Below are 57,671 nucleotides of genomic sequence, written 5' to 3'. Positions count from 1 at the left end.
CGTCAGTTCGGCGGCTAAATCGAGTTCAACCCCGCTACTTTTAGCTTTACCTAAGGTGGCAGAAAAACCAACATTGATAGGATCTGAGGTCAAGATATTGCTCTTTTTGGCATCGAACACGGCTAAACTACCGTTTATAGGAAGATCGTTTAACCAAGTACCATTAAACTTCATCCCCAGTTCAACCGACTGACTCTCTTCCGCTTCGAAGGGCTTACCCGCAAAGTCAGTTCCAGAAAGCGGTAAAAAGCCTTCAGAATAAGAGCTATAGAAACTTAAGGCATCGGACCATAAATACACCAGACCCACCTTGGGGCTGACTCGACTATCGGTTTGCTCTGACAGAGTATCTTTCGCGACTTCACTGATATCTTGCTGATAACTATCGAACCTTAGCCCAAGGTGCAACTTCCACTTTTCAGTTAAATCCATTTGATCTTGCAGATAGGTCCCCCACGCCTTTTGAGTCTCGTTATTCTCATACAACAAACTCACCTCTGGCTGAAGCCCACCGTATTGAGGGGCATAGATATCGATGGCGTATTCACCTTTTTTGCCCCGATAACGATACAGTCCTGTCTTCAAATTGTAGTGATAGGCATCGGCACCGAGCAGTAAATTATGACGAATAAAACCCGTATCCACATGACCACTTAACTCTAGACGCAGCGAATTATCCTCAGAGGCGTAGTCACGATATCTGTGCTGCCTAGTCAGCGTGCGATCATCATCAAATAGCGATTGCCGCCCCTTTGCTAACTCGGCATCAGACGAATACCCCTTCAAGCTAGAGTCTCGATAGTTATAGCCAGCAGTTAATGACCAATCATCATTTAATTCATAGTCATAGGTCAGCTGATGCCCTGTGGCATTCACCTCCGTTGCGCCATCATTAGGTTCACCTAAATAACGCGAGCGTGGTACGGTATTAATATCGTTATTGAGCACAATAATGCCGCGATCGAATAGCTGTTCCTGCTTGAGGTATTCCATTTCATACAGCAAGGAAGCTTTTTCGGAAATCTGCCAACGCATAGACGGCGTAACGATTTTTTTATCGCTAAACACATAATCACGAAAACTATCGTGTTCCTGCCAAGCGCCATTAATCCGAAATGCCAAGTTATCGGTTAAACCTGAGGTCACATCACCTTCTAACCGATATTGGTCGAAACTCCCAGCCGATGCTTTTAAATAACCACTGGTTTGATACTGAGGTTTCTTAGTCACAATATTGACTGTGCCACCGGGTTCCGAGCGGCCATAAAGTGCCGAACCTGGGCCTTTTAAAATCTCGACATAGGCAACGTTTGATAAATCTCTATGACCACTAAAACCTCGGCCACCATTAAAGCCATTGATTAAATACCCCGATGGCATGTTTTCGTTGCCCGGAAAGCCTCGTAGGGAAAAACTATCCCATAAGCCGCCGCCATTATTTTGCCGCGCCACACTGGCAGAATAGTCCAGTACATCTTGAAACCGCGTCAGCCCCGCATCTTTTATCAATTGCTCGTCTAACACACTGATCGCTTGGGGAAGTTCAGTTGAGGACACATTGCCACGATAGGCTTGGCGATAGTGGATACTTAAACGTTCAATATCAGTGTCAAGCACTGCGTCACTCACAGTATCAATAGCTTGTGAACTCGATTGGCTGCTTTCTGCGGCCAACAACATTGAAATAGGATTGAGCACAAACAAAGCGCCCAGCAACAGCGCAGTGCGCTTAGGGGCATAAAAAGAAGTCATTTTCACTCCGAAAATAAACAGCATGGGCGCCTTAGCTAAGCCAAGGCGCTCAAAGTTAATTAAGATAAATTGAATAAACAGTAACTTATGCTGTTATGGGCGGAGCACGACTATTGAAGAAACGACTAAAAGGTCGCTTAAAGGAAACGGCCTGAAACTCAACCGAGATATAACCCTGCTGAGCGAGTTGAAAATGAAAGGGTGTACTGGTTAGCGCATGTTGCAACTGGTGCTGATGTAAGCACAGCGAACAATTGGCCTTGGAGTCTTCACTAGCATGGGAAACACTGTGAACAGCAATGGCAACAGACAATAGCACCAATATGGCTGCAAGCCATATTGCTAGGGTGCGTCTTGTTTGTATCACACTATTCAAACCCTACTTCCTCAGATAATTTGGCAGGCGATTGTATGTTAAGCACTACTAAAGTTGCAAACCGATTTACCTAAGCCGTAGGGCTTAAATGTTACAAGAGGTAACTTATCTCATGAGTCATTAGCTATGCCGTCCATAGACTATTTGCAGCCTGCTACTTTACATAACCCTTTAACACATCATCAATCATGATATTAAGGGATGTTATGCCCGCACCTGTGATATACCAAGCCTCTGGATCCACAAAAATAACATTCCCCGTCTTCCAAGCATTGGTCTCACGCAAGAGAGGGTTATCTATGGACTGTTTATCCAATACTGGGCTTCGCTCCATCACTGCGGTTCTGTCAACCACGTAAATGATGTCGGGATTGTTTTCAAGAATAAACTCGCTTGATACAGGTTGACCGTGCAATCCCATCTGCTCTGATAAGCTAGCGGGTTTAACCCCTAGCGCACTGTAAATGAACCCATAGCGTGAACGAATACCTAAAAATCGAAAAGCGCCATTATTATGTAGCACCACCAATGCTTTTTCTGGCCTGTCCTTAATGACCATTCTGGCGGCTTGGATCTTAGTTTCCAGTTCATCCACTTTATGTTTTGCCAAGGTTTGCTTATCGAATAATTTACCCAGCATCAATAAGTGTTTTGTGACTATATCAAAGTAATCGCTGTTGCTGTCTTGGTAATCAATATCCAAATGAATGGTTGGTGCCAAATTGGAAAGCGCTTGATAATGACTAGCTTGAACGGATGACATCAGCACCAAATCGGGTTTAAGTGCATAAATACGTTCCATATTGGGTTGAACGATAGCACCTAAATCAACGATATCACTATTGTTGCTGTAATCTTTCAGGTAATAAGGAACAAAATCCTTTGGCATACCGACAATGGGAATACCCAACTGTTCGAGATAGTCGACTTCATTCATATCTAGGGCCGCAACGCGTACTGGCCGTTTTGTAATAACAGTAGTGCCCAGCTTATGCTCTACCTCTATCGGGGCAAAATCCAACTCAGCCGTTGAAGCACTCGTATCCGATGATGCAAGTTGTACTGATTCGGTTTTATTATCGCAGGCCAGCAAAAAAGCCGAGCTAAATAACAGAATCGCTATCACTTTAGTCCCACTTCTACATTTCGACGTCACTTGTATTCTCCTTGTAAGTTGAAGTTGAAATAGTTACATACTGTTCCTTGGTTCGTTTTCAGCACCTCAAGATCCAGTTCGTACAGTGCTTTTAACCTTTGTGCTGTGACGACCTCTTCAACGGGTCCAGCGCAGTGCACAACGCCTTGCTTCATACCGACAATATAGTCGGAGTAGTTAGCCGCAAAATTGATATCGTGAACCACTAACACTACCGTTCGTTTGTAATCGTCACACAGATGGCGAAGTGCCCGCATGATGCTAACGGCATGTTTCATATCCAGATTGTTGAGCGGTTCATCTAACAATAAATAATCCGTTTGCTGCGCAATCGCCATTGCCAGAAAAGCCATTTGGCGTTGTCCGCCGCTAAGTTCATCAATAAATACATTGGCTAATGACTGTAAAGCTAAAAACGACAGAGCTTCATCAATGGCGCGATGATCTTCCTTTGTGAGTGCCCCTTGGCTATAGGGAAAACGACCAAATGCCACTAACTCCCTGACCGTCAGGCGTAAATTGAGGCTGTTAAACTGACGCATGGTTGCCACTTGCTTGGCATAATCCTTCAAGGGAATATTGTGGATAGCAGTACCTTTGAGTAATACCTCGCCCTGCTGGATATTCAGTAACCGACCAATAGACATCAGTAAGGTACTTTTGCCGGCACCGTTAGGGCCGATGAGAGAAGTCATCTGATGTTCGGGAAATTGTGCCGTGACATTTTTTAGCACAGGTTTCGCGCCATAAGACTGATATAAGTTATTGACGGTTATCACACTGCGCTCCGAGGTTTAAGAATTAAGACAAAGAAATAGGCGCCACAAAATAGATTAATTAATAGCCCAACACTGGTTTGATAATTAAACAGATGCTCAACGAGCATTTGCGCGATCAGAAAAACCGAGATAGCAACGGCGCATCCTGTTATCAAAGTAAATGAGTGCGACGGATGCCTTGCCAGTGCATAGGCCATGTTCGCGACAAATATCCCCATAAAAGCAGTCGGCCCCACTAAACTGGTTGATATTGCGACCAATACCGCGATAAGACCCAATAGCAGGCGCACCACTTTTTGATAATCAATACCAAGAGAGATAGCTTGCTCCCGCCCCATCAGTAATACATCAAGTACAGCACGCACTCTCCAAGCGGCAATACACACGGCACTGACAAGTACTAGAGAGATAAGCAATTGCTCTGGTTGAGCGCGGTTGAACGACGCTAAGCTGTAGCTCTGGAAAATAGAAAATTCACCAGGACTGATAGAATATTGGATTAACTGAGTAAAACTGCCTAACACCACAGTGAGTACTAAGCCCACAAGCAGTAGGAAGAACACATCATGTCGATCCCCACTAAATAGCCAACGATGAATCGCCATTGAGTAAAGCAACATCACCACGACTGAGACAAAGAAATTGCTGTTAGCGGTGATCAGAATACTGCTGCCCGTCCCTAAGATAAGGATCAACAGAGCCTGCAAAATCAAGTAAACCCCTTCATACCCCATGATAGATGGCGTTAAAATGCGATTTCCGGCTAAGGTCTGAAACAGTATCGAAGAAAACGCAATACAGACACCACCAAGGCAAATAGTGCCCAAACGCACCAATCGATTCGGTATGACATAGTCAAAATCAAAGCCTGAGCCCATCAATAAAAATGTGACTGCCAACATAATAGGCAGCCCCCAGCTCAAAAAACGCCATGCACTGTCTTTCATTTGATTTTCCAAACGATAACTAGAAATATGAGTCCACCTAAACAGCTTGCTGTTAGACCTATAGGAATTTCGAAGGGATACAAAACAAGCCGACCAAGCAAGTCACAGATAATCAGTAGTGTTGCGCCAGCAAAGGCGATAATAGGCAAGGTACGTTTTAAATTATCGCCGTAACGCATAGCGACAAGATTAGGAATAATCAAACCAATAAATGGAATGCTCCCGACTGTGATAACTGTGGTCGCTATGGTCAGGGAAACCAGCACTAACCCTAAGATAACTAGGTTGAAATAACTCAGGCCTAGTGTGGTAGTCAAGCCTTCGCCCATTCCTACAATGGTAAAGCGCTGTGCATAAAGGTAGGTCAGTATGACTACGGGAAGGATCAGATAGATGATTTCGTAGTTACCCTGCACGATTTTTGAAAAATCACCCAACATCCATCCCTGCATACTCTGCATCATATTGTTTTGATAAGCATAAAGTTCCGCTATCGCACTGAGTACACTGCCAAACATAATCCCAATAATTGGAATGAGCACCGGACTCTTATACCGAATACCACGAATAATCAGAATAAAAGCTAAGCTCGCAAGCAGGCAAAAAACCAAAGCCCCCAACATTCTGGCGGTGCCCCCCATACTCGGGGCATGAATGATTGAAATTAATAGGCCTAGTTTGGCGGCATCAAGCCCGCCACAAGTAGCAGGTTCAACAAACTTGTTTTGCACAATCTGCTGCAATATCACGCCACAGACAGCGAGCCCTACACCTGAGCAAATCAAGGCAAAGAGCCGCGGCAGACGACTCGCAGATAACACCAACCAGACATCATCCGATAACGTCAGCATCTGCGTTACAGATGCATACTTTGCGCCTAGCAGCAATGAGGCAAAACAAAGCACAAAAAAGCACGTCAGTGCATAAACCACCTTCACAAACTGATACTTCCTATACGTAATAAATCTTGTACTAATCTGCAGCCGCTATGAAATTTTCATATCGACGCGCTATGTTTGAGCCTTATCGGATCCCCCAGCCTTTTGGGCATGGGTAACGGCAATCCCCGCTAACACTAAGTCACGTTTTCGCTCCCACCATTTGCGGGCGCCCACCTTCATGATGTCTACCATCGCATTTATCTGCTCAGCTTTATCAGGGAGCTTGGTGGCTTCATCTTCCCAAATTGCGATAATTCGCTCTTTACGTGTCCGGCCATCTGCTTCTGGTTTAGTGGTTGACCACCATCCCAAAAAGCACTCCCCCACCATGTCAACTAAGATATCAACGGCAAGCACTGCCTCATCGAGGGAGAAGCCTTTGCGTTGCAGCTTTTCGACCGATTCAGCAAAAGAACGTATACCCGATGACGGGGTAACACTGGCCTGATGAATAGATTCAGCGAGGCCAGGATGACGCTCATACAGTGCCCAAATGGCATCGGTCAATATGATCAATTCGCTCCGCCAATCGGTGGCCGCTGGCGCTCGCCAGTCAAGCTCATTGATAGCAAGCTCAGCAGCAATGGAGATAACATCATTCCGACCTGCTACGTGATGGTAGAGGGAAGAATGATCGACCTTTAAATGCGCGGCTATAGCAGGGATGGTCGCTTGATCAACCCCAATCTCCAACGCAGCTCTGGCGATAGCCTCACGGGAAATACGGCTTGGTCTACCACGCTGGCGTTTTTGAGTAAGTTGCTCCGGTACTTGTGTCATATCGATAAGGTTTCCAAGGCAAAAAAGCCATTCTAACCGCTCTTGCTACCCGCTGCATGGCAATAGCCAATACCGCGGGTAGAAGCTAGCCGCTAAAACTTCGCCCTAACGCCTACACCTATTTCTCGAGGTTCAAGTAAATATGCATCCACGCCTCCGGTACTTCTGTCAGCCATTTTTGCCACGGGTGCACGTTCATCCAGCAAATTGCGTGCATAAACAAAGGCTTCAAAATATTGGTTGATTTGATAGGAAGAATTCAGGTTTACCGTAGTGTAAGATCCCACTCTTAACTCTGGCTCATTGGTATCCGTTGAAAAGTATCCATCCGTATGGCGCACATCACCGCTCAGTTTGATAGTGTCTGTGATTGAATAGTCAAACCCTATATTAAACATATATCCCGGCGCTTTACTAAACTCGTTGCCGACAAACTCCTCGCCACGGTAGTCATTAAATTCACTTATCTCAGTTTCAAGTAAACCCAGCCCACCATATAGGCTAAAACTATCGACCACTTTAAAGTTCCAATCTAATTCAATCCCATAGCTTTGCGCCTCATCGGCATTAATAATGACAGAACCAAAGGGACGTCCATCGAGGTAGTCAGTAACAGAACGTTGTGAATCCTTAAAGCGGGTGTAAAAGAGATTGCTATTTATGATTAAGCGCTGTTCAAGCAGATCGATACGGGTAAAAAGTTCATAGTTCCATGCCGATTCGGCATCGAATGTATAATATTCGCCGCCGCGAAAGTTAATGCCTGTGCCCCCAGGAATGTTACCTTCACTGATCATCGCGCCGACTAAGACGTTATCTGTCAGATCATAGGACAGGGCAACCTTAGGTAATAACGCCGTAAACGTTTCTTCATATTGATGGCGCACACCTGGGATGTAGCTGGCAATACCATCGTGGCTAATTTCATCAGACTGATAACGGAGTGCGCTGGTGAATGCCCACTTGGGTGAGAAGCGCCATATGACTTCACCGTAGGGGGCAAAACTGGTATGTCTCAGGTCGGCGTCGGCATTACCAAATACGTTGTTCAGCTTGTTGTTGGTTTTATCATCCCAGTAGAAGACACCGGCAACCCCACTAAATTCTGAACTTTTGTCACCAAAGTTCAGCCTTATATCATTCGAAAAGTTTTCATTATCTCGTTTTGCGATCCCTTGATAAGGTGCTGCGAACCGATAATCAAACTGCCCTTCTGAATACTGCAGTTGGTTATGCAACTTCATCCCATTGTCGAACACATATTCAAGATCAAAAATTCCAACATGATTGCTGACTTCTTGATTATCCTGAAAAATTGAACGATTTTCTAAGTCATCATAGGGTTCTGATACCACCTCGTTTCTGGGACGTTTAGCCTCAGTGGAGGAATAAGTCAGCATGGCGGAAAAGTTGCTGTATTTTTCGGGTTCCCATAACAACTTCGCCCGTAGATTTTGGTTTTTAAACTCAAAATCTAAATCATGGGCAGTAAAATCGGGGTTAACGTAATCAACAAAAGTATCTCTAGCGCTGTAATCTGCGCTAATTCTTGCGGCAAAGTCATTACTTAGCGCACCGGACGCCATGACCGAAAAGCGCTTCTTATCCCGACTGCCATAAAGTGCTTGCGCTGCAAATTCTGGCGTATAAGTGGGATTATGGGTATGGATCACTACAGCGCCAGCAATACTGTTGGCTCCTTGACTGGTCGTTTGCGGACCACGGTAAACTTCAATAGACGACACATCCCACACGCCAGCGGCACCTAAATCCAGTTCTGCGGGGCTCAGATATTTACCATCAACACTGATAGTTGCCCCGGGTACAGGCTTAGATAAATAGGCATTACCCGCTGCAACAGGCCCTTTGGTATCCGTACCGCGGATAATGGGCGCATCGGTATTTCCGGCATAAATTAAGTTTGGCGTACCGCCGAGAATTTCAGAAATCGTTGATTGGTCGGCATTTTTCCTCAACTGTTCTTCAGTGATGACCGTCACTGAACTCGCAGTTTCTTTCAGCGTGCGCTCGATTTTCTGACCGTAAACTGTGATGACTTCAATATTTCCCGCTGCATCTTGTTGCTTGGATTGCTTATCTGGAGCAGTTCCACTGTCAGCAATAGTTGAGCCTGAAATAGCGCTAAGCCCCAGCGCAAGAGAACCGATAACCCACTTTGATTGTGGGTAAAACTTACCAAATCGGGGCATGTGTAATAACTCCTTATACGAAAGATTTGTTGCCAATGAGAATAGTTATCAATTATATTATCGCCGTTCAAAACATTTATCAACACTGTGTTGATAAATAAAAATGACCGCTTAATATGGTCGCCATCTCATGGCGGTTCAATTTTTATGAAACAAGGAATTTGGCTCGTGGATGTTCATTTGCCCATAAACTCTGGCACTCAGACTATTTTTTACTCTGCAATATCAAGACTTCATCGCTTCATTGGCCTTGTGTTAATCACACTTTCCAGACCGAAGCCCAGCCTGTTCCACTTCGATTTTTTAGGTGAACATTAAAATGCAGCGACTTTTCAGTCCCACTTCAACATTAGCCTTCGCCCTACGTCCGGCGATTCCCGCACTCACTTTCGGAATGCTGCTAGCGGCAGGTGCTGGCGTGACGACACTAGGTGCACTCTGGTGCATGATTCAACTTATTGCAGGCCATCATTCGCTATGGTTAGCGGGGGCGCTCATATTTGGGGTCGTGTCAGCGTTGCTATCAGCTGGCGCATCTTGGGTTAACCACAATGCTGAGGCGCAATTTTCTGGAAGATTAAGGCGTCATGTTGCAGCGCATCTTGTTAGGTTGCCACCAAGCACCTTGGCAAAATATAAGGGCGAAAAGTTAAAGCGATTAATGGTCGATGACATAGCGTCATTGCATCATATGATCGCGCATTTACCCTCTGAGCTAGCGACCTTTATCATTGTCCCTGCCATCACTATTGGTTTGCTGATCTTAAGTGCGGGCTTAGTGGCATTACTTGCCCTTATCCCAGGTCTAGTCGCCGCACTTTTCTATTTGGTGGTGATCCCAAGGCTTGCTGCAAAACAGGGGGAAGCACGAGTCAATGTGATGGGAAATATCACTGCAGCAGTAGATGACTACGCCCGTGGTGCGCCTGTATTTCGCATTTATGGCGCACAAACTGGTGCTATGGCCGATTACCAAAAGGCAACGACACATTTTATTAGGGATATTCTTGAGCGGGTAAGCAAGGTATCAACTTCAGTCGCCGTGGCCACGTCACTACTGCAGGCAGTTTGTACTTTTGCCATTGTCTATGCCATCGGGTATGAATGGCCCCCAGAAAACCTTGCTGCAGCCTTGTTCTTCAGTCTGGCCATAGTCACGCCAGCCCTAAAGCTCGGGCATGGGCTTGATTATCTCGCCACGGGCCGCGCTGCCGCTCAGCGGCTAACGGATTTTCTTGAGCAGTCGAGAGTCCCTGTTGGTAGCGGCAATATTGAGCTTAATACACCTATGCCGCTCACCCTCACGAATGTTGTGCCTTCACTGTCTACAAGCAATCAATCTGTGCCCATTAACTATCAATTTAGATCTGGCAGAGTGACAGCAGTTACAGGGATCAGTGGTGTTGGTAAATCCACATTACTGCGCTTATTAGCTGGCATGGAGCCGCTACATGCCGGAGATATTCGACTCGCTGGTATGGTACTCAAAGAGATGGATGAAGCCTCGATTAATCGCGCGATCATGCTATTACCGCAAAGTGCGGGACTACTGGCAACCTCCATCGCCGACAATCTCGCGCTCACCGCACCTTATGCCACGGATGACGATTACTTAGCAGCATTACACTGCGCGCAATTGGATAAACCCTTAAATACTCATGCAAGCACACTGTCTGGCGGTGAAATACAACGCGTTAATCTTGCCCGTGTGTTTCTTTCACCCGCTAGGGTGATATTGCTTGATGAACCCACATCGGCCCTAGACAGCGAAACGGCGTTTAACGTGTTCACAGCGCTACGCCATCACGCAAAAACAAACCACAAAACGATTGTGATGGTCACCCATGACTTAACGCTTGCCGAGTTGGCGGATGACAAGCTCGCACTCAAGCATCATCACAGGGAAGGAGAAAGCCAATGATAAATCGTCCCCAAGATTACGCAGCCATAAAACACTTAATACCTGTTGCCTGCGGTTGGGCTGTGGCGGCCATATTGGAAGCGGCATGCTACATTCAACTGGCTTTAGCCATTACTCAGCAGCAATCGCCGCAAAAACTGCTATCGATTGCCGCAATAACCATACTCACCACAATACTGGCTTCGCGTTCAGGTTTTTGGGCTGGCGCAAGGCTCGCCAATGCGCTCTACAGTGCATTAGGCACGACCATGCAACAAGCTAAACTCTCTTGGTTTACACCGAGTGTCAGGACACTACTCATAGAAACTGTCTCTCGGAGTATTCCTGGCTTTATGAGTATTCCGGCACATCAATTTCAGGTATTTATTCATGCACCGCTTATTCCGCTCTGCATTACCTTTGGCATAGGATTGATCGGTGGCATGCCACTGGTACTGATGTTGGCGAACTTGTTGCTCGTGTCATTTGTGATTCAGTGTATGGCGCAACGAGCCCTTGCCCGCGCAGATATGGACCGAAACAACACTGAATTGGCAGCAGATCAGTCAACCCTTGAACTGATCGACCACCTAGAGTTACTGCGCACAGCAGCAGGTTATAGCGGCGCAACAACACGGTTGGAGCAAAGCTGGCAAACACAAGAAATCGCACTGGAACGAACTAATCGCGCCGCTGCTATAGCAACATTACTGTCGGCTATCGCCAGCTTTTTACCTATTGCAGGCATGGCACTCTACCTGGTGCTATCCGGTATAAACAATACGATAATGCTGCTCGCTGTTTTGATGTTGACCATGCGCGCGGCGGCGCCACTTGAGACTCTCGCCGTGGCGGCAATAAGCATTAATGATCAGCTAGCGGCTATTAAACACTATCGACAAGCGACTCATGCGCCAACGCTCAAAGAGCCAAGCCAAGCGCAACAAAAGACACCGAACAATCATACAATCGAACTGAATAACGTAACATTTCCTTCTGCGGTGCAAAATATCAATGCCACTATCGAGCCAGGTGAACGCGTGCTGATTTGTGGCCCGAGCGGTTCAGGTAAAACCAGCTTACTTAAGTTATTGATGCGCTTTGATGATCCCACCCTAGGCCTGATCACTTTGGGCAAGGTGCCACTCACGTCAATCCCTGCTGCTGAACTTGCCCGCTTTTTCGCCTATGTGCCGCAGGATCCACTCATCTTTACAGGTACCATTGCCAGTAATATTCGCATTGGTAACCCTGATGCCGACGATCAAGCCGTAGATAAAGCGGCACGCCAAGTGGCGCTAGATGAAGTATTAGACAGATCAGAACTGGGCATTTACCAAGAAGTCGGCCTGCAAGGCGCAGGGTTATCGGGAGGGGAACGCCAAAGGCTTGCCTTAGCACGCGCGCTTATCAAAAATGCACCGATTCTGATAATGGATGAGGCCACCTCGGCATTGGATGAAGAGACAGAAAAGCGTGTAGCCAAGGCTATTTGTGAACAGAGTTGTACACTGGTTTTAGTTTCGCACCGAAACCAATCACTTTGGCAGCCAACCAAGATAATAGAATTTCATCAATCAGTTGCCTCAAAGTAGGATCGGCTTTCTACGCATTAAAAAACTGAATTACAGATGTCTTACACAGATTATAGTGATTAATTTGTCGTTACTGACCAACATATCAATGAGTTATGTACTGCAGCCGAAATGACATGAATCATTTCGACTGCAGTTATTGCTCGTGCAAAGGAAGATGAGCATCGCTGTAGAACCGACCAAGCCTTGTTGGCATAACGCTCACTGAATCAAAGCATAAATACTCGAACTTCCTCTCGCTTTTGAGCTTTAAAATCCCTCAAATTATCAGCTACCCGTTAATAAACTAGTAACCATATTTTGCGACAGGGTGCCAGTTTTTATTAACATCCTCTTCAATAAACTTTTGTTTTTCTTTGATTAAATCCGATTCAACTAACCCTATCGCTTGATGGACCTTTTCCTTAGTACTGATATCTGGATAACTAACTTGAGTCACGTTAAGTTGCTTCAATATTCCAGCGAGCAGATGACGTGCTTCGTTCGCTTGTTCGATGGCTTTATCTAAAAGCTGTTTACCTTCTTGTGGATTATGTGCATACAAACCATGTGAAGACATGGCAAAGTCCCAGCGCCACTGACTGTGTCGTATCGCCATAATTGGCTCATTCATATTCTCCCATTTAGCACCTGCATCCCATGCCGCTTTGGCTTCATAGTGGGCCTTGACGAGCAGAGCTTCAACTTCGCGGGCTTTGGTCTCAATCGTTAATTTATTGGCCGCGAGCTTGGTTTCAATTTTGGTTTTACTGCTATGGCAGCCACTGCAACTGTTATCAAAATGCGGTAAGGCTTTATCAACTTTATGACTAGTAAATTCAACACCTTTTGCATCCTGCTGGGTAGGCATATGGCAGGTAATGCAAGTGACACCGACTTCGGCATGTTTACTGCGACTCCAGTGTTCAAACTCAGGATGACGTGCTTTGAGTATGGGCGTTTTCGAAAGAGGATGGATCCATTCGAAGAAGCGGCGAGTGTCATAATATTTTTCAATATCGTCGGCTGTGCTGCCAAAAATCCAGGGAATATTAACAACATTACTTTTTTCCGGACGGAAATAGTAAGTGACATGACACTGACCACATACCTGCGCACCTTGCATATCGGTATCTTGTTTATCGAATGGCAGGTGAATTTTAGCCATAGCCTCTTGGGCATGGGGGCGAGGTAAAGTTAACTTATTAGTGCCAGATTCATGGCAATCACTGCAATACACTACGCTTTGGATCTCTTTGCCCAGATCGGTAAAGTTTTTAGCGGAGTATCCTTCAAATCCCAGTTGTTCAATCAATCTAGGGGCATCCGGTGTCTTACAGGTCCAACAACTGGCGGATAATCCTTTCTCTCCTGCTTTCGGGGGGACACCTGTACGTAAAGTATGCGTCACATCGGCAACGGCAAAATGGTGCCCACGTGGGCTATGGTACTCCTTGGCATAGGAAGATCCTGCCCAGAGTATGATGCTGGCGGGATAATTGGCGAGCATATCCTCACGCTCGACCTGTTCAGAGGTGGCTTGCCAAGATTGATATTGGTTAGGATATTTTTGTTGATTGCTAGTATCGGAAGCCGCTACAGATGTACATGTAGTTATGGCGAGCAAGCAAATCATTTCTAGCAATGTGACTGTTTTAAAATAAGTTTTCACTTTGTATCCTTTTGTCCTAACATCAATATTAACCTGGGCGCCCATCGATACGGGGGCGAGAAAGTATCGGCAAGTAATGCCATACAAACAGTGCAAATGCGATAAACCAGCAACTGCCAGCCAACCATAACCAGACTTGGGTGTGGGCCGGAAACCAGATGGGCATTAATGCCCTGAGCAGTGCCGCTAATGGTAGGCAGATAAATGCCAAGATCATTTTCGGGCCCTCATAAATATTTCGACTTGTGTGCCCGAGTGACACTCTGGAGATCATCGAAAGACACAGGGTAGCCATACAACCAATAGCAAATAGGTGAAGCAAACTGCGATAGGCATATTCATTATCGAGATACCAACTCATGGCTAACAGGCTAAGTGGCAACATTAAATAGGCAAGATGCAAGGACCACAGCATAGGTTCTTTCAGTGTTTTATGGGGTAACCAGCGTGCAAATCGGACCAGCTGCAAGAGCCCCGCAATGAGCAGTAAGCCTCGCTCGACTTCCAGAGGTATAAGGTGGATGAGTGATTGAATGACGAGCAAGATCATCGTCAGGATCAGCGGGTATTCAATCCAAGTTAAGGGATCTGCTTTAGTGGCCTTAATGCGCATCGCGGTAAAAAATGGAATCACACGCCCACCGACTATGGTGATAAGTAAGGCTAACCACCATAACATCGCCTGCCAGATCTGGTTGGCAAGAATAAAGTCGCGCTCAAAAAGGGCGTAATAGCTGACATTGTTAATCACGAGTGCGGCAAACAACATGATCGGAAAACCAATATTGCGCCATTGCTTCACCTTATAAATACAGCGCCATAGGGTAAGGCTTGCCATACCAAGGAACAATGAATCAAACACGGCGGGCAAAATGAGCGGAACTTGCATTGGGAGTAAGAGTAATAATCGTGCCAATAGCCAGCAGCTAAAGGTCAATGCGAGTGGCCATCCCTTTAATGTGGGTTGGTTGGTCCAATTTTGAACGGCAGTCAGCAAAAATCCACACACAATTGCCATAGCGAAACCGAACAGCATTTCATGTGGATGCCACCATAGCGGCAGTATCTTGCTCCAAAAGGATGAAGGGAAAAAGCTATATTGGGGAGTAAACCAAGTTAATAGCCACAAAGGGATATATAGCGCAGCTAATATGGCTCCCCCAAGGAAAAAAGGTCTAAAGCCTAAGCGCCATAACGCGTGAGTACGTTCGGTTTGTGTAGGATCATCAATATTTAGCATAGTTGTTAGCCGAGTTGCAGAACGATGATGAACACACTTAAGATGCATTCAATATGGTCCTTATATTGTACTGTTATGACCTTCAATTCAAACTAAATCTTAGATTTTGGAACTAAGCTCCCAAAGATGAACAAAAAATAAAGTGTCGTGGAATAACCATTTCTGACGGCTAATAGGCTTAATCAATGTACTGCGGGTTCATGACGGACAAAGGTTCAATGCAAACTTTTACACAGGTAACGGCACAAACAGTCACACATTGGTAAATTTTAGATGGGAGAAATACCGTTTTGATTTAAATAACCGTGGCTCTGATTGGCCTATCTTATTTCGAACACAGCCAAGACTTTGATAGCACAGGCAGCTCAATTTATAACGGCGATAACAGTTGCAGATGATTATGTGGTAACTCGCTTTAGCATCGATTATCAAGCTAAAAACTGGCGGATTAGTGACTTCGCCAACAACCTATTTGATGAACAAGCATTGACAGCAAATGAGCCTACTACCGCAGTTATGTGGAGGGTTACGACAGAAAAATGGAAATAGTACCAGCAATTGGTAGCGTTAAAAAATGGCAAGTTATTCAATCCAAGCAAAATCATTTTTTACGCTTTATTCAACACAAAATAAAACGGCTCGCATATTTCTATGCAAGCCGTTGTTTTATTTGGCAGGGGTGGCAGGACTCGAACCCGCAACCATCGGTTTTGGAGACCGCTGTTCTACCAATTGGAACTACACCCCTGTTGACGTGGGGCATTATGCTAAAAGCACTTCCAAAGGTAAAGTACTTTTTATGGCAAAACTCATTAACTGAAGGTTTTTCAAACAAGTTAGGCTATTGCTGTTGATTTAACTGCCACTGAGATTAAAAAGCCATCGCATATTAGCTTAATGACGTAGTAGATACTTAGTTTAGAGCCCATAGGTTAATAGTAACTCGACTAAATGATCCCACAACAAATCAGTTTGATGACGTCGAATAAGTGTGCCGTTTCGGCCATTTTGAGGTGCTTAAGGGTTAAAGACGCGCATTTATCGAAAAAAGATCTGAGTTCGATTTATAAAATCGGCGTTTTATAGTATAAGCATCGTCAATTTCATACACAGCTCGACGGAACCACTCATGTCTGACAAATTTTTCTTCAAGGGTCGTAAAACCCCTAAGCCGAAGCACGAAAGCTATGGCTACAACACTAAGCGTGCCGCTAAACCGGGTACAGAAGCATTACCATTACAATTAATTGTTGCCGACGAAGCGCGTAAACTCGAAGTTGCCGCGATTGTTGCCGAACACCAGCTGTTCGCCAATATCGAAGTCAATGCCGACGTCGCTGAAGATATTGTTGAATTAGAAGGTTTATTAAATAAGCCTAAGACCACGACTTTCGAGAAAAAACCGAATCGTAACGAGCCTTGCGTTTGTGGTAGCGGTCAAAAATTCAAGAAGTGCTGCGGCAAGTAAGCGCTTTCATCAGCGTATATAGATAGGGACTTTTGCTGTAACGCTTTTGTGCGTCGGGAATCGCCCCTTTTCTCCCCTCTTTTTAGTTTCTCTCCCCAAAGCCAATTAATCTTCCAACTTTGAGATAAAAATCCGCTGCAAATCGTTATTCCATAGCTGAATAATTTTGCGGGTCTTTTCTTTATTCCAAAAACATTTACCAAATAAAATCAAACCCGCACCTTCAAAGCAGCGTTTATCTTCTATTTCAAATTGCGCTAATAATGGTTGCTTTATCCCATCGATAGGAATGCCGATATCTTTGCTGTCGGCGGGGTTAAGCCAACTCATCGTCGGGTCAGTGTGGGATATCGTGCCCCAATACATGTGGGGTTTATTATCGCTTGGGTCCGCATCGGCAAAATTAACAAACAGGTTCTTCGCCCGCCAACGGTATTTTCGCTCAGCGTCTGTGTATACCCAGAGATCCGATTTTGCTAAATCTGTACCGCGCAATAAACTGTGGAGTAACTTTTCGAGCCCTTGGCTAGGCACTCGTTTTTCAGTGGTATGTTCAGCGGTGTTAACTTGGTAGCCTGTTTTCGACTCTTGTATTCGATCATCCACTGACGATGCAACAGACGCTTTCGATGACTCAGGCATAGAGGACAATTTAGGCGTTGGCTCAGTCTTGCCGCTTAATGCCTGTGTTGTCGAAACTTTGTTTGCAGGCGTATGGCGACGAGGTTTACGGCTAAAATCGATCATTAACGCATCGGCATCCACCAGCTGTTGCTGCACTTCAATGGCATCTTGCTCCTCACGGGATTTTTGTGCCGAAGGTTTAAATTCAATGCAATCAGCTTGGTGATATCGCGAGCCAAAACAAGCGGCTTTACCGTCTTTTGAGGCTTTACGGAAATATGCTTTACCACCGCAGGCGGGGCAAATTAACCATTGCCGCAAACGCTCGATATCCTCATCGGGTAATTGTTGAAACTTAAAAACACTATAAGTCGTTCTCGCAATTAAATGATCCTCTGTTTCGAGTTCACAAATAGCATCTAACATAGTGTTCTCCTTTATTTTCGACTGCTGGCAATACCGCTATCTATGCCCAAGCATTAATCCCAAAAGTGATAACACTTAACAGAAGCAAGATGCCAAGTACGCGATAAATCAAACCTAAAGTACTGGTGCCTTGCGAGCTCACATCCGAATGTAATGGCATGATTTTAACTTTTGCAGCATCTTGGGTTTTGTGTTTCATTCTGCATCCTTAAAATATTTCGCCAAGGGCACTATCAAACTTGAAGGAATTAATAATGCGGCTTTTGCGGCACTCGATGCATGATAAAAGGGTGTCAGTTGAGTGATTAACGCGTTGAAGCATTTGAGTGCGGCCAAGGCATCGGCTGCGGCATAATGAATTTGCGCACTGGATAAAGGCACGTGCTGCCAATTTGATAAGGTGACTTTTTTAGGTTTGTCGATACGAGCACCCAAAAGCGCCGCAACTAATTGGCGCGTCCCCATTTCCTTCTCCGCTCCAAGTTGAGCCAGTGCCCAATTTAAATCTAATGTTGAGGCGACATTAATGCCCCATTGCCGCCTGAGAGCGTGTGCATCACTGCGTAAACCAACCCCGACTTTGAGTATGGTTTCATCTTCTAATAAGGCTTTTAACTGGATAAATTGCTCTCCCAGAATGGCATGCTGAAATAAATAACAGGTATTCGCTGTCGCGATTTGGATAAGACTCAAGGGGTGTTGCACGCCGCGCTCAAAGCTTGCACGGGTTTCAGTATCAAAACCTAAGACTTGCTCAACCTGTAATCGCGCGACAACCGCATCGAACTCCGACGGCTCAACTACCTCGATGCGGACATGTTGAAATTCAAAAGCTGCTAACGCTGCAAGTTCAATATCATCAATACGTGTAGTCAAAGCGATACGTTGCTGCAGCCACAAATATACCCACTGACGCTGCGCTTGAAGTTGAGTTTTAGCTTTAATCGCATTTTCAGCCTCGGCCGATACCCGCTCACTTTTCAGCGGCTCAGTCGAGGCATTGAGGTTATCAAGATAAGCCGTGCCAGCAGCATCCATTGCCGCCATTAACCCATCGGCATCTTTGCCAAACTCTTTACGTAACCAAGCCAACTTACTCGGGGAGACACAGTACTTCATTAACTTCATCGTGCTCATCCTTGATGGTTGATGCGCGCAGCTAGTTAACTACGCAATTTCTGTATTCCTGTCATCGCAATAAGTGCAACAGCGCCAGCAACGACACCAAATAAGCCATTAAGAATACTTGGCGTCAGCACAGCAAACACAGGTCCAACAACACCAATGGCAGCAACCGCTTGTTCAGCATGGTGGATTTGCTCGCCGACTAGGTGTAGGCCATGAGTTAAAATCCCACCGCCCACCATAAACATGGCTGCCGTGCCAATAATCGTTAAACTTTTCATTAATACGGGAGCTGCGCTCAATAAACCAAAACCTAATTTACGGTTCATTTGAGTTAATACAGAGGCGCCTTCACGTTGACTCAAGTACAAACCCGCATCATCCATTTTCACAATTGCCGCCACTAAGCCATACACGCCTATGGTCATGACTATCCCAATGACAGCTAACGTAAAAAACTGTGTTGATAGGGATTTGTCCGCCACGATACCAAGGGTAATGGCAATAATTTCCGCCGATAACACAAAGTCGGTACGAATCGCCCCTTTGACTTTTTCGGCCTCGTAGGCGGCGAAATCTTTAATCTCAGGTAACTCATTCTCTACTTGGGTTTCGTGTTGTTGCTGGCCTTTTCTATGGCTATAGCTGTGATGCAGTTTTTCAAACCCTTCGTAACATAAAAACAGTCCACCAAACATTAATAAAGGGGTGACAGCCCAGGGAATAAAAGCGCTGATAAGCATTGCTGCTGGCACTAAAATCAACTTATTACGGAATGATCCCTTAGCCACCGCCCACACTACGGGTAATTCACGATCGGCGCTTACGCCCGTCACTTGCTGGGCATTGAGGGCTAAATCATCCCCCAGTACACCCGCGGTTTTCTTTGCCGCTACTTTACTCATTACCGCTACGTCATCCAAAATCGATGCGATATCGTCGAGTAAGGTTAATAAACTCGCGCCTGCCATGCTAAATCCTCAATAAATCATTCTGCTTTTGCCATAGTAACTTAGTTAGATTAGTTGCGTATAGCGAAATGCTTTCCAACTTAACTGCTTAAGTTACTTACGTTATTGGGACTGGTTGCTAATGTGAAAATGCCAGCAATCTAGATCACACCCACGGTGGAATTGCGCCACATTATTTATAGGAAAAGAGTATACTAAGCCCAGAATTTTTTACTCATTTGCCGTTACAGGATGTCAACATGACTCAAGATGAAATGAAAAAAGCTGCCGGTTGGGCCGCACTTAAGTACGTTGAAAAAGACAGCATTGTTGGTGTTGGTACGGGTTCGACTGTGAATCACTTTATCGATGCACTGGCGACCATGAAAGCCGATATCGAAGGCGCAGTCTCTAGCTCTGAAGCATCAACTCAGAAAATGAAAGCGCTGGGTATTCCCGTTTATGACTTAAACAGCGTCGATCGTTTATCTGTCTATGTGGACGGAGCCGATGAAATCAACGACCGTATGGATATGATTAAAGGTGGCGGCGCGGCATTAACTCGCGAGAAAATTGTCGCGGCAGTGGCTGAGAAGTTTATCTGTATCGTGGATAACACTAAGCAAGTCGACATACTAGGCGAATTTCCACTACCCGTAGAAGTAATTCCGATGGCACGCTCTTATGTGGCGCGTCAACTCGTTAAACTTGGCGGCGATCCTGTGTACCGTGAAGGCGTTGTGACCGATAACGGCAACGTGATCCTCGATGTGTACAATCTTAAGATCCTTAATCCAAAAGAATTAGAAAGTCAGATCAATGAGATAGTCGGTGTAGTGACTAACGGTCTGTTTGCCAAACGCGGTGCGGATGTGTTACTCGTTGGCACCCCTGATGGCGTAAAAACCTTTACCGCCAAATAAGTTAAGCGTTAACACTCACATCCCAGTCACACGGCTGCAGATGTAAAAAACACTGTCAAAATACGCTGTAAAAATGCCAGCCACTTTTTTCAAAGGGCTGGCATTTTTTATGGTTCTTTTTAGGGTTCAATGTTATCTGACTCAGCTGCCCATCGCAGACAGCCTATATCAAGCTCTTGGCTTACCAAGCTCTGGCGACTAGACCTTTTAAGTAGAATCCTTCTGGGAAGGCGCTACCGATAGGGTGATCGCTCGCTTGGCTTAAGCGTTCGATAAACTGGATTTCACGTTTCGCATCGAGCGCAGCATCGGCCACGATTTTTTGGAACAGATCCGCAGGCATTAATCCTGAGCAAGAGAAGGTCAATAACACGCCACCCGGATTCAACAACTGCAATGCAATCATATTGATGTCTTTATAACCACGGCAAGCCCCGTTTAACTGTGCCTTGTTATCGGCAAACTTAGGCGGGTCGAGCACAATCACATCAAAGGTTTTGCCTTCATCACGGTACTGGCGCAGCAACTTGAACACATCGGCTTCGTTGTAATGCACATTGTCATCACTCAAACCGTTCACTTGCATATTGAGACGCGCTGTCGCCAAGGCGAGAGAAGACACATCGACGTTTTCAATACTGGCAGCGCCTGCTTTCGCAGCGTACAGACCAAAAGTCCCCGTGTAACAAAAACAGTTCAATACCGATTTATCTTTGACAAAACGGGCGGCAATGGCGCGGTTATCACGCTGATCGAGATAGAAGCCTGTCTTATGGCCTTTAATCACATCGACGGCGATCTTGATGCCGTTTTCTTCGATAATCACTGGCATTTCTGGCAGAGTGCCATGCAGTAAACCGGTAACAGGCAGCAGGCCTTCTTTCTTACGGGAATCCACATCGGAACGCTCATAGATAGCACAATCTGGATATTGCTCAGCCAATAGCTCAACTAAGGTATCGCGCCATAAATCAGCACCTGTGCTCAGTAACTGGCACACCAGCACATTGGCATATCTGTCGATGGTGATCCCAGGTAAACCATCGGACTCAGCAGCCACTAAACGGTAACCCGTTAAGCCTTGCTCGCGGATTAGATCGTTACGGCCGATTTGCGCCCGCTGTAAACGTCTGGCAAAAAACGCGCGATCAATTTCCTCTTCGCGATCAAAAGTCCAAATCCGCACTTGAATTTGCGACTCAGGCGACCAAGCACCACGACCTAACCAATGACCATCATGCGCGACCACATCGACTGTCTCACCCGCTTCAGGTTTTCCCTTAATGTTATGAATAGCATTGGAAAATACCCAAGGATGGCGACGCTCGAGTGACTTCTCGCGGCCGGGTTTAAGTTTGATTCTGATAGCCATAGTTGCCTTTAAAAATAGGGCCGCCACTAAAAAAGGGCTGCTGTCTAAAAATGGGAAACGGATGATATACCCAATGCCACCTAAGTGCGAGTACCGAACACGCCGCAGGGCTTATTTACCATCATCCACGGGTGGCCGATCATACCTTATTTTAACGGTTAATTCTGAATGATATTCATGCGAAATGATGTTGGAATGGTTAATGAAACAACGCTAACAAAACCGTAAAGACAACTGACATGATTTGAAATAAGACGAATTAATCAGTAAACACGAGAACTTAGCTACGTAGCGCTAACTCAACAATGACGGGCGCATGGTCAGTACTGTAGGCGTCGCGTTCATATTCAGGTCTGATTAAGTGTCTATCGCAGGTCTGATAATCTACGACTTGCGCTAAACTGCGGCCATGGCTCGCATCAAACTCACTCGAAAGCAAAATATAATCCAGCACTGAACCTTTAGGGCCATAGTAATGGGTCGCCGCTCTGTGTTCCCTATGGTAAGCGGTATTACCCGTCAAACTGTCCCTCAAGTTCGCTTCAATAAATAACTCATAGGCATCCTTAAGTTGATACTGAGCAAACACCGCCGCTAACGCCGCATCCGATAAATGCCCAAGGCCAGCGGCTTTAATGTCATTACTGTGGATACTCTCGCCCTGTATCATTAACGCATCTAAGGCGCCCATTGTCAGACTGTCATTAAAGTCCCCCATCACGATAACGGGATGTTTAGATTCTTGCCTGCGTACCAATATGCCATTGAATAATAACGCAGCTTCCGCGCCGCGCTGCATGGTAGATGCCCAGCGACCTAAGGCTTGCTCCGTGAGTAATTGGGTTTCTGAATGCAGTTTCATGCTCGCTGCGGGCGCTAAATTATCTAAACTAAGTGGCTGATGTTCGAGAGGTTGATGTTCAAGGGACTGATGTTCAAATAGCTTAGGTTCAAGTGCTAATCCGGCGCGTTTTGACTTAAAGTGCACCACATAATAGTCACACTTGCCGATATGTGGCACTTCAACGGTTGCGCGCAGCACCTTACGGCTAAAGGCAAATTCACTCGATAATCCCATGGCTGCCACTAAACGCGTATCAGGTTCGACACTGCTGATTTCCACTATGGGATACCGGGAGGCAAGCGCGACCACAGGGCTGCGATAAATGTAATCACTGATAAGAGTTGGCTCATCAACGACCGCAAAATACCCTAGACCTTGCTCGCGAGCGATTCGTTTGAGCGGTTCAGGGCTAAACACTTCTTGAAATCCCACAATATCGGGCTGGCGATGTGCGAGAAACTCACTCAACCACTGACACTTTTTCTGCCATTGCCCATGGCTATAGATATTTTCAAAATCATAGTAAGCCAAAGGCGGCTCAATAAAGTTAAACAGATTGATACTGGCGATCTTGATATTCGCGGTGCACTTATGATCGATAGGTGCAGCCATTGATTCCAACTCATCGATATTGTGTGCCACAGCTTAATACCCCCAAAATCTGAATACAGCAAACTCTCTTAATCTGACTTAATCTGAGTGAGCACAATGACTCACCGCAGGCACGACAAGGGTATACCCGAAGTGCGCTAATGCCAAATCCCCTATTATGGATAAAGTGTTAACTCATCTCTGGCGACTCAAATACAGCTTACTGAGATAAGTCATACCGTTAAAAACCACAATTCAATATCACAGTTAAATCCGACAACAAAAATCAACCGCTACCCGCAAAAAAAACAAACAATCACACAACAATGATTAGTACACAAAACCATCAGCACTCCCAACAAAATCACGCAAGCCCAAGAATGGTCATAAAATTAACTTTTACTTAAAGTGTAAATTCAAACAAAAACATATGTAATAACATGTGCGGTTGACTTTACATTTCAGTCCCTTAGAATGTGGCGACTTTAATCATTGCGGAGACCCACTGTGGGCACACACATAAGCGACAGTAGATGCCCTGTCCAAAAGACAGGATTTAACGCCTAGCACTAGCCCGCAATATTTGCTGCTACCTGCTAAGCAGGGTAGTAGTGTGAACCATTCTTCACTCAGCCTCCCCCAAAATATCAATCACAGACAATAAGCCTGAGCCTATGGCTACGCTTTAGCAATTCCAGCATTTTGCTGGGGTTCGGTTATGTGTATTTATTGCATCTCAAAGCAAGTTTTTTGCCTCAGTGGACTTCGTTTTCCCTATGGATTTACATCTATGGGTTTACATCTGAGGAGCCTAAATATGGCTTACATAAACAACACATCAATTTTGCGATCTTTATCCTGTGCAAGTATCAGCTTGTACTACAGCATGAGTGCGGCGGCATCCCATCTCGAAGTAGATGATCCCGCCCTCGCGGAGCGCTGTGAATTAGAAATGGGCTGGCAACAACCTAGGTCGGATCATGCTCGCCCACAATTAAACGCGGCCACGACTTGCAGCCGCAATCAATGGGAATGGCATTTAGGATTAGCGTCCAATGCCAATGACGATATTCGTGAGGAGCAAGCAGAAGTCGGCATTAAGCTACCGCTCAACGTAAACTCCCACTCAGATCCAGAGCAGCAACAGGATGATTGGCACAGCGCACTGGTAATCAACTTGCAGAAAAACCTCGATGCCAGTAACGAATTAGCCACCGAAGTCTTCGGCATTTTTGGTAAAACCTTAGGCGATTCTGATGTCAGTCTCTATGCCAATTTAGGTTTTACCCATGAGTTTAATCAATCAACCCAATTGCTTGTGGGTATCGCGGCGGCGTATGAACTCAGTAGTCACCATCGCGTGATAGCCGAGATTTATCAAAAAGAATTGAGCGAGACTACCTATCAGTTTGCTTATCAACACTCGCCGCAACAACAGCTACAGCTGGAATTGAGCTTAGGCAATGCCCTTCGTGGCAACGCGCTGCAACTTGGCGCAGACATCACCTTTTACTTTGGTCACTAGATCGTTGAGAGAATGAACTATGAACATGAATAACAGCACAAACAACACTAAAAAAATCATCCATAACCTGCAAATGATTATCGAGCAACGCAGTGCCAGCGCCATGGCTGAATTAGCCGAAAAACGCCACCCTGCCGATATTGCAGCCGTATTTAACGTCTTTAATCAAGCTCAACAAGTCCTATTATTGCAACTGGCCTCACCTAAGGTTTGCGCCAATTTGTTTCGCTATCTGACCGATGAATTGCAAGCCAGCTTAGTACAGCAATTAGATAAAACTACGCTATCTGCGCTGCTGGTTCACATGGCTGCAGATGAACGTGCCGACCTCTATAATCTGCTCGATGAAACCCAGCAAGCGGCGATTTTACCTGCGCTAGCATTGGCCAAACGGGAAGATATGCGCACCCTCGCCGCCTATGATAAAGCTAAAGTCGGCGCGGTCATGACCTCGGATTACACATTACTGAATAGCCGCCATACTGCGGCAGAAGCCATCGATACTCTGCGTACTGAAGCGGCTGATAAAGAAACGATTTATCAAACCTATGTGGTGGATATGTTAGGCCGCTTAATAGGAACTGTATCATTAAGGCAGTTATTGCTGGCGCAGCCGCACGAGCGAGTGGTCGACTTTATGAAACCCGACCCCGTCGCGCTCGATGCCAATGCCTTTCGCGAAGAAGCGGTGCAGATGATCGCCCATTACGACTTAATGGCGCTGCCAGTAGTCAATGGCAAAGGCCAGCTCGTCGGTATCGTCACCTATGATGATGCTATGGATATCGCCAGCTCACAGGCGGATCTTGAGTTCACAAAAACTGCGGCCATCGGCAATATTGACCATAACCTTAAAACTGCCAGCATAGGCTTACTTTACCGCAAGCGCGTGGTTTGGCTGGTAATCTTGGTTTTTGGTAATATTTTCTCGGGAGCGGGGATCGCCTTCTTCGAAGACACCATTGCCAGTTATGTCTCTTTAGTCTTCTTCCTACCTCTGCTGATAGATAGCGGCGGCAATGCGGGCTCACAATCGTCGACCTTAATGGTACGCGGCTTAGCCACAGGGGAAGTGGTTCTCAAGGATTGGTTATCTATGCTAGGGCGCGAGTTATTTGTCGCCGGATTATTAGGAGCCAGCATGGCAGCGGCAGTGTCCTTGCTAGGATTTTGGCGCGGCGGACCTGAAATCGCGCTGGTTGTGGCACTCACAATGCAAATTGTGGTGATTATTGGCAGCTTGATTGGTATGTCTCTGCCTTTCTTACTGAGCAAGTTAAAGATGGACCCTGCAGCCGCGAGTGCGCCACTCATCACCTCCATCGCCGATATCATAGGTGTACTCGTGTATTTCAGCATAGCCACTGTGGTGCTCGACTTACCTATGCCATAGGCCTCAAAGTGAACCAAGCTAAGTTAACCTTAGCGTGGTTCACTTATCATTCGATAGTGCTAACCCATTTATGACAACGCATAAAAGCTTCAATAACCTTAAAAAAATTAAGAATAAAGCTTAAAGATCAGTTAATATTTCCATACCTGAATCGTTTTACTTTTTATTAACATTGCAGTATTTACCGCTGAGCCCAGTCACAGTAAGTCGATAAGCAATAGTGATAGTCCTAGCGACTTGAGAGGTTTTATATGTGGTTTAATTCCCAGCTCAAAGCTGAAAATCAGGCGCTTAAAGAGCGACTCATCCAACTAGAACGCCAACACCAAAATGAAATAGATGAACTGCGTGGCATGATCCGTGAAAATGAGACCATGCAGCAACAGTCGCGCCAAAATGCAGACCACTACACTGAAGTGATCGCCTGCCAAAACCAAGGCGGAGATATGCTTAATGCCGTGCGCGAAGGCTTAGCCAGCAGTGCCGAATTACTCTCTGCGGAAAAAGAATCACTGTCTGAACTCAATCAAGTTTTTGATCAAACCCGTGTGGCCATTGCCAATTTAGGCACTAGAGCGACTTATATTAATGATCAAGCATCGAACAGCATGAAAGCTGTCACAGAACTCGATGCTACAACCTCTTCAATCAATCAATTTGTTGCGGCAATTCAAGGAATTTCAGAACAAACAAACTTGCTGGCATTGAACGCCGCCATTGAAGCCGCCCGTGCAGGCGAAGCAGGACGAGGGTTTGCCGTGGTGGCCGATGAAGTGCGCCAACTTGCAAGCAAAGCCCATGAAGCCAGTAGCCATATTGAAAAGCTCGTGAAACAAATCGTCGCGCAAGCGGCTGAGATTAAAGAAATTGTTCATAATAATCAAAGTAGTGCCGTCGATGTAGCCACCTCATCAACCCAAATTGGCCAAGTCGTTGAAGATGTCCTGCAACGCTCAAAACAAATGCAGCACGTTATCCATAACGCAGCCACAGCGTCATTCTTGAATACCACTAAGCTCGATCACGCAGTCTGGAAAAGTAGTGTTTATCAATTAATTGAAAAACCACAGCATAACCACAATGTGAACTCACACACTGAGTGCCGCCTAGGGCAATGGTATTTCAAAGGATTTGGTGCCGAGAATTATCAGCATTTAAGTAACTTCAAAGCATTAGATGCACCACATAAAGCGGTACACGAGGCAGGAAAAGCGGCGCTCAATGCGAGACAAAAAGGTAATTTGCCTGAGATGGTCAAACAACTGCACTCAATGGAAGACGCCAGTATGCGTGTTGTGCATTGCATTGATAACCTTATGCGAGATGTATATCGAGCGTGATATATAGGCACAGAAAGATAAGCTATCACCCATAAATAAGCCTACCTAAGAGCGCCATACTCGCGCTCTTTTTTTATCGTTCAAAACGGTATAGTAAATTTAATCTTAGAAAATGAACCCCTAGCTATACTTGATTTAAACACAGCCTTCATCTTTAATCGTTTCAAGAGCAAGCAGTGAGACTCAATTATAACATTCTAATTTTTAGGGTTATTAATGAAATTAGTCACAAGTTTATTGTTATCACTCACCCTTAGCAGCGCAGTTTCTCTTCGCGCGCAGCCGCTCAACATCTATACCGAAGAATGGTCACCAATCAGCTTTTCTGTCAATGGCAAACCCGATGGTTTAGCTGTACAGGTAGTACAAGAAATTCAAAAGCGCATAAACAACCCAGATCCAATCAAGGTCGTACCTTGGGCTCGCGGCTGGAAAATGCTGACCGAGCAACCTAATACTGTGTTGTTTACTATGACGCGCACAGCAGAAAGGGAGCAAATGTTTACTATGATTGGGCCTGTTGCTGTCGGCACGACTAATTTTTATGCCTTAAAAAATAGCGGTATAAAAATAACCACTATAAATGATGCAAAGACGGCTAAGGCAATTGGTGTCTATCGTGCCTCGGTGGAAGAACGCCTATTGCTCGAACTGGGATTTACGAATGTTGCGGCCTCATCCGAGCCCTTATTGAGTGCCAAACAATTGATGAAGCAACGTGTCGATCTTTGGTGTAATGCCAATCTCACCGCGCCGAGTATTCTGTCGGATGCGGGCGCGAGCATTGATGATGTAGAGTCGCTCTTCACGATTAGTGCTAATCATCTTTACATTGCCTTCTCACAAGGCACGCCCAATGATGTGATCGAACAGTGGAAAAACAGCCTAGAAGCGATAAAAGCAGATGGCACCTTCGCAACGATTTACCGTACTTGGCTCCCCAACGATGCGCCGCCCATGCAAACCGAACGTATCGGGTTTAGCAACTAAACCCATTGCTCTAAATTCTACGTGCTAAGTGATGAGTGCTGAATGCTGAGTTTTATGACTCTTAAGAAAGCACTTAGAAAGGACACTCACAAACCCAGTCAATACGCTCACCCGTGATAGGATGATTAAACGCTAAGCAGGTCGCATGCAGCATTAATCTGCTGCTCGTCGTATTAGTGATATCAGCTTCATCTGCATCAGCCTTATCAGTCACGCACTCACCCACGCCGCCGTAGAGATCGCACCCCAGTATTGAGTGACCCAATTGCTGACTGTGGATCCGCAGTTGATGGGTTCGGCCAGAAACAGGGATAAATTCGACCCGCGTGGCGAAAGGTTCGGTTAATCGTTCCAGCACCTGATATTCACTGATCGCAACTTTGCCTGTGCTATGGCAAATCTTTTGTAGCGGGAAATAGTCACTATCTTTAGCAATCGGCAGATTAATCACCCCGCTGTCAGCGGCTAAATGCCCGTGGAGCAAGGCGGTATAACGCTTTTCAACCGTGCGCGCCTGAAACTGCTTGGTCAGCAAACCATTCACGCTTTTATTCAGCGCCACCAGCATGATGCCCGAAGTGCCAAAATCGAGTCTGTGCAACAAAGTGGCCGTCGGAAAATCCTGCACTAAACGATAATGCACTGAGTCGAGATTCAGCGGATTCTTCCCCGACAAACTCAATAATCCGCTCGGCTTATCAATCAGTAGAATATCGTTATCTTGATAAAGCACGCGTATTTGCCCGAGGCAAGGCGGCGCAATAAAAGTATCGACTTTGGCAAGGCTATCGGCTGGCGCTGACATAATTTTCTCAGGCAACATAAGTAGAAGATAAAATGAACGAAGCGCTCAAAATTGACGAAATAATAAGGCCGCATAACCTAAGTTATGCGGCCCTCTAATTAACAACATTAACGCTATAGCTTATTTAGCCAGTACGCGCAGATGCAGTTCTTGTACTGACGTCACGTTAGTACGGTCATCGGCGGCATGGGCCATACAAGTGGCGAATGCAGCATTCATGGTCGTCGTGTAGTTAACTTTGTAACGCAGTGCACCGCGGCGCAATTGACGAGAATCTTCAATCGCTTGGCGACCTTCGGTAGTGTTCACGATATAAGTGTATTCACCATTCTTGATGCGATCGAGAATGTGTGGACGCCCTTCGTGTACCTTGTTCACTAAACGTGGGTTGATACCCGCTTCGCCTAGGATAACCGCAGTACCATGAGTCGCATCGATTTGGTAACCGAGCTCAATTAACTTAGCCGCTAAATCGGCAACGCGTTTCTTATCGCTGTTACGCACAGACAATAATGCACGACCCGACTTAGGCACCTCAGAAGTCGCACCTAACTGCGCCTTAGCATAGGCTTCGGCGAACGTATCGCCCACGCCCATGACTTCACCGGTAGAGCGCATTTCAGGGCCTAACAGTGGGTCAACACCTGGGAACTTATTAAATGGCAACACCACTTCTTTCACTGAGTAGAAAGGTGGGATCACTTCTTTAGTGAAGTTTTGCGACGTTAAGCTTTGACCCGCCATCACACGCGCGGCAATCTTAGCTAAAGGCACACCGGTCGCTTTGGACACGAATGGCACAGTACGGGCAGCACGTGGGTTAACTTCAATCATATAGATTTCATTATCTTTCACGGCGAACTGTACGTTCATCAGACCGACAACACCGAGTTCCATCGCCAACTTGCCGACTTGAACGCGCATGCGATCTTGGATTTCTTGGCTTAGCGTGTATGGCGGCAGCGAACAACCTGAGTCACCTGAGTGAACCCCCGCTTGTTCGATATGCTCCATAATCGCGCCAATCACCACGATTTCACCGTCACATACTGCATCGATATCCACTTCAATCGCATCATCTAAGAAACGATCGAGCAATACTGGCGACGCGTTCGATACGCTCACGGCTTCGTTGAAGTAACGCAGCAAATCTTGCTTGTCGTAAACGATTTCCATCGCGCGGCCGCCCAGTACATAGGATGGACGCACAACAAGCGGATAACCGATACGCTCAGCGGCAATCACAGCACCTTCAACCGTAGTCACGGTATCATTTTCAGGCTGCTTCATCTCTAAGCGTTGAATAGCTTGCTGGAAACGCTCACGGTCTTCGGCGCGGTCGATGGCATCTGGGCTAGTACCAATTACAGGTACGCCAGCAGCTTCTAAGGCACGGGCCAATTTCAATGGCGTTTGACCACCGTACTGCACGATAACGCCCTTTGGCTTCTCGATACGGACGATTTCTAATACGTCTTCCAGTGTGACGGGTTCGAAGTACAGACGGTCTGAAGTGTCGTAGTCGGTTGAAACGGTTTCAGGGTTACAGTTCACCATGATGGTTTCATAGCCGTCTTCACGTAGCGCTAACGCCGCGTGCACACAGCAATAATCGAACTCAATACCTTGACCGATACGGTTTGGCCCGCCACCTAACACCATGATTTTGTCACGGGTCGATGGGTTAGCTTCACATTCTTCTTCATACGTTGAGTACATGTAAGCCGTGTCTGTTGCAAACTCAGCCGCACAGGTATCCACACGCTTATAGACTGGGTGCAGGTCGAACTTATCACGCAGCTTACGCACTTCGGCTTCGTTCACGCCTAATACATCGGCCAGACGCGCATCGGCAAAACCTTTACGTTTCAGCTTACGCAGTAAGTCGATATCCAGACCCGCCAGACCCGCTTCAGCAACAACACCTTCGAGCTGAACCAGCTCTTCGATTTGCACGAGGAACCAAGGGTCGATATTGGTCAGTTTAAAGATTTCATCTAAGCTCAGCCCCGCACGCATCGCATCGGCTATGTACCAAATACGGTCGCAACCAGGCTCTTTCAGCTCGTGGCGAATACGCGACATAGCCTCAGGTTTAGACATATCTGTGACAGGATCGAGACCGTTACGACTAACCTCTAAACCACGTAAGGCTTTTTGCAGTGACTCTTGGAAAGTACGCCCAATCGCCATCACTTCACCCACAGACTTCATCTGTGTGGTTAAGCGATCATTGGCGCCGGCAAACTTTTCAAAGTTAAAGCGTGGCACTTTAGTCACAACGTAATCGATAGCAGGCTCGAATGACGCTGGCGTGCGACCGCCAGTGATGTCGTTCATCAGCTCATCAAGAGTGAAACCAACCGCTAACTTAGCAGCGATTTTAGCAATCGGGAAACCCGTTGCTTTTGATGCTAATGCTGAAGAGCGCGATACCCGTGGGTTCATCTCGATGATAACCATACGGCCATCTTTCGGGTTGATACCAAACTGTACGTTCGAACCGCCGGTCTCAACACCAATCTCACGCAGTACGGCCATAGAGGCGTTACGCATGATTTGGTATTCTTTATCAGTCAGGGTTTGCGCGGGTGCAACTGTAATAGAGTCGCCCGTGTGCACGCCCATAGGATCGAAGTTTTCGATGGCGCAGACGATAATGCAGTTATCGTTGCGATCGCGGACCACTTCCATCTCGTATTCTTTCCAACCGATCAGTGATTCGTCGATCAGCAGTTCACTCGTTGGCGATAACTCTAAGCCCTGTGAACAGATCTCTTCGAACTCTTCCCTGTTGTAAGCGATACCGCCACCCGAGCCACCCATAGTAAAGGATGGGCGGATAATACAAGGGAAACCCACTTGATCAAGTACGCCATAAGCTTCGTCCATATTGTGGGCAATGCCCGCGCGTGGACAATCAAGACCAATACTTTTCATCGCTTTATCAAAGCGGCTACGGTCTTCAGCTTTATCGATAGCATCGGCAGTCGCGCCAATCATCTCGACGTTAAATTCTTTCAGTACGCCTTTGGCTTCAAGTTCTAATGCGCAGTTCAGTGCGGTTTGGCCGCCCATGGTTGGCAGAATCGCATCTGGGCGTTCTTTAGCAATAATGTTACGGACCACTTCCCAGTGAATCGGCTCGATATAAGTGGCATCGGCCATTTCTGGATCAGTCATAATGGTGGCAGGGTTAGAGTTCACCAGAATGACACGGTAGCCTTCTTCACGCAGCGCTTTACACGCTTGTGCGCCAGAATAGTCAAATTCACATGCCTGACCAATCACGATTGGGCCGGCGCCTAGGATAAGAATACTCTTTATATCTGTACGTTTTGGCATTGCTTCTCTCTTCTCCTAGCTAGCGTACTACTTGGCGTTCTGACGGTATATGTCGATTAGCTCGATAAAGTGATCGAACAGCGGGGCGGCATCGTTCGGGCCAGGGCTCGCTTCAGGGTGACCTTGGAAGCTGAACGCGGGCTTGTCCGTCAGATGGATACCTTGGAGTGAACCATCAAACAGCGACTTATGCGTCACCTTAATGTTGGCGGGTAAGGTCGTTTCATCGGCAGCAAAACCGTGGTTTTGGCTGGTGATCATCACGTTACCTTTCTCGATATTGCTCACTGGGTGGTTTGCACCGTGGTGACCAAACTTCATCTTCAAAGTTTTTGCACCTGAGGCCAGCGCGAGTAGCTGATGACCTAAACAAATACCGAAAATCGGCGTGTCGGTTTTCAGAATTTGTTGAATCGCTTCAATCGCGTAATCGCATGGCTCTGGATCGCCAGGGCCGTTCGAAAGGAACACACCATCGGGATTCATCGCTAACACTTCGGCAGCTGAAGTTTTAGCAGGCACTACGGTGACGTCACAACCGCGGTCCACTAACATGCGCAGAATGTTTTGCTTAACGCCGTAGTCGTAGGCTACTACTTTGTATTTAAGCTCATTTGCTGGCGTATCTTCTGGTAAGCCGCCCACTAAACGCCAGCTACCTTTACGCCATGGATAGGCAGTTTTAGTCGTGACTTCTTTAGCGAGATCCATGCCTTTTAAACCGGGGAAAGCTTTGGCAGCGGCGAGCGCTTTTGCTTCGTCTAAGTCTGCACCTGCCATAATACAACCGGCTTGAGCACCTTTTTCACGGAGAATACGAGTTAACTTGCGGGTATCGATATCTGCTATGCCAACGACATTGTTCGCTTTGAGATAATCACTTAAGCTTTGTTGATTACGGAAACTACTTGCGATGAGCGGAAGATCACGAATGATAAGACCACAAGCGTGAACCCCATCGGATTCAATATCTTCATCATTGGTACCAGTGTTGCCTATGTGTGGGTAGGTTAATGTTACAATCTGGCGTGAGTAGGATGGATCAGTTAAAATTTCTTGGTATCCTGTCATGGAAGTGTTAAAAACAACTTCACCAACAGAGAGACCATCGGCACCAATTGCTGTGCCAGAGAATACAGTTCCATCTTCGAGTACGAGTAAGGCAGACTTTGTCAACGCGACCTCCATAAAGAGCCAAGCCACTGAAATATAATGTTTTTATGTTATGTTAAGATACCAATTTCCGCTAATTTACGAAATTTTGACAAATTCCAGCGAGTTTACAGTAAAAACGCGAAACCGTCCACCCACTGGTAACTGGGTGCAAAAAAAAACGCCATATCGGCGTTTTTAATATTAATGCAAACCTAAAACCTGCTGCATATCATACAAGCCCGGCTTTTGCTCCACGAGCCAGTGAGCGGCACGCATAGCACCATTAGCAAAGGTCATACGACTCGAAGCTTTATGGGTGATCTCTAAACGCTCACCGATATCGGCAAACATAGCCGTGTGTTCACCAACTAAATCACCAGCACGAATAGTCGCAAAACCGATAGTTTCACGGTCACGTTCACCCGTGATCCCTTCACGGCCATATACGGCACATTTTTCAAGATCGCGACCTAAAGTCTTAGCAATCACTTCACCCATTTTCAGGGCTGTGCCCGACGGCGCATCTTTTTTGTGTCTGTGGTGGCCTTCGATAATTTCGATATCCGTGTAATCACCCATGACTTCGGCAGCCAGTTCGAGTAATTTCCACATCAAATTGACACCCACAGACATATTCGGCGCCATCACGACCGGCGTTTGCTCGGCAAAGGCATTGATCTGTTCTTTTTGAGCATGATTGAAACCCGTTGTGCCAATCACCATAGCTTTCTTATGGCGAACACACCAATCTAAATGGACAATACTGGCGTCTGGCGCGGTGAAATCGATCAACACATCAAAATCATCGGTCGCATAATCGAGCGAATCCATGATCATGACGTTTAATTTACCCACACCAGCTAACTCACCCGCATCCACACCCACTAAACTTGAGCCTGCACGCTCAATGGCGGCACCCAGTAAAATATGGTCGTGATTGTAGGCCGCTTCAATAAGAGTGCGTCCCATACGACCACCGGCACCGACGATTGCCACTCTCACTTGTCCACTCATTTCAATCTCCTCAATCTTTCTTTGTATTCCATAAGAAAACGCCTAAGACAGGCTTAGGCGTTTTTTCAATATTAGATGATATCTAATAATTCAACTTCGAATACCAAAGTTGAATAAGGAGGAATCGATGCCCCCGCGCCGCGCTCACCGTAAGCTAAGTGATGTGGCACAAATAATTTCAACTTAGTGCCTACTGGCATCAGTTGCAGTGCTTCAGTCCAGCCAGCGATAACGCCAGAAACTGGGAACTCAGCAGGTTGGCCACGAACTACAGAGCTGTCGAACACATCACCATTGATGAAAGAACCATGGTAGTGAGTACGAACAGTATCTTCGTAAGTTGGAGTAGCACCGTCACCTTGGACTAATACTTCGAACTGCAGACCAGAGTCAGTCACAGTCACGCCATCACGCTTAGCATTTTCAGCTAAGAAGGCATCGCCTTCAGCAGACGCAGCAGCAGCAGCTTGCTCTTGAGCAGCTTGAATACGACCGCTAATTTCAGTGAAAGCAACTTGCAGATCTTGCATAGACACAGCACTTTCTAAACCGGCAAACGCATCGGCTAAACCCGCTTGAACGGCTGGAATATCCACACCATCAAAAGAATTGGCGGCCAGTTGCTCACCCATTTGACGGCCTACACCGTAGCTTGCTTGCTGTTCAACAGTACTGAATTTATCAGACATAATTAACGACTCTCAATTATCAGTGGAATTTTGCGCGCCAGTTTACCATAGTTCAGCGAGCTATGCTGATAAACTGACTGCTTATTTAACTAAGGAGGCTTTTTTACACACTTATTGCGTATTTATCCAAAAGCATAAATAGGTTAAGGACACATATCTCTGCGCAAACGACGGCGAACACTCACCAAACGGGCACTTAGATCTTAAATAGACTTCAGCTTATTTCGGCGCCACACATTGATTCTTCACCTGCGCTTTAGCACTGGCATAAAGTGGCTGCATCTGTGCTTGCAATTGTTGTAGCTGAGCAATGCGATTACTGTTCGATGGATGGGTCGATAATAACTCCGGCCCTTGGCTACCGCCCACCTTCGACATATTCTGCCATAACTCAACACTCTGAGCCGGATTGAAACCCGCTCGAGCCATTAACTCTACGCCCATGATATCGGCTTCGCTCTCTTGGGCACGGCCAAAGGGTAAGATCACCCCCACCTGAGCACCGAGTCCCAATGCCGACATATATAAGTCGCGATTCGACACACCACTCGCCCCTAGCGCTGCATCGGCAATCTGCATTCCAACGCCCGTTAACTGTCCACGGGAAACCTGCTCATTACCGTGCTGCGCCAACACATGCGCGACTTCGTGACCGAGCACAGTAGCAAGCTGATCTGGTCCCTTAGCGACCTTAAGCAATCCGGTATAAACCCCAATATGCCCACCCGGCAGAGCAAAAGCGTTGACTTGTTCTGAGTCAAACAAAACCACATCCCAGCGCTGGGTTTGGTCCGGCAGCACTGCGGTAATACGATTAGCGACACAATTGACGTATTGCGTCAGCTTTTTATCACTACTCACTTTTTGCTGTTTTTTCATTTCCTCGAAGGAGGAATCGCCCATCTGCTGCATTTGCGCCGCTGAATACAACAAGGTCTGCCCTCGCCCCGTTGGCGATTGCGTGGTCGCACAGGCCGATAATCCGAGCGCGACCGCCATACCCACTAAGCCTAAACGCATTGATTTCATGTGGCACTCCTTAAATCCCATGACGGGCGTGAAGATCTTTGAGCCAACACGGGCTCAACTAATGGAAAGATTTTACTGAGATAGACAAGATAAGCCAAATAGAGAAACACTGGCGGCGCGCGTTAGCGATACTTTGCACCTAAAAGGAATTAATACTCCTCCTTTAACAAGGCATAGACGAACTCATCGCCCCACGCGCCTTTAAAGAAGATGTTTTTCACATGATGGGCTTCACGCCTAAAGCGGAGTTTTTCGAGTAAGCGACAGCAGGCAAGATTTTGTGCATCGGTGATGGCAATAACTCTATGCTTATGCAATTCAATAAAGAGGTAATCCAGCAATGCGCTGACGGCCTCAAAAGCCACATGTTTACCTTGATGTTCAGGCGCAATCGTAAAGCCAATTTCCACCTGCTGCTCATCAATAAAGTGCAGCGCCAGATCGCCAACTAATTGGGTCGGTCTTGTTCCCAACGCGCCAGTAACAATCGCAAGCTGAAACCAAGTATCAACCGCACCAAATTGTGCATAATCCATCTTCTCGAACAACGCGAGTGCATCGCTATAGCTGTAATCCGTCCAGCTTTGATATTTAGCGACCTTAGGGTCGGCTCGATAGGCGGTAAAAGCCTCAAGATCCGCTCGCTGGAATGGCCTAAGTACAAAGTGCTCGGTCGTTAAACCGTTATTCACCACTTTATGAAGTGCTTTGCTTAACGCCAATGTCGATCCCATGACTTAGCTCCTTAATGTAAATAAGTCACTAAGTTACACCCAGAGCGAAAGTGATAACAGCGGCCAATGCGCTTTATTCTGTTATCTGTTTAGTGATTGAGGCACGCCAAGCTCGAACGCTATGAATAGCTTCAAGCTCAGCGCTTACCTTTAAACTCTTTAGCGCTGTGCTTATTGATGCTACGGCGATTCGCCTGTTTATCCCGTGGTGGTCGCTTACGCTCAGCTTTTCCCTCAGTGGCGCCATCAATGATTTTTTCACTCGGCTTATCCGTTACCGGAAAGTCAGCCAATAATGCCAGCGGTAACTCCCGCGCGGTTAAACTGCGGATCGCCGTTAAAGTTACCATTTCACCGTGGCACACGAGGGAAATCGCCAGCCCTTTTTCGCCAGCGCGCGCGGTGCGGCCAATGCGGTGCACGTACACAGGCGCACTCATGGGCAAATCCAAATTGATGACGACAGGCAAGGCATCAACATGAATGCCGCGCGCCATCAAATCTGTCGCCACTAATACTTGGATCCGATTGGCTTTAAAGTCGGCCAAGGTTTGGCTGCGCACGGTTTGCTCTTTTTCACCGTGCAGCGCGGCGACTTTCATCCCCGCTTTGGCGAGTCGTTTAGCGACGGCATCGGCATCATCACGGGCGCTGATAAACACCAACACCTGCGGCCATTGATACTGTTTTAACAGCGCAATCAATGCCTGTGCTTTGCTGCCCTTGTTGACTAAATAGAGCTGTTCTTCGATTTCACCAACCACTGAATTCACCTTGTGAGCTTCGACCCGTAGCGGCTTATTCACCAGCAGTTTGCCCGCCAATGTATCCAAAGCCTCGGGCAAGGTGGCAGAAAACAACAAGATTTGCTTAAGCTTAGGCATAAACGCCATCAGCTTTTGCACATCGGGCCAAAACCCCATTTCCAACAGGCGGTCAGCCTCATCCAGCACAAGATGTTTTATCGAATCGAGGCTGACGTGGGCCTGTTTACATAAGTCCAGTAAACGTCCAGGGGTTGCCACTAACACCTGCGGCTTGGCTGCAAGTTCGGCTAATTGGTCTTCCAGCGCGACCCCGCCACACAGAAGCTGAATGTTCAACGAAGTCGATAACTGACTCGCCACTGTTTGCAGCGCCTCAGTCACTTGCAGCGCTAATTCCCGTGTAGGCACCAACACTAACGCCAGTGCATTTAGAGACTGTACAGACTTAGTGCTCTGCAACTGTGTTTGCTGTTGCAACAAAATTTGTTGTAGGAGTGGCAAACCAAAGGCTAAGGTTTTCCCTGCTACCAGTTTGTGCTAAGGCTAACAAATCCCGTCCTGCAAGAATGGCCGGAATCGTGAGTTGCTGTACCTTTGTCGGATGTTTAAGACTTGCAGGCAAGGCCTTAAGTAACGCCGAATTTAAGCCAAGCTCAGCAAAAGTTAACGACTCAGGGGAAGAAGAAAGCTCGGGAAAGGTCATCACAGCACCGGATCAAAACATGGGAGCGAAAGTTTACTGAGAGTTGCCTTTGAATACCAATGTTGTTTCGGCTTTTACGCAAGCCTTGGCCAGTTTGCAACGGTACTCTTTACAACGGTACGGTTTGCAACAATACAGTTACGGCATTTGCGTTACGCCACTAAGAAAGTCTAGTTTGAAACTTTGTTTGAATTTCTAAACCAAAGGTCAAATCAATAACCGACCTAAAGAGAATCAACTGCAACCCCCTCTTGGATCTCCCCTGCCGACAAGGTTCATGTCTAACGGCCAGTTCGCAGGAATAGGTGAATTCCTGTCGCTTCGGCGTTCGTGGTGTATCTTAAAAGAGACTCCTGCCGCATCTTTCTTATGTGCGTAAAGTTAACGCAAGTGATGGGATGGTAGATTTTAATCCCACAGCTTTCATGAGCGCTTATGGTAGAATCCCGCATAATCAGCTTTATGAATGTGCAACACAACTCATTTGTTTAACTGAGCGTAGTGGAACACTACCGTGATTAACTAAATGAGGAGAACAGATTATGAGTAAGTTAAATGCCGAAGAACGTAAAGCCCGCGATAACGCCCGTTTTTCACAACGCGTCGATGAGCGCCGCACAAAAGGTGAAGACGTGGTCGCCTACGTGCTAGGCAACAAGCTCGCGTTTAAGTTTCTAACTAAACCAGAGAGACACGAATTTAAACAAAGAGAAGCTGCACTTGAAGAAGAAGCCAAGCTTAAAAAGCAACAAGCGTTTCAACTGAAAACCGAGCAAGAGTTAGAGAAAGCCGAAGCCGCATTTACTGATACAGAAGAGTAACCTCTCAAAAGAGCCATTGATCATCATTGATGGCTCACGCTCAAATACCTATCTTTATAAACAAGAGTCTATGACGATAGGTATTTGAAGGTATCAATGGTTAAATACCGCAAAGTAAGATAAATCTGATTTATAGTCTATCAAACTCATCAAGCATCTCTTTTGGTAGCCTCATACCTATGTTGTTGCATAAATATCGAAGAGGATCATCCATGCGTCGAAGTAAAAAGAGCAACTCTTCCATCATTTCAGGATTTTCGCCAAATTTATGTCTAGTTTTACCAAAAAACTTTAGGAATTCTCGATATCTAACAACCAATTCTTCTAATGCAGCCGGATGAATACGTTCTTCTATAATACGTTCCTCCATTGATCTTTTACGCAACCTACTATCCCTATTTAGCCTATCCAAAACATGCTCGAAATAGTCCACTGGTAAGAGGGTGGTAGGATCACGAAGTAACCTTTGATTTGTTCGGCTAACTTCTAAGACCTCTTCTAGAACTCTAGAAACATACCCATACATTTCTTCAGGTTGATTCGAAGTAACCTCTTGAGCTTCTTGCGGATTTGGAATTTGAGAAAGTTCTTCATCTAATTTAGGCCACCAAACTGCAAATGTTTTTTCAAGTCTAGTTTCCTCTATCCCCTGTAGTGGCACACTAATTTTGGCCACCTAAATAGAGGTGATATTATTACCTCGTAGATGACTTTAGGTGAAAACATGAGATCGACAACCAGAAAAACATTTAGTGCTGAATTCAAACTTGAAGCAGCCCAATTAGTCCTCGATAAAAACCATAGCATCATCGAAGCTGCAAAGGCGATGAACGTAGGTAAGTCCACTATGGATAAATGGGTGAGACAGTTAAAACTAGAACGCCAGGGTGGCACACCAAAAGCATCTCCGATTACCCCTGAACAAATTGAAATCCGTGAGCTGAAGAAGCAAATAGCTCGTCTTGAGGAGCACAATCTTATCCTAAAAAAGGCTACCGCTCTCTTGATGTCAGACTCGATGAACAATTTACGCTAATCAGCGCACTCAAGCAGAGCCACTCTATTCTCACAATTTGTAATGCATTCAAAGTGCATCGAAGTAGCTATAAGTATTGGCTAAAAAAGAAAAGAACATATTGATACAGACTTTACTATTTTATGCAGTGAAGTGAAGGCCGCACATCGTATTAGTCATGGCTCTGCCGGTGCGCGAACGATAGCGCAATTAGTGACTAACAAAGGGATTGGTCTCAGTCGTTATCGAGCCCGTAATCTAATGAAAAAACTTGGGTTATTAAGCTGTCAGCAGCCTAAGCATTCTTATAGGAAAGCGACACAAGAGCATGTTGCAATCCCCAATACGCTTAATCGACAGTTTGCAGTAACTCAACCAGATCAAGTGTGGTGTGGCGACGTGACGTATGTTTGGGTCGGTAATCGCTGGGCCTATCTAGCCGTTGTTTTAGACTTATTTTCCCGCAAACCTGTTGGATGGGCTTTGTCATTATCACCAGATAGTGCGCTGACCTGTAAAGCTTTGAAAATGGCATTTGAGTTAAGGGGTAAGCCTGAGAATGTGATATATCACAGCGATCAAGGTTCGCATTACACAAGCTTGAAATTCAGACAATTAATATGGCGTCTTCAGATTGAGCAAAGTATGAGTCGCCGCGGGAATTGTTGGGATAACGCACCAATGGAGCGTTTCTTTAGAAGTTTGAAATCTGAGTGGATACCTGCCAGTGGTTATGGGAATTTTACAGAAGCAGATAAAGAGATCACAAATTACATCACTGGATATTACAGTGAGACCAGACCCCATCAATATAATGGTGGGTTAACGCCAAATGAGTCAGAACGTTTATATTGGAATGACTCTAAAACCGTGGCCAATTTTACTTGACCACTACACCCTGATCTCCACAAGCATCATTGATAGATTTTAATAACTTATAAATATCTTCTTTATCATGAATAGTTGATTGAAACTGGAGTACAGGTCCTTTTATATCAGAGCGTTTAATCCTAAACAAAAAAGGACAAACCCTACTCTTATCTACACTTTTACCAAGTGCTCCAGCTTCAAAATTTAACCACGGTGCGTTTATATTGTCCGGCGTTACGCATAATAAGCCAAAAGATGATTCATCGAGTTCTGATGCAATGTCACTGGACCAACGTGCTCCTTTGTCAATATCTTCTGAAGAAACGTAAGGTGTAATACTCTGTATTACAGATGGTAGCCAGTCTCTTAGCGACTTGGCGACTTTATGACTCATTTCACCAGACCAACTTATAAATACTTTCATCGATACTCCATATATAAATAATTCTAATTACTTTACATTTACAGTGTTTAGATACACAAATGAACAATATTGAATACACTCAATTTCCCACTGTTTTTCCTCTTTGTAAACAATAATTTAAAACTAGATAGTTGTTCTTAAATCTCATTTTATATACTTTTAGATAAATGAAAGGTTATGTGAGCTTGATTTTATTATTTATTTGCTTATCAATAGCATCAATGAATACGTAATACACTATCCCCTCGGAATTGCCGCTGGGCGAACGTAAAGACCGGACATGAATAACTTTTATACCTGAACAATTTACCGATAACACCAGAATCAAAGGAATACACCATCCCCTCGGAGTTGCCGCAGGGCGAATAGACAAATTGCGTGAGTCTTGCCATGGATGGCAAGCTAGCTTTCGAGGGGAAGGGACGCCCCATCGGAAGCGTCAGCAAATTTGCCAATGAGCACAAGGGGCTTTCAACTCCGTTGGGGGCGTCATGGAGCATCCAAGGAGGATAGGACGAGCAGTCCTCCTTGGTCGGGTGTGGGGTGAAGCCCCACGACTTTGATTTTCTTTAAAAAAGAGAAACCTAAAGCTAGGTTTAAGTCACAAACAATCTCGGCTATAAAGCCAAATAGCAAAGCAGAACGATCAAACTAACATCTAGCCTTTTAAGTGGTTTTAGCATAAAACAACCATAAAAAAGCCCCGCAAGTGCTAAACACTGCGAGGCTTTATTCATCTAGTGCGCAGCTAACCTCTGCGCCACTAGACCAAGTTAGCTATTCAGATCTTGAAAGAACTTTTTCACGCCATCGAAAAAGCCCTCAGCCTTTGGGCTGTGTTTTTTCGACTCACCGGTTAAGGTGGCTTCAAATTCGCGTAACAGTTCTTTTTGACGATCGTTTAAGTTAACTGGGGTTTCCATAACCACTTTGCAGAGCAAGTCGCCTACCGCATGGCTGCGAACCGACTTGACGCCTTTGCCACGTAAACGGAACATACGGCCCGTTTGCGTTTCGGCTGGGATCTTCAGGCTGACTTTACCATCCAGTGTTGGCACTTCAATCTCACCGCCTAGGGCCGCTTTACTGAAGGATATCGGCACTTCGCAGTAAAGGTTGTTGCCATCACGGACAAAAATCGCATGCTCACGCACGCTGACCTGAACGTATAAATCCCCTGGAGGCGCGCCAAACTCACCCGCTTCGCCTTCACCCGCTAAACGAATACGGTCACCCGTATCAACGCCTGCTGGGATCTTAACCGATAAGGTTTTGCTCTTTTCAACACGGCCATCGCCATGACACTTAGTGCAAGGATCTTTGATGATCTTGCCGCGGCCATGACAGGTTGGACAAGGCTGTTGCACCGCAAAGAAACCTTGGCGCATTTGGACTTGGCCTTGACCATGACAGGTGCCACAAGTGGTTGCAGAGGTGCCTTTTTTAGCGCCGCTGCCTTCACATAGATCGCAAGTCGCCAGTGTTGGGATACGCAGTTCTTTGGTTAAGCCTTTAACGGCTTCTTCCAGTGATAACTCTAGGTTGTAACGTAAATCTGAGCCGCGGGCCGCTTGGCGTTGACCACCACCACGACGTCCACCGCCGAAAATATCGCCAAAGACATCACCGAAAATATCACCGAAATCGCCTTGACCACCACCGTAACCACCGCCACCGCGATTAGGATCCACACCCGCATGACCAAATTGGTCATAGGCCGCTTTTTTGTCGGCGTCGGTTAGGATCTCGTAGGCTTCTTTAATTTCTTTAAAGTTAGCTTCTGCGGTTTTGTCGCCTGGGTTGCGATCTGGGTGAAATTTCATGGCCAGACGTTTGTAGGCCTTTTTAATTTCACGTTCGCTGGTGTCACGACTGACACCTAATACTTCGTAATAATCTCGCTTTGACATAATCTCATGCTTCTCAGCTGGTGTTGAACAAACGGGCGTTAGGGTTGCCCCGTAACGCCCGCCTAGAAATTAACGCTTTGAAATCAATCTATTTGATTGAAAACAAGTCATTATTTCTTGTCGTCTTTCACTTCTTCGAATTCAGCATCGACAACGTCATCGGCAGCAGCGTTAGCCTGTTTGCCCGCGTCGGCATTGTCGCCGCCTTGAGCTTGAGACTTAGCTTGAGCGATTTCCATCAGCTTAGCAGATGCTTCGATCAAGTTTTGAGTTGCCTTTTCAATGGCTTCTTTGTCATTGCCTTTGCTGGCAGTGTCAACAGCGGCCATAGCAGCTTGGATTTTCTCTTTATCTTCGCTTGGCAATGCATCACCCGCTTCTTCCACTTGTTTCTTAGTCGCGTGGACTAAGCCGTCAGCTTGGTTGCGTGCTTGCACTAACTCTTCAAACTTCTTGTCTTCATCTGCGTGAGCTTCGGCATCACGTACCATTTGTGCCACTTCTTCTTCGCTTAAGCCAGAAGAGGCTTTGATGGTGATGTTTTGTTTCTTGCCGGTTTTCTTGTCTGTCGCAGACACATGCAGAATACCGTCGGCATCGATGTCGAACATCACTTCAATTTGTGGCTGGCCACGTGGAGCTGGCTCAATACCGTCTAAGTTGAACTGGCCTAATGACTTGTTCGCGCTCGCTTGCTTACGCTCACCTTGCAGTACGTGAATCGTCACTGCGTTTTGGTTGTCATCGGCTGTTGAGAACACTTGCTGCGCCTTAGTAGGAATAGTGGTGTTCTTTTCAATCAACTTAGTCATCACGCTGCCCATGGTTTCGATACCAAGAGACAGTGGTGTTACGTCTAACAGTAATACGTCTTTCACGTCGCCTGACAGTACGCCCGCTTGAATTGCAGCACCTACGGCTACCGCTTCGTCTGGGTTCACGTCTTTACGAGGTTCTTTGCCGAAGAAGTTTGTCACTGCTTCTTGAACCTTAGGCATACGTGTTTGACCACCCACTAGAATCACTTCGTTGATGTCTGTTACAGATAAATCTGCATCAGCCAGGGCAACTTTTAGTGGCTCTAATGTACGGATAATCAAGTCTTCAACCAGCGATTCCAATTTAGCACGAGTGATTTTAATCACTAAATGCTTAGGACCTGTTGCGTCTGCCGTGATGTATGGCAGGTTCACTTCAGTGTGGTTGGTGCTTGAAAGTTCAATTTTCGCTTTTTCTGCTGCTTCTTTCAGACGTTGCATTGCTAATGGATCTTTACGCAGATCTAAGCCTTGCTCTTTCTTGAATTCGTCAGCTAAGTAGTTGATCAAACGGTTGTCAAAGTCTTCACCACCTAAGTGGGTGTCACCGTTGGTTGCCAACACTTCAAATGTTTGGTCGCCATCGTTGCTGTCGATTTCGATGATAGAGATATCGAATGTACCACCACCTAAATCGTATACTGCAACAATGTTGTCGCCTTGTTTCTTATCGATACCGTAGGCTAATGCTGCAGCCGTTGGTTCGTTGATAATACGTTTAACATCAAGACCTGCGATACGACCCGCATCTTTAGTCGCTTGACGTTGTGAATCGTTAAAGTAAGCAGGAACAGTAATAACCGCTTCTGTTACTTCTTCACCTAAAAAGTCTTCTGCGGTTTTCTTCATCTTTTTCAAGATTTCTGCAGAAACTTGTGGTGGAGCCATCTTGTTGCCACGCGATTCAACCCATGCATCACCGTTGTCGGCTGCAATGATTTTGAATGGCATGATGTTCACGTCACGTTGGACTTCGTCATCTTTAAAGCGACGACCAATCAAACGCTTAATCGCGAAGAATGTGTTAGTCGGGTTAGTCACAGCTTGACGTTTTGCTGGCGAACCGACAATGGTTTCATCATCTGTATAAGCGATGATTGACGGGGTTGTGCGATCGCCTTCAGCGTTTTCTAACACACGTGCTTTGCCACCATCGAGGACAGCTACACAAGAGTTTGTTGTGCCTAAGTCGATACCAATAATTTTACCCATGAGGTCCTCCGAAAAATTTCATTCAATCTAAATTTGTTTAGTTGGTTTTGATATGGGGCTAGACGGTTTAAATATCAAGTCCATCGTTGGCCACCTTCTCTGCCTTGATACCTATATTGGGACAGGGAATTTAATTACAAGGGCGAACAAAAAAATTTTCTGATTTATCTTTCTCGCATCTACAGCGGGATAAAATATCCAATCACATAAAATAGTCTTGCTTATCAACCAAAGCTGTTATTCAATCTGCCCACATTTGGCGGATGTTTATCCTCGTAAGGTAGCAGAGTGAAGTCTTCGAATTTAGCGTACGTGTATGGCATGGCGGCGATCTTTCTCTGGTCGACAGTGGCCACGGCCTTTAAGATTGCCTTGAGTTACTACACACCGCTGCAACTGGTGTTTGTTGCCGTACTCACTTCGATTATTGCCCTTGCCGGAATCCTTGCTTGGCAAAAAAAGCTTTCCTTACTCAAGCAACAGTTTTTACGCCGCCCCATGTTTTATCTGGTGACTGGACTCATCAATCCCTTCCTTTACTATGTCGTGCTATTTAAAGCGTATTCCTTACTGCCAGCGCAGCAAGCGTTGTCACTTAATTACACTTGGGCGGTATTACTGCCGTTACTTGCCGCGCCTTTGTTAAAGCAACATTTGCGTAAGAGCGATATAGCTGCGGCGCTGATTGCCTATACAGGCGTGTTTATCATTGCTACCGGCGGCGATATCAGCGGCTTTAGTTTTGATAGCCCACTCGGTATCGGTCTTGCTCTCACCAGCACTTTACTCTGGTGCCTATATTGGATCGTCAACACTAAAGATCAAGGCGATCCTGTGGTCAGTTTATTATTGAGTTTTCTTATCGGCTTACCTTTTATTGCCGTCACCTTAGTGCTGACAGATACCCTGCCCAGTTTTAGTATTAAGGCGATATTTGCAGGTATGTATGTGGGCTTATTTGAGATGGGCATTACCTTCGTGCTCTGGTTAATGGCGCTGAAAACAGCCACTCGCACCGCGAACATCAGCACTATGGTGTTTTTATCCCCAGTGATGTCGATTGGTTTTATCGCGTGGATTTTGCAGGAAACGATTGCGATGGCAACCTATCTCGGCCTAGCCTTTATTTTATCGGGGATGATGTTGCAGCAACTTCTGCCCCGTTATTTAGAGCGTAAAAACAAGATAAGCACAAAGCTAGCGGAATAATCGTTGAGTAACAGCCTTAAATAATGTTAGCTCACGGCAATGAACCAATTAAAAGAGCTGGCTAACATTTTAAGCCAAGATTAAGCGCTAATATCCTCCATTTTGTGAAGGAGTATAAAATGACCCCGGCCGTCAGATTGGCGAAAAAAGCCAAGATTGCGTTTGATATCTTAGAGTACAGCCACGATCCACACTGCGCCGCCTACGGCGAAGAAGCCGCTAACACCCTAGGGCTTGAACCCGCGCAAGTATTTAAAACCCTTTTAGTTGCCATCGACAAAGCCCATGCGCCGATTGCCGTTGCGCTCGTGCCCGTCGATCATCAGCTTAATCTAAAAGCCGTAGCTAAATGCTTAAGACAAAAGAAACTACAAATGGCCGATGCCGACCTAGCACAAAAATCCTCAGGCTATCTGGTCGGCGGTATTAGTCCCTTAGCGCAAAAGAAACAATTACCAACCTTGATTGATGCCAGCGCTCAAGGCTTCGACAGGATTTATGTGAGCGCCGGCAGACGCGGTTTAGAGATAAGCTTAGCGGCAACAGACTTAGCCCTGCTTTGCAAAGGCGAATTTGCCGATATCAAGACACTTTAAGCTAGATGCTTTAAGCTATCCAGGCCACATTTAAGCACAAGTCATTCGACGTTAAATAAGCAATTCACTCCACTTTAAGTTGTACGCGCTCATATTAAATAAATGGTGAACAAGGCTCAAACGGCAACAAACTGGCCAGCGTACTGAGTCTAAAGTGAAAAGCGTTTGATAAAGCCGAGATATCCGTCTATAAATTGTACTGAGGTACAAATCGACTAAGGATAGTCAGATGGAAAAATCAACCCAATGGAATCCAGAAAATAGCATCAGCCCTATCAGTTGGTGCGCCATGCTACTCTGCATCGCCTTATTTATTTATGAGCATTTCTGGGGAAACAGTTTTACCACTATGGTAGTCATGCTCTATTGCAGTTTTATGCTGCCTTCGGTTTTACTCACTCGCAGAGTACAAGAAAAGTACTTTATTTATACCTTGGAATACATCAAGGCCTTTCGTAAATTCACTGTCGTTATGTCAACGATATTTTTCTGTATCTGGTTACTTGCCACTTATACCCCGCTCACCATAAGCAGCTAAACTCGTTAGCCAAACACATTAATATCGCTATTCAGTTGGATACCGCAAACAAAAAAGCCGTCAACGTAGTAGGTTAACGGCTTTGGGTTTATCGGTATTTACCGCTAAACACGACTGGTGTAATCACCCCAAGCTAACCACTTATATGTGGTTAATGCCTCAAGCCCCATTGGACCGCGGGCGTGCAGTTTTTGGGTGCTCACAGCCACTTCAGCGCCAAGACCAAACTGACCGCCATCGGTAAAACGAGTACTGGCATTCACATACACGGCTGCTGAGTTCACTTCATTCATAAAGTGCGCCGCTGCATGAATATCATCGGTCAAAATGGCTTCCGAATGGCCGCTAGAATACTGGCGAATATGACTAACGGCAGCATCGATATCGCTCACGACTTTGATACCTAAGGTTAATGACAGCCATTCAATACCAAAATCCTCAGACTTAGCAAGCGTCACATCGAACCCTAAACCATCCAGTAGTCTAAAACTTGTGTCACAAACTGAAAAACGCACGCCTAGACGATGCAGATATTCGGCAATTTGCGGTACAAAGCTGCTCGCCACGCGCTCATCCACCAGCAAGGTATCAAGAGCATTGCACACAGTTGGACGCTGCACTTTGGCATTAGCGATTACGCCTAAGGCACGCTCAAGGTCGGCATTTTTATCGACATACAAGTGGCAAATACCAATGCCGCCTAAAATCACTGGAATCGTCGCTTGCTCGGCACATAAGCGTTGCAGCGCTTGACCGCCACGCGGCACTATCATGTCGACATATTGATCGAGCTTAAGTAAACCTGTCACTAGGGCTCTGTCTGAAGAATCAATAAATTGCACCGCATCTATGGGCAAACCTTGGGCGACAATCGCGCCGCGGATCACTTCGCTGATAAGCTTATTCGATTCAAGGGTTTCTTTACCGCCACGGAGGATCACCGCATTACCCGTTTTAAGGGCGAGTACCGCGATATCAACAGTCACATTCGGGCGCGCCTCGTAGATAACCCCAATCACGCCCAGCGGTACGCGGCGACGAGTCAACCTTAAACCGTTATCTAATAACTTGCTGCCAAACTCTTCGCCCACGGGATCAGCAAGGCGGATCACATCGCTGATATCACCGATAATGCCCGCTAAACGCGCATCATCGAGCAACAGTCTGTCGATCATCGCCTCAGTTAATCCATCGTTCTTAGCGGCGGCAACGTCTTTAGCATTAGCCGCTAAAATGGCGGCGGAGTTTGCAGTCAGCGCATCGGCAATAGCTTCGAGTAAGTCAGCCTTTTGGCTCGCCGTTAAGTTGGCTAAAGCATAACTGGCCTGTTTGGCATTTTGGCCAAGTTGCTGTAAATACTGATCTTGATTCATTTGACTCAAAATAGACCTCGCTTATAAGACAACCATGTCGTTGCGGTGCACTATTGCGTCACCATAATCGTAACCGAGTACAGACTCGATCTCGTCGGAATGCTTACCTGCAATCAAACTCAGGGCTTGGCCACAGTATCGTGTCATCCCTTTAGCAATCACTTTACCTTGTTGATCAACTAATTGTAGCGTCGCACCACGTTCAAACTGACCTTTAACGCCTACGATACCTTTAGACAATAAACTGCGGCCCTTGTCAGTCACGGCTTTGACCGCGCCCGCATCAAGCACTAAAGAACCTTGAGTCGCAGGTCCCGCTAGAATCCACTGTTTGCGGCTTTCGAGCGGGTTTTCGATGGCACTAAAGTGAGTACCGACAGACTCTTTGGCGACCACTTTTTTGATCACATCAGGGTGATGGCCAGAGGCGATAACCACTTCGATACCAGCACGGCGAGCAATATCCGCCGCTTCCAATTTAGTCGACATACCACCTGTGCCTAAACCCGATACAGAACCGCCCGCCAGCATACGCAGACTATCGTCAATTTTCACCACTTGTGAAATTAACTTAGCGTTCGGGTTAGTGCGCGGATCGGCATCGAATAAGCCCTTTTGATCCGTCAATAAAATCAATAAGTCAGCATCGCATAAGAGTGCTGCGCGCGCCGATAAATTGTCGTTATCGCCCACTTTAATCTCATTGGTAGCAACGGCATCGTTTTCATTGATGATCGGCACAATATTATTGGCCAACAAGGCATTGAGCGTGTCGCGGGCGTTAAGGTAACGCTCCCTATCCTGCAAGTCGGCACGGGTCAGCAGCAATTGGCCCACATGCAGCCCATAAATACTAAAGAGTTGTGCCCAAGCGAGGATCAACTGACTTTGCCCGACAGCGGCTAACAATTGCTTATTGGCCATAGTGTCGGGCAGCGTCGGGTATTGGAGATGTTCACGCCCAGCGGCAATTGCCCCTGAGGTGCATAATACGACTTCGACCCCTGACTTCATCAGTGCGGCCATTTGACGAGCAAGCTCAACCATGTGGGCTTTATCTAGCTGTTTACTGCCAGAGGTCAGCACACTCGTCCCTAACTTCACTACCACGCGGCGATACGCAATCTCACTTAAGTTCATTATTCATTTGTAACAAAATAACCGAACAATCCTTATACCTAATCCGCTGAGTAATTGGTAGCAAGGAGTTATTAACTCGAGATAAATTTTCGTTTTTGCTTAGAATCGCGCATTAAAAAGGGCCATCGATTAGATGGCCCTCAAAAAATGTAAACAATCTACGCTGCGAGTTTTTACTGTGCAGGTGAATTAATCGACAGCATCAACCATAGACAAACTTAGCTACAAACAATGCGGCTAATACTAAAATGCCCACATTAAGATCGCTAAAGCGACCTGTGAGTAATTTGATTGCTGCATATGAGATGATCCCAAAGGCAATGCCCGTCGCGATAGAAAACGTTAGCGGCATTAATATACACACAACCACCACAGGCGCGGCTTCAGTCAAATCTTCCCATTCGACATGCACCAGTCCCGACATCATCAAAATCGCTACATAAAACAGTGTACCCGCAGTCGCATAAGCCGGGATCATCCCCGCCAATGGCGATAAAAATAACGCAGCAATGAAGAGTAATCCCACCACAACGGCCGTTAAACCAGTACGACCACCTGCGCTCACACCCGCGGTGCTTTCGATATAACTTGTCGTGGTGGAAGTGCCAAAAGCCGCCCCCGCAATCGTTGCTAAACTGTCAGCGGTTAAGGCACGATTCAGACGTGGTAAACGGCCTTTATCATCGAGAAAACCACCGCGCTGTGCAACCGCCACTAAGGTGCCAGAGGTATCGAAGAGATCCACAAATAAGAAGGCAAAAACGACTGATAGCATAGTTACTTCAAATACTTGGGATAAATCCATCTTCATAAATGTAGGTGCGATTGAAGGTGGCATTGATACAATGCCCTGATACTGCACATCACCAAACACTAATCCTAGGCCAGTGATAATCAGAATGCTGGCAATCACCGCTGACTTCATTCCCCGCTGCACCATAGCAATAATGAGGAAAAAGCCCAGCACAGCCATAACCGCCGGAAATGCCGTGATATCGCCCAGCGTCACTAGCGTAGCAGGACTTGCCACCACAATACCGGCGCTCTTAAGGCCAATCAGTGCAAGGAACAAACCAATACCTGCAGCAATACCGATACGTAACGACATGGGAATACTATTTACAATCCATTCTCGAATACGCACTAAGGACAAGATTAAAAAGCAAATTCCCGACAGGAATACCGCGCCTAACGCAGTCTCCCAGCTGTAACCCATTTCACCCACGACTGTGTAGGTAAAAAAGGCATTAAGTCCCATACCTGGAGCAAGCGCAATTGGATAATTCGCCATCAACCCCATAACCAAACAGCCGACAGCCGCCGCCAAACAGGTCGCCACAAATACAGCACCATGGTCCATGCCCGCATCGGCTAACATCATTGGGTTCACAAAAATGATGTAGGCCATCGTCATAAATGTTGTCAAACCTGCGACCGCTTCCTGCTTGAGGCTCGTTTGATTTTGTTTCAGTTTGAACAGTTTTTCTAACATGGAACAAGGTTCCTTTTTATTTTAAGTATGTAGGGTATTTAGATGTGAACACTATGTAACGTGATGACATTTGCAGCCGATTATAGGGAGTTTAGGCTGGTCAGGCCAGAAAATTGGCAAAGGAGTAACGAAGAGAAAATGCTCAAATATCTATGCAAACGAATGCAATATCCTCGGGTGAGATTCGCGTTGAAGGTTAAGCCTAAAAAATGAACATATTATGAACAAGATGATTCTCTCGTTAGCGACCAATGCTGATTTGTAGCCATAAACAGCCTACATAAAGAGTAACAAGAATATATACAGCAGAAATAACTAAATTCAATTTCCACAGACTCAACCAAAAACTCCCTTTAAAATAGGTACGTAGCCTTACTTCTGATTTGCATAATGTTAAAGAAGAAGGTACCAACATTAACGTAGAACAGCCAAAGGCTGGTAATACCATAAAAATCATGCCTAAACCCGCAGCCCCAGCAGAAGCTTCAGATGTTTGACCGTCAATAGATGCTAGCGTTATATATCCCAAAATGACGCCTGCGATGGCAAGAATAAAACCTAACAGTTGAAGAGTTCTCAAATTCGTCCTTGGTAACAAACAGCGTTTAAATTGACTTCTCGTAAAACCCTATCAGCTCAGCGATTTCGCTTAGATGGGTATCGACCCAAGCGCTACTGATCGGCCCCCAAGTGACTATGCGGTAATAACCTGAATTGTTACGGCTGCCTTCCTGCACAAACTCGACTCGAATACCTATATCCTCAAAAGCTGCGATAGCATCCTGTAAAGTTCGGCGAGGCATTCCGGTTAACTTATTGAGTGATAATAGATTATGGCGGTCATCATCCATTAAATGCGCCAAATATAACTTACGCAGAAACGCCTTATTTTGCTTTGAAACCTGTTGGGATGCTGGCATTGAAAGTGACATAGGATGACCTATCTGGAAACAAAAGTAATTATCATCAAAACTACTTTATATTCAGTCAATAAGGCAATAGCCAATGCTAAATACTTACGGTTCGCGACAAGATCATCAGATAACAAATCTGCACTTAAATCAAACGAAACGACTTGTCATCCTCCCCCAACAACTGTTATTTCTAATATCACTCAACACCTATGAAGAAAGGCTAAAATGAGCCAGACAATCACAGCAGACCAAATACTGACATTTTGGTTTGAAGACATTGACCCAAAGCTCTGGTGGATTAAAGATGTTGAATTTGATACCCAGATCAAACAGCGCTTCGAAGGTGTACTACTTCAAGCTAAACGGGGAGAACTTTCACATTGGCGAATCACGCCTCAAGGTCGATTGGCTGAGATAATAGTGCTCGATCAATTTTCCCGTAATATTTACCGCGATACGCCTGCCGCTTTCGAAGCTGATACCATCGCCTTAGTGCTCGCCCAAGAAGCCGTTGCCCAACGGGTCGATACCGCACTAAAATCCAAACAAGTCCCTTTTCTATTTATGCCCTATATGCACAGCGAATCGGCAACCATTCACCAAGTAGCAGTAAAACTGTTTAATCGCGAAGCTGCGATAACAAACCTAACGTTTGAACTGCGCCATAAAGTGATTATCGACAGGTTTGGCCGCTATCCACATAGAAATATTATCTTAGGCAGGGAGTCTACTGCGGAGGAAATTGCTTTTCTAACTGAACCGGGCTCATCCTTTTGAGCCTGTAATAGGTTAAAGCGTTAATGTGTATTTGATAAATAAAGCCGTGCTGAGTTCACAGACACACTACACTTACTCAAGAAAGTCATGGAATGACTTGGCGAGTATCAAACACAGTTACAAGTGTATACCGCGGAGGTGTTGGTAACTTATGGCGCATAAACTCAATAAGCCAAATAGCTCAGTGGCTCGTCGTAACCGCTATAAATTGATGGGGTTACTCATCCTATGCGGCGCTCAGCTCGGCCAAGCGGCTGAAATTAAGATAGGCGTCAGCCTGTCTATCCCGCCCTATGTCATCCAAGCAACAAATAGCGGGATCGAACTCGAATTACTTAACCAAGCCCTCGCCGTTAAAGGCCATACAGCTTCTATCCACTACTTACCACTGGCGCGCACTTTCCATGAACTCAGGGAGGGTAAACTCGATGGCATCATCAACATCAAAGAAGGAATGATTAACAACGTTTTTTATTCAAACGTTGCGATAACCTACCAAAACTGCGCCATTAGCCTAGAAAGCAATCAATTTAACATCAATAGCATAAACGATTTAAACAACAAACAAGTCGTCGCCTTTCAACGTGCATCATCGTTACTGGGGGAAGAGTTTGCCAACATGGTTAAGACCAATAGCGGCTACCAAGAACAAGCGAGGCAAGTGCAGCAGGTTTATATGCTGATGAAGCGCAGGGCCGATGTCGTTGTGATGGATAAAAATATTTTCAAATACTACTTAAAGCAGGCCTATCTTGAGGGCAAACTGACTGAGAAAGACTTAAAACAACAGGCGATTTGCCACCAAATATTCCCACCTACAGAATACAAGTTCGCGTTTCTCAGTGAACAAATTCGGGATGATTTTAATGCGGGACTCAAACAAATTACCCAAGATGGCAGCTTAGTGGCTCTGCAGGAAAAGTATCGACGCCTGATGTCATTTGACAATGAAGCAGAGGCGTCGACTAAGTTAACAGAACCTAAAATGATCAAAAATGATTCCTACTAAACTTATCCCATAGTGTTATTTCACCACCAACACCGGGCACTTAGCATACTTAACAATATCCTGTGTAACGTGGGGTTTTAAAAAGTCAGCTAAACCGCTGCTACCATGACTAGCGATAACCACCATGCCCACATCAACGGCTTCCGCTAAAATCTCATCAATAGCATCACCATGGCGCACGACTAACTTAATATTGAGCCCTTCGGTAAGGTTCTGCTGCATTTCCTGCTGCAAACTTTGCATTTTTGCATCAACGAAAGCTTTGAGTTCATTTTCCAATGTAGCGGGAATATCGACCGCAATACCATAACAATGGGCGCCACGGGCAGGGCTAGTCACATGCAACAACCGAATATCGACTTGATAAACATTTGCCATTTCAACCGCATATTTTAACGCATGGGCCGCAGTGGATGAAAAATCCGTAGGGCATAACACTTCTTGAGTACGCATAAGCTTATCCATCATTTGAGTTTTTAATTAAGCTAATTATTAAGGCCAAAATACCACTATTTTATAGCAGTTTGCTATGCTTCTTGCGTACCCATTTCAATTAATTATTCTTTATCAATCAAAAAGAAAGGACGCTATAAGCGCCCTTTGGATTTATAGAGTCAAAGCCAGTTACTTAACCACAAGCACAGGACAAGCTGCACCATTCGCCACCGCTTCTGAGACATTGGTGTGTAAAAAATGCGAAATCCCAGTTCGGCCATGGCTAGCAATTACTACCATGCCAATGTCTTTACTGTTGGCCTCTTCTAAAATTTGATAGACAGGATCGCCACGGCGGATCAAGGTAGTGATGGGAAGCTCAGTATTCAATCCATCCAATAGTGCTCGCATTTTAGTTGCCGCCGCTTCCTCCATGCTTTTAGCAAGTTCTTCAGGGGTAATAGATAGAATCATAAAGTTTTCATCACCGATCGGCTGTTCAACCACATGTAAAATTTTTAGCCCTACATGGTATAGATTAGCCATTTCAATGGCATAGCTCAGTGCATGGGCCGCAGTTTCCGAAAAATCTGTGGGCCAGAGTATTTGACCTGTACGCATAATTTGTACTCCTTCTATGGCGCGAATGGATTGCTGGGTGAATCTTTACGGCGCTGCTATAACGCCCGATTTAGCGCATTGGCAGACCACAAACTTCATCTCACAACCTTAGTCTCTTAGCCAAGCAACAGCATCGCCATTATCAACAAAAAACCTTACCTCAGCAGGCGTAAACCAGTTTGCCAATTTAGCCAACACTTCCTGCAAAGTCGTCTTACCGACGATGGCTATTTTCTCGAAATGACGAATATGCTTCACCCCAAGTTTGAGATCGTCCCAAGCGGCCTGTAGTTCCAAGCCTTCCAACTCGGTGACATCTACCAAGGCGAAGATATCAGGATCTTTCACCCCAGCTAATGCAGACTCCAACACAGGCACCATCATTTCGTAGTCTTGATGAGTTAAGGTACCGATAGCTTTAAAGGTAACGAAAAAATCATCATCACCGTAACGCTCAATACCAATCGAAATTCCGTGCTTTAACAATGCCATACATACTCCTTATGTAACAACCCTTGATTTAGTGTAAAAGCTAACGCCACAACAAGCCGTGATCTTGCTCAAAAATACACCAGATACCTTGCACCATCTCACTAAGCAAGCTAGGATAAACCGACTAATCAGTCGGTACTGATTTAATAAAAGACTCAATCTAGACGATTACTTAAATAAAGTACCGAATAAGACTCAGCCTACCATTTCCCTTGGAGCAACCACTATGAATATGGCCACCGAACACCTTAATACTTCGCCACTGACTCAGTTGCTCCAACGCCAACGCAGCAGTTATTTAGCGGCGCCGAATCCTAATTACGCTACGCGAGTGGAGCAATTAACTCGACTTAAGGCGGCCATACTGCAATTTCAAACACCCTTAGTCGAAGCCTTAAGCCAAGACTACGGCCATAGATCGATTGATGACAGCCTGATCTCAGACATTATGCCTGTCATCAACAACATCAATTACAGCTTGAAAAACCTCAAAAAATGGCTCAAGCCCAGCGCTCGCCATGCGGGCATCTTACTCGCACCCGCCAAAGTCACAGTGCATTATCAACCTTTGGGGGTGATCGGTATTATCGTGCCTTGGAATTTCCCCGTCATGCTGTCAATTGGCCCGCTAGTGACTGCTATTGCCGCGGGTAATCATGCCATGCTCAAAATGTCAGAATTTACCCCAGCGACCAACCAAGTGATCAAACGGTTATTGGCACAAGTCTTCGATGAATCCCACGTGGCGGTTGTTGAAGGTGAGGCGGACATTGCCGCCCAATTTTCTGCCCTGCCCTTCGATCATTTACTCTTTACAGGCTCGACCACAGTCGGCCGCCATGTGATGCGCGCCGCAGCGAATAATC

At 45.9% G+C, this 57,671-nt stretch carries 50 protein-coding genes, 1 tRNA gene and 2 pseudogenes (2 of these 53 running past the window's edge); 16 read left to right on the top strand and 37 right to left on the bottom strand.

Annotated elements, in window-relative coordinates:
* From HQQ92_RS03645 to HQQ92_RS03610, 8 genes are all read right to left on the bottom strand, one after another.
* Positions 1–1,752, bottom strand: the 5' portion of a protein-coding gene (locus HQQ92_RS03645) for a TonB-dependent siderophore receptor (RefSeq protein WP_173243216.1). The gene continues 420 nt to the left of window position 1, outside the view; the window shows 1,752 of its 2,172 coding nt (coding positions 1–1,752); the start codon lies at positions 1,750–1,752; its stop codon lies beyond the left edge, outside the window.
* An 85-nt stretch (positions 1,753–1,837) separates the two neighbouring features.
* Positions 1,838–2,128: a DUF2607 family protein gene (locus tag HQQ92_RS03640; protein ID WP_028761491.1), complete on the bottom strand. Its 291-nt coding sequence runs from the start codon at positions 2,126–2,128 to the stop codon at positions 1,838–1,840.
* 154 nt (positions 2,129–2,282) lie between these two features.
* Positions 2,283–3,284 carry a siderophore ABC transporter substrate-binding protein gene (locus tag HQQ92_RS03635; protein ID WP_173243213.1) on the bottom strand — a complete coding sequence of 334 codons (1,002 nt, stop codon included), beginning with the start codon at positions 3,282–3,284 and terminating at the stop codon, positions 2,283–2,285.
* Positions 3,281–4,063: an ABC transporter ATP-binding protein gene (locus tag HQQ92_RS03630; RefSeq protein ID WP_014611499.1), complete on the bottom strand. Its 783-nt coding sequence runs from the start codon at positions 4,061–4,063 to the stop codon at positions 3,281–3,283. The genes HQQ92_RS03635 and HQQ92_RS03630 overlap by 4 nt, the downstream gene beginning before the upstream one ends.
* Positions 4,060–5,010 (bottom strand): iron chelate uptake ABC transporter family permease subunit, encoded by a 951-nt coding sequence (locus tag HQQ92_RS03625; RefSeq protein ID WP_014611500.1) that lies wholly within the window; start codon positions 5,008–5,010, stop codon positions 4,060–4,062. The genes HQQ92_RS03630 and HQQ92_RS03625 overlap by 4 nt, the downstream gene beginning before the upstream one ends.
* On the bottom strand, positions 5,007–5,948 hold the full coding sequence (locus tag HQQ92_RS03620) for an iron chelate uptake ABC transporter family permease subunit (protein WP_309247073.1): 942 nt from the start codon (positions 5,946–5,948) through the stop codon (positions 5,007–5,009). The genes HQQ92_RS03625 and HQQ92_RS03620 overlap by 4 nt, the downstream gene beginning before the upstream one ends.
* Positions 5,949–6,020: 72 nt before the next feature.
* The gene (locus HQQ92_RS03615) at positions 6,021–6,731 is read right to left on the bottom strand and encodes a TetR/AcrR family transcriptional regulator (protein ID WP_173243210.1); all 711 of its coding nucleotides are present in this window, start codon (positions 6,729–6,731) and stop codon (positions 6,021–6,023) included.
* A 92-nt stretch (positions 6,732–6,823) separates the two neighbouring features.
* Positions 6,824–8,941, bottom strand: a complete 2,118-nt coding sequence (locus HQQ92_RS03610; protein WP_173243208.1) for a TonB-dependent receptor — start codon at positions 8,939–8,941, stop codon at positions 6,824–6,826.
* Between the two features lie 319 nt (positions 8,942–9,260).
* On the opposite strand from HQQ92_RS03610, the gene HQQ92_RS03605 reads away from it, so the two are divergent.
* Positions 9,261–10,862, top strand: a complete 1,602-nt coding sequence (locus HQQ92_RS03605) for an ABC transporter ATP-binding protein (RefSeq protein WP_173243205.1) — start codon at positions 9,261–9,263, stop codon at positions 10,860–10,862.
* Positions 10,859–12,436 carry an ABC transporter ATP-binding protein gene (locus tag HQQ92_RS03600; protein WP_173243202.1) on the top strand — a complete coding sequence of 526 codons (1,578 nt, stop codon included), beginning with the start codon at positions 10,859–10,861 and terminating at the stop codon, positions 12,434–12,436. The genes HQQ92_RS03605 and HQQ92_RS03600 overlap by 4 nt, the downstream gene beginning before the upstream one ends.
* Positions 12,437–12,722: 286 nt before the next feature.
* On the opposite strand, the gene HQQ92_RS03595 is transcribed toward HQQ92_RS03600, so the two are convergent.
* The 3 genes from HQQ92_RS03595 to HQQ92_RS03585 form a co-directional block, all read right to left on the bottom strand.
* Positions 12,723–14,132 carry an ammonia-forming cytochrome c nitrite reductase subunit c552 gene (locus HQQ92_RS03595; RefSeq protein ID WP_173248566.1) on the bottom strand — a complete coding sequence of 470 codons (1,410 nt, stop codon included), beginning with the start codon at positions 14,130–14,132 and terminating at the stop codon, positions 12,723–12,725.
* Complete coding sequence (locus HQQ92_RS03590; RefSeq protein WP_106651390.1) at positions 14,116–15,327, bottom strand: NnrS family protein; 1,212 nt, start codon at positions 15,325–15,327, stop codon at positions 14,116–14,118. Before HQQ92_RS03590 ends, HQQ92_RS03595 begins: the two co-directional genes overlap by 17 nt.
* Positions 15,328–15,998: 671 nt before the next feature.
* A tRNA-Trp gene (locus HQQ92_RS03585) sits at positions 15,999–16,075 on the bottom strand.
* Between the two features lie 381 nt (positions 16,076–16,456).
* On the opposite strand from HQQ92_RS03585, the gene HQQ92_RS03580 reads away from it, so the two are divergent.
* A complete protein-coding gene (locus HQQ92_RS03580; RefSeq protein ID WP_028761503.1) occupies positions 16,457–16,795 on the top strand; it encodes a PBPRA1643 family SWIM/SEC-C metal-binding motif protein in 339 nt (112 codons plus the stop codon).
* A 105-nt stretch (positions 16,796–16,900) separates the two neighbouring features.
* Here HQQ92_RS03580 and HQQ92_RS03575 read toward each other — a convergent pair whose 3' ends face one another.
* Genes HQQ92_RS03575 through HQQ92_RS03560 form a run of 4 tightly spaced genes read right to left on the bottom strand, consistent with a single transcriptional unit; the run spans position 16,901 to position 19,941 of the window.
* On the bottom strand, positions 16,901–17,845 hold the full coding sequence (locus HQQ92_RS03575) for a hypothetical protein (RefSeq protein ID WP_173243199.1): 945 nt from the start codon (positions 17,843–17,845) through the stop codon (positions 16,901–16,903).
* Positions 17,846–17,885: 40 nt separating this feature from the next.
* The gene (locus HQQ92_RS03570) at positions 17,886–18,044 is read right to left on the bottom strand and encodes a hypothetical protein (RefSeq protein ID WP_173243196.1); all 159 of its coding nucleotides are present in this window, start codon (positions 18,042–18,044) and stop codon (positions 17,886–17,888) included.
* The gene (locus HQQ92_RS03565; protein ID WP_173243194.1) at positions 18,041–18,973 is read right to left on the bottom strand and encodes a 3'-5' exonuclease; all 933 of its coding nucleotides are present in this window, start codon (positions 18,971–18,973) and stop codon (positions 18,041–18,043) included. Before HQQ92_RS03565 ends, HQQ92_RS03570 begins: the two co-directional genes overlap by 4 nt.
* A gap of 35 nt (positions 18,974–19,008) precedes the next feature.
* Complete coding sequence (locus HQQ92_RS03560) at positions 19,009–19,941, bottom strand: DUF808 domain-containing protein (protein WP_105251669.1); 933 nt, start codon at positions 19,939–19,941, stop codon at positions 19,009–19,011.
* A gap of 239 nt (positions 19,942–20,180) precedes the next feature.
* On the opposite strand from HQQ92_RS03560, the gene rpiA reads away from it, so the two are divergent.
* Positions 20,181–20,843 (top strand): ribose-5-phosphate isomerase RpiA, encoded by a 663-nt coding sequence (gene rpiA / locus HQQ92_RS03555; RefSeq protein ID WP_028761507.1) that lies wholly within the window; start codon positions 20,181–20,183, stop codon positions 20,841–20,843.
* Positions 20,844–21,024: 181 nt separating this feature from the next.
* Here rpiA and HQQ92_RS03550 read toward each other — a convergent pair whose 3' ends face one another.
* On the bottom strand, positions 21,025–22,215 hold the full coding sequence (locus tag HQQ92_RS03550; RefSeq protein ID WP_011788387.1) for a class I SAM-dependent rRNA methyltransferase: 1,191 nt from the start codon (positions 22,213–22,215) through the stop codon (positions 21,025–21,027).
* Positions 22,216–22,495: 280 nt separating this feature from the next.
* Positions 22,496–23,701 (bottom strand): endonuclease/exonuclease/phosphatase family protein, encoded by a 1,206-nt coding sequence (locus HQQ92_RS03545; protein ID WP_028761508.1) that lies wholly within the window; start codon positions 23,699–23,701, stop codon positions 22,496–22,498.
* Between the two features lie 766 nt (positions 23,702–24,467).
* On the opposite strand from HQQ92_RS03545, the gene HQQ92_RS03540 reads away from it, so the two are divergent.
* The 4 genes from HQQ92_RS03540 (at position 24,468) to HQQ92_RS03525 (ending at position 28,898) form a co-directional block, all read left to right on the top strand.
* On the top strand, positions 24,468–25,175 hold the full coding sequence (locus HQQ92_RS03540) for a hypothetical protein (RefSeq protein WP_173243190.1): 708 nt from the start codon (positions 24,468–24,470) through the stop codon (positions 25,173–25,175).
* A 19-nt stretch (positions 25,176–25,194) separates the two neighbouring features.
* Positions 25,195–26,568, top strand: a complete 1,374-nt coding sequence (mgtE, locus tag HQQ92_RS03535) for a magnesium transporter (protein WP_173243187.1) — start codon at positions 25,195–25,197, stop codon at positions 26,566–26,568.
* 251 nt (positions 26,569–26,819) lie between these two features.
* On the top strand, positions 26,820–27,908 hold the full coding sequence (locus tag HQQ92_RS03530; protein WP_173243184.1) for a methyl-accepting chemotaxis protein: 1,089 nt from the start codon (positions 26,820–26,822) through the stop codon (positions 27,906–27,908).
* 216 nt (positions 27,909–28,124) lie between these two features.
* Positions 28,125–28,898: an ABC transporter substrate-binding protein gene (locus HQQ92_RS03525; protein ID WP_173243181.1), complete on the top strand. Its 774-nt coding sequence runs from the start codon at positions 28,125–28,127 to the stop codon at positions 28,896–28,898.
* 73 nt (positions 28,899–28,971) lie between these two features.
* Here HQQ92_RS03525 and HQQ92_RS03520 read toward each other — a convergent pair whose 3' ends face one another.
* The 8 genes and pseudogenes from HQQ92_RS03520 to HQQ92_RS03485 form a co-directional block, all read right to left on the bottom strand.
* Positions 28,972–29,703 (bottom strand): RluA family pseudouridine synthase, encoded by a 732-nt coding sequence (locus HQQ92_RS03520; protein ID WP_173243179.1) that lies wholly within the window; start codon positions 29,701–29,703, stop codon positions 28,972–28,974.
* Between the two features lie 120 nt (positions 29,704–29,823).
* On the bottom strand, positions 29,824–33,048 hold the full coding sequence (gene carB / locus HQQ92_RS03515) for a carbamoyl-phosphate synthase large subunit (protein ID WP_105251663.1): 3,225 nt from the start codon (positions 33,046–33,048) through the stop codon (positions 29,824–29,826).
* A 27-nt stretch (positions 33,049–33,075) separates the two neighbouring features.
* Positions 33,076–34,236 carry a glutamine-hydrolyzing carbamoyl-phosphate synthase small subunit gene (gene carA, locus HQQ92_RS03510; protein WP_113941188.1) on the bottom strand — a complete coding sequence of 387 codons (1,161 nt, stop codon included), beginning with the start codon at positions 34,234–34,236 and terminating at the stop codon, positions 33,076–33,078.
* 168 nt (positions 34,237–34,404) lie between these two features.
* Positions 34,405–35,217 (bottom strand): 4-hydroxy-tetrahydrodipicolinate reductase, encoded by an 813-nt coding sequence (dapB, locus tag HQQ92_RS03505; RefSeq protein WP_105251661.1) that lies wholly within the window; start codon positions 35,215–35,217, stop codon positions 34,405–34,407.
* A gap of 71 nt (positions 35,218–35,288) precedes the next feature.
* Positions 35,289–35,906 (bottom strand): FKBP-type peptidyl-prolyl cis-trans isomerase, encoded by a 618-nt coding sequence (locus HQQ92_RS03500; protein ID WP_006083907.1) that lies wholly within the window; start codon positions 35,904–35,906, stop codon positions 35,289–35,291.
* Between the two features lie 219 nt (positions 35,907–36,125).
* Positions 36,126–36,935: a M48 family metallopeptidase gene (locus HQQ92_RS03495; protein WP_028759303.1), complete on the bottom strand. Its 810-nt coding sequence runs from the start codon at positions 36,933–36,935 to the stop codon at positions 36,126–36,128.
* A gap of 149 nt (positions 36,936–37,084) precedes the next feature.
* A complete protein-coding gene (locus HQQ92_RS03490; RefSeq protein WP_131523201.1) occupies positions 37,085–37,669 on the bottom strand; it encodes a GNAT family N-acetyltransferase in 585 nt (194 codons plus the stop codon).
* 137 nt (positions 37,670–37,806) lie between these two features.
* Positions 37,807–39,139 (bottom strand): annotated as a pseudogene (locus HQQ92_RS03485) (DEAD/DEAH box helicase).
* A gap of 542 nt (positions 39,140–39,681) precedes the next feature.
* On the opposite strand from HQQ92_RS03485, the gene HQQ92_RS03480 reads away from it, so the two are divergent.
* On the top strand, positions 39,682–39,960 hold the full coding sequence (locus HQQ92_RS03480) for a DNA polymerase III subunit epsilon (RefSeq protein ID WP_173243176.1): 279 nt from the start codon (positions 39,682–39,684) through the stop codon (positions 39,958–39,960).
* Positions 39,961–40,090: 130 nt separating this feature from the next.
* Here HQQ92_RS03480 and HQQ92_RS03475 read toward each other — a convergent pair whose 3' ends face one another.
* Positions 40,091–40,621: a hypothetical protein gene (locus HQQ92_RS03475; protein WP_173243173.1), complete on the bottom strand. Its 531-nt coding sequence runs from the start codon at positions 40,619–40,621 to the stop codon at positions 40,091–40,093.
* A gap of 63 nt (positions 40,622–40,684) precedes the next feature.
* Here HQQ92_RS03475 and HQQ92_RS03470 point away from each other — a divergent pair.
* Positions 40,685–41,863: pseudogene (locus HQQ92_RS03470) on the top strand (IS3-like element ISSba5 family transposase).
* Here the strand turns inward: HQQ92_RS03470 and HQQ92_RS03465 are convergent.
* The 3 genes from HQQ92_RS03465 to dnaK form a co-directional block, all read right to left on the bottom strand.
* Positions 41,856–42,269 carry a TIR domain-containing protein gene (locus HQQ92_RS03465; RefSeq protein ID WP_173243170.1) on the bottom strand — a complete coding sequence of 138 codons (414 nt, stop codon included), beginning with the start codon at positions 42,267–42,269 and terminating at the stop codon, positions 41,856–41,858. The pseudogene HQQ92_RS03470 and the gene HQQ92_RS03465 overlap by 8 nt on opposite strands.
* 773 nt (positions 42,270–43,042) lie before the next feature.
* Positions 43,043–44,179, bottom strand: a complete 1,137-nt coding sequence (gene dnaJ / locus HQQ92_RS03460; protein WP_113941183.1) for a molecular chaperone DnaJ — start codon at positions 44,177–44,179, stop codon at positions 43,043–43,045.
* Between the two features lie 110 nt (positions 44,180–44,289).
* A complete protein-coding gene (gene dnaK, locus HQQ92_RS03455; protein WP_105251655.1) occupies positions 44,290–46,209 on the bottom strand; it encodes a molecular chaperone DnaK in 1,920 nt (639 codons plus the stop codon).
* Between the two features lie 288 nt (positions 46,210–46,497).
* Between dnaK and HQQ92_RS03450 the strand changes: the two genes are divergently transcribed.
* From HQQ92_RS03450 to HQQ92_RS03440, 3 genes are all read left to right on the top strand, one after another.
* Positions 46,498–47,418 carry a DMT family transporter gene (locus tag HQQ92_RS03450; protein ID WP_173243168.1) on the top strand — a complete coding sequence of 307 codons (921 nt, stop codon included), beginning with the start codon at positions 46,498–46,500 and terminating at the stop codon, positions 47,416–47,418.
* A 119-nt stretch (positions 47,419–47,537) separates the two neighbouring features.
* The gene (gene ybaK, locus HQQ92_RS03445) at positions 47,538–48,014 is read left to right on the top strand and encodes a Cys-tRNA(Pro) deacylase (RefSeq protein ID WP_028759489.1); all 477 of its coding nucleotides are present in this window, start codon (positions 47,538–47,540) and stop codon (positions 48,012–48,014) included.
* Positions 48,015–48,243: 229 nt separating this feature from the next.
* The gene (locus tag HQQ92_RS03440) at positions 48,244–48,552 is read left to right on the top strand and encodes a hypothetical protein (protein ID WP_105251653.1); all 309 of its coding nucleotides are present in this window, start codon (positions 48,244–48,246) and stop codon (positions 48,550–48,552) included.
* A 104-nt stretch (positions 48,553–48,656) separates the two neighbouring features.
* On the opposite strand, the gene HQQ92_RS03435 is transcribed toward HQQ92_RS03440, so the two are convergent.
* From HQQ92_RS03435 to HQQ92_RS03415, 5 genes are all read right to left on the bottom strand, one after another.
* Positions 48,657–49,934, bottom strand: coding sequence for a glutamate-5-semialdehyde dehydrogenase (locus HQQ92_RS03435; RefSeq protein WP_173243165.1), 1,278 nt, complete (start codon positions 49,932–49,934; stop codon positions 48,657–48,659).
* 12 nt (positions 49,935–49,946) lie between these two features.
* Complete coding sequence (proB, locus tag HQQ92_RS03430; protein WP_105251651.1) at positions 49,947–51,065, bottom strand: glutamate 5-kinase; 1,119 nt, start codon at positions 51,063–51,065, stop codon at positions 49,947–49,949.
* Positions 51,066–51,267: 202 nt separating this feature from the next.
* A complete protein-coding gene (locus HQQ92_RS03425; RefSeq protein WP_131523194.1) occupies positions 51,268–52,557 on the bottom strand; it encodes an NCS2 family permease in 1,290 nt (429 codons plus the stop codon).
* A gap of 241 nt (positions 52,558–52,798) precedes the next feature.
* A complete protein-coding gene (locus HQQ92_RS03420) occupies positions 52,799–53,137 on the bottom strand; it encodes a carbon starvation protein CstA (RefSeq protein ID WP_173243162.1) in 339 nt (112 codons plus the stop codon).
* Between the two features lie 25 nt (positions 53,138–53,162).
* The gene (locus HQQ92_RS03415; RefSeq protein WP_028761704.1) at positions 53,163–53,489 is read right to left on the bottom strand and encodes a winged helix-turn-helix domain-containing protein; all 327 of its coding nucleotides are present in this window, start codon (positions 53,487–53,489) and stop codon (positions 53,163–53,165) included.
* Between the two features lie 207 nt (positions 53,490–53,696).
* Between HQQ92_RS03415 and HQQ92_RS03410 the strand changes: the two genes are divergently transcribed.
* On the top strand, positions 53,697–54,248 hold the full coding sequence (locus HQQ92_RS03410; RefSeq protein WP_173243159.1) for a DUF924 family protein: 552 nt from the start codon (positions 53,697–53,699) through the stop codon (positions 54,246–54,248).
* Positions 54,249–54,399: 151 nt separating this feature from the next.
* Complete coding sequence (locus tag HQQ92_RS03405; protein WP_173243155.1) at positions 54,400–55,257, top strand: ABC transporter substrate-binding protein; 858 nt, start codon at positions 54,400–54,402, stop codon at positions 55,255–55,257.
* A gap of 15 nt (positions 55,258–55,272) precedes the next feature.
* Here HQQ92_RS03405 and HQQ92_RS03400 read toward each other — a convergent pair whose 3' ends face one another.
* The 3 genes from HQQ92_RS03400 to HQQ92_RS03390 all read right to left on the bottom strand — a co-directional run bounded on the left by HQQ92_RS03400 (position 55,273) and on the right by HQQ92_RS03390 (position 56,805).
* A complete protein-coding gene (locus HQQ92_RS03400; protein ID WP_028761701.1) occupies positions 55,273–55,710 on the bottom strand; it encodes a universal stress protein in 438 nt (145 codons plus the stop codon).
* A gap of 171 nt (positions 55,711–55,881) precedes the next feature.
* Positions 55,882–56,313 carry a universal stress protein gene (locus HQQ92_RS03395; RefSeq protein ID WP_028761700.1) on the bottom strand — a complete coding sequence of 144 codons (432 nt, stop codon included), beginning with the start codon at positions 56,311–56,313 and terminating at the stop codon, positions 55,882–55,884.
* Between the two features lie 108 nt (positions 56,314–56,421).
* Complete coding sequence (locus HQQ92_RS03390; RefSeq protein WP_028761699.1) at positions 56,422–56,805, bottom strand: STAS/SEC14 domain-containing protein; 384 nt, start codon at positions 56,803–56,805, stop codon at positions 56,422–56,424.
* A gap of 226 nt (positions 56,806–57,031) precedes the next feature.
* Between HQQ92_RS03390 and HQQ92_RS03385 the strand changes: the two genes are divergently transcribed.
* Positions 57,032–57,671, top strand: partial view of a coniferyl aldehyde dehydrogenase gene (locus HQQ92_RS03385; RefSeq protein WP_173243152.1) — the start only. 785 nt of this gene lie beyond the right edge of the window; the window shows 640 of its 1,425 coding nt (coding positions 1–640); its start codon is at positions 57,032–57,034; its stop codon lies off the right edge, out of view.

The organism is Shewanella sp. DC2-4 (genome assembly GCF_013248875.1).
Taxonomy (GTDB): domain Bacteria; phylum Pseudomonadota; class Gammaproteobacteria; order Enterobacterales; family Shewanellaceae; genus Shewanella; species Shewanella oncorhynchi.
This window is presented reverse-complemented; position numbering and strand designations above follow the sequence as displayed.

What these genes read in the sequence shown, in the direction of transcription:
- HQQ92_RS03625 (WP_014611500.1), bottom strand. Translation starts at nt 5,010, where the DNA reads ATGAAAGACAGTGCATGGCGTTTTTTGAGCTGGGGGCTGCCTATTATG.
- HQQ92_RS03615 (WP_173243210.1), bottom strand. Translation starts at nt 6,731, where the DNA reads ATGACACAAGTACCGGAGCAACTTACTCAAAAACGCCAGCGTGGTAGA.
- HQQ92_RS03610 (WP_173243208.1), bottom strand. Translation starts at nt 8,941, where the DNA reads ATGCCCCGATTTGGTAAGTTTTACCCACAATCAAAGTGGGTTATCGGT.
- HQQ92_RS03605 (WP_173243205.1), top strand. Translation starts at nt 9,261, where the DNA reads ATGCAGCGACTTTTCAGTCCCACTTCAACATTAGCCTTCGCCCTACGT.
- HQQ92_RS03600 (WP_173243202.1), top strand. Translation starts at nt 10,859, where the DNA reads ATGATAAATCGTCCCCAAGATTACGCAGCCATAAAACACTTAATACCT.
- HQQ92_RS03595 (WP_173248566.1), bottom strand. Translation starts at nt 14,132, where the DNA reads ATGGGCGCCCAGGTTAATATTGATGTTAGGACAAAAGGATACAAAGTG.
- HQQ92_RS03590 (WP_106651390.1), bottom strand. Translation starts at nt 15,327, where the DNA reads ATGCTAAATATTGATGATCCTACACAAACCGAACGTACTCACGCGTTA.
- HQQ92_RS03580 (WP_028761503.1), top strand. Translation starts at nt 16,457, where the DNA reads ATGTCTGACAAATTTTTCTTCAAGGGTCGTAAAACCCCTAAGCCGAAG.
- HQQ92_RS03575 (WP_173243199.1), bottom strand. Translation starts at nt 17,845, where the DNA reads ATGTTAGATGCTATTTGTGAACTCGAAACAGAGGATCATTTAATTGCG.
- HQQ92_RS03570 (WP_173243196.1), bottom strand. Translation starts at nt 18,044, where the DNA reads ATGAAACACAAAACCCAAGATGCTGCAAAAGTTAAAATCATGCCATTA.
- HQQ92_RS03565 (WP_173243194.1), bottom strand. Translation starts at nt 18,973, where the DNA reads ATGAAGTTAATGAAGTACTGTGTCTCCCCGAGTAAGTTGGCTTGGTTA.
- HQQ92_RS03560 (WP_105251669.1), bottom strand. Translation starts at nt 19,941, where the DNA reads ATGGCAGGCGCGAGTTTATTAACCTTACTCGACGATATCGCATCGATT.
- rpiA (WP_028761507.1), top strand. Translation starts at nt 20,181, where the DNA reads ATGACTCAAGATGAAATGAAAAAAGCTGCCGGTTGGGCCGCACTTAAG.
- HQQ92_RS03550 (WP_011788387.1), bottom strand. Translation starts at nt 22,215, where the DNA reads ATGGCTATCAGAATCAAACTTAAACCCGGCCGCGAGAAGTCACTCGAG.
- HQQ92_RS03540 (WP_173243190.1), top strand. Translation starts at nt 24,468, where the DNA reads ATGGCTTACATAAACAACACATCAATTTTGCGATCTTTATCCTGTGCA.
- mgtE (WP_173243187.1), top strand. Translation starts at nt 25,195, where the DNA reads ATGAACATGAATAACAGCACAAACAACACTAAAAAAATCATCCATAAC.
- HQQ92_RS03530 (WP_173243184.1), top strand. Translation starts at nt 26,820, where the DNA reads ATGTGGTTTAATTCCCAGCTCAAAGCTGAAAATCAGGCGCTTAAAGAG.
- HQQ92_RS03525 (WP_173243181.1), top strand. Translation starts at nt 28,125, where the DNA reads ATGAAATTAGTCACAAGTTTATTGTTATCACTCACCCTTAGCAGCGCA.
- HQQ92_RS03520 (WP_173243179.1), bottom strand. Translation starts at nt 29,703, where the DNA reads ATGTCAGCGCCAGCCGATAGCCTTGCCAAAGTCGATACTTTTATTGCG.
- carB (WP_105251663.1), bottom strand. Translation starts at nt 33,048, where the DNA reads ATGCCAAAACGTACAGATATAAAGAGTATTCTTATCCTAGGCGCCGGC.
- carA (WP_113941188.1), bottom strand. Translation starts at nt 34,236, where the DNA reads ATGGAGGTCGCGTTGACAAAGTCTGCCTTACTCGTACTCGAAGATGGA.
- dapB (WP_105251661.1), bottom strand. Translation starts at nt 35,217, where the DNA reads ATGAGTGGACAAGTGAGAGTGGCAATCGTCGGTGCCGGTGGTCGTATG.
- HQQ92_RS03500 (WP_006083907.1), bottom strand. Translation starts at nt 35,906, where the DNA reads ATGTCTGATAAATTCAGTACTGTTGAACAGCAAGCAAGCTACGGTGTA.
- HQQ92_RS03495 (WP_028759303.1), bottom strand. Translation starts at nt 36,935, where the DNA reads ATGAAATCAATGCGTTTAGGCTTAGTGGGTATGGCGGTCGCGCTCGGA.
- HQQ92_RS03490 (WP_131523201.1), bottom strand. Translation starts at nt 37,669, where the DNA reads ATGGGATCGACATTGGCGTTAAGCAAAGCACTTCATAAAGTGGTGAAT.
- HQQ92_RS03480 (WP_173243176.1), top strand. Translation starts at nt 39,682, where the DNA reads ATGAGTAAGTTAAATGCCGAAGAACGTAAAGCCCGCGATAACGCCCGT.
- HQQ92_RS03465 (WP_173243170.1), bottom strand. Translation starts at nt 42,269, where the DNA reads ATGAAAGTATTTATAAGTTGGTCTGGTGAAATGAGTCATAAAGTCGCC.
- dnaJ (WP_113941183.1), bottom strand. Translation starts at nt 44,179, where the DNA reads ATGTCAAAGCGAGATTATTACGAAGTATTAGGTGTCAGTCGTGACACC.
- dnaK (WP_105251655.1), bottom strand. Translation starts at nt 46,209, where the DNA reads ATGGGTAAAATTATTGGTATCGACTTAGGCACAACAAACTCTTGTGTA.
- ybaK (WP_028759489.1), top strand. Translation starts at nt 47,538, where the DNA reads ATGACCCCGGCCGTCAGATTGGCGAAAAAAGCCAAGATTGCGTTTGAT.
- HQQ92_RS03440 (WP_105251653.1), top strand. Translation starts at nt 48,244, where the DNA reads ATGGAAAAATCAACCCAATGGAATCCAGAAAATAGCATCAGCCCTATC.
- proB (WP_105251651.1), bottom strand. Translation starts at nt 51,065, where the DNA reads ATGAACTTAAGTGAGATTGCGTATCGCCGCGTGGTAGTGAAGTTAGGG.
- HQQ92_RS03425 (WP_131523194.1), bottom strand. Translation starts at nt 52,557, where the DNA reads ATGTTAGAAAAACTGTTCAAACTGAAACAAAATCAAACGAGCCTCAAG.
- HQQ92_RS03415 (WP_028761704.1), bottom strand. Translation starts at nt 53,489, where the DNA reads ATGTCACTTTCAATGCCAGCATCCCAACAGGTTTCAAAGCAAAATAAG.
- HQQ92_RS03410 (WP_173243159.1), top strand. Translation starts at nt 53,697, where the DNA reads ATGAGCCAGACAATCACAGCAGACCAAATACTGACATTTTGGTTTGAA.
- HQQ92_RS03405 (WP_173243155.1), top strand. Translation starts at nt 54,400, where the DNA reads ATGGCGCATAAACTCAATAAGCCAAATAGCTCAGTGGCTCGTCGTAAC.
- HQQ92_RS03400 (WP_028761701.1), bottom strand. Translation starts at nt 55,710, where the DNA reads ATGCGTACTCAAGAAGTGTTATGCCCTACGGATTTTTCATCCACTGCG.
- HQQ92_RS03395 (WP_028761700.1), bottom strand. Translation starts at nt 56,313, where the DNA reads ATGCGTACAGGTCAAATACTCTGGCCCACAGATTTTTCGGAAACTGCG.
- HQQ92_RS03390 (WP_028761699.1), bottom strand. Translation starts at nt 56,805, where the DNA reads ATGGCATTGTTAAAGCACGGAATTTCGATTGGTATTGAGCGTTACGGT.